The following is a 47,173-nucleotide window of genomic DNA, read 5'->3' as shown; positions in this document are numbered from 1 at the left end:
CNTCGCTACGCTCCTTCGGTTTCCCTCGCTCGACCACGAGGCGCCCTCACGCGGCCACTGCACAGCCTCGACTCATAGCGTCTCGAGATTGCTGCGTCTCAAGATGGGTCTCAATATCGCTGCGTTTCAGGATTGATGCGTTTCGAGATTCGAGCGTCTCAAGATTGATGCGTTTCGAGATTAGCAGCGTCTCAAGAATTGATGCGCTCAGTATTTGCTGCGGGACATTTGGTGGGGTTAAGGCATTTTGCATTCGGCGGCGAAGGCGTCTGCGTGCTGGGTCAGCGTGGTGCCGACGAGTTTGTTTTGCAGTTTGCCATCCGCGGTGCGCTGGACTTGGCGCATGTAGATGTCCTGGATCGGATATTGGTTGGTGTTGAATTTGAAGCTGCCGCGGATGGATTGAAAGTCTGCGGCTTTCAGGGCTTGCCTGAAGGCGGCTTTGTCCTGCATCTTGCCGCCGACTTTGCGTACGGCGCTGTTGATGAGCATGGCGGTGTCGTAGGCTTGGGCGGCGTACATGGTGGGTGTGCGCCCGTAGGATTTTTCAAAGTCGGCGACGAATTTCTTGTTGGCGGGGTTGTCCAGGTCGGCGGCCCATTGCGAGGCGTTGTACAGGCCTTCCATGGCGTCACCGACGGCACGGATGGTGTCGACGTCGGCAGAGAAACCCGGGGTGAGAATGGCCATTTGCTTGTCCATGCCGGCCGCGCCCATCTGCTTGATGAAGTTCACGCCCAGGCCGCCCGGCAGGAACAGGAATACGGCGTCGGGTTTGGTGGCGCGCAGTTGCGCCAGTTCGGCGGAAAAGTCGAGTTGGCTGAGTTTGGTGTAGACCTCGTCGGCGATGGTGCCTTTGTAGAGGCGTTTGAAGCCATCCAGCGATTCGCGTCCGCCAGGGTAGTTGGGGGCGATGAGGGCGACGCTTTTGTAGCCTTTTTCGGTCGCGAATTTGCCCATGGCGGCGGGGATGTCTTCGTTCTGCCAGGCGACGGCGTAGAAGCGCGGGTCGCATTTTGCGCCGGCGTAGTCTTTGGGGCCTGTGTTTACCGATAGATAGACCGTGTCGCTGCGCAGGATTTCAGGCAGCACGGGCAACAGGACATTCGAGAACACGACGCCGGTCACCACATCGACTTTGTCGCGTTTGAGAAAGCGCTCGACCGCGCGGCGTGCGGTTTGCGGGTCTTGGTGGTCGTCCTCGATTTCCAGTTCAACGGGCACGCCGCCGAGTTTGCCGCCTGCATGCTCTACGGCGAGGTTGAAGCCGTCGCGTATTTCATTGCCCAACGCGCTGCCGGGGCCGGACAGCGTGGTCAGCAGGCCGATTTTGACGGCGTCTTCTGCTTGGGCGGGACAGAATGCCAGGCTGGCGATCAGGGCGGCAGCGGTCGCTGTGGCGCGCACGCGTGGAAAGGAGGCAGCTTTGCTCATGGTGTCGGGTCCAGGTTTGTGGCACTGCAATACGCCGGCGGAAGTCGCCAAGCCTCGTGCAGATTGTGCGCAAACCCGTGGCGGCGGACTATCCGATTTTGGCGGGTTCGCGCTCAGTCTTGTCCGTATCGTGCAGCGAGGCGCATTTTTGCCAAACGTGGATACCGGATTGCGAACTCTGGCTATTTTGTGGACCAGGATGTCTCTAGATTGTCGGGTATCTGGTGTTAGGTCTCTGGACCTTTTGGGAGATTGCGATGACGCTTTCCAATGAAGCACTGGCCGAGTTGGTCCGGCCGGATAGCGTAAACAAGCGGGTATATACGGACCCGGACATCTTTAACCTGGAAATGAAGCGCATCTACGGCAAGGCCTGGATTTATGTCGGGCACGAAAGCCAGGTGCCCAATACCGGTGACTATCACACGACACGAATTGGTGATCAGGATGTCATCATGGTGCGCAGTACAGGCGGTGCCGTGCACGTGCTGTACAACCGATGTCCGCACAAGGGCGCCAAGCTGCTGGCCGATGGGGATGGCAATACCGGCAAGTTCTTTCGCTGTCCGTACCATGCGTGGACCTACAAACTGGACGGCAAGTCATTGGCGGTGCCGTTAAAGAATGCCATGGAGGGCACTTGCTACGATCCTGCGCATCCCGATTTTTCGATGAGGAAAGTCGCCCGGGTCGAGAGCTATCGTGGCTTTGTGTTTGCGAGCCAGTCGGCCGAGGGGCCGGATCTGCGCAGCTTTCTCGGGGGTGTGATCTCGTCGATCGACAATATGTGCGACCGCTCGCCGATAGGCGAAGTCGAGGTGGCAGGCGGGGTGTTCCGCGTACTGCAGCCCTCAAACTGGAAGGTGTTTTACGAGAATCTGCACGACACCATGCATGCACGGGTGACGCACGAGTCCTCGTTTCAGGCAGCGCGCGACGAGGCCGCGGTGTTGGGCGAAATGCCGTTTGAGCTGTTGATCATGGACGGCAATGGCGAGCCCTACGAGTTCTGGGAAAAGCTGGAACTGCGTGCCTATGACAATGGTCACGGCTATATGGAGGGCATCTTCGATCCCGCCGCGGCGACGCGTGATCCTGTGTCGCGCGCGCATTTCGAGTCCTTGTCCTCGGTACACGGCGAGACACGCGCGCGTGAAATCCTGGGGATGAACCGGCACAACACCATTATCTATGGCAGCGGCTCGCCGCATACGGTGTTTCAGCAGTTTCGTGTGATACGCCCGATGGCGGTCAATCGCACGATGGTAGAAATTCAGACCTTTCGCTTGAAAGGTGCGCCGGATGGCGTGTTTGACCGGGCGCTGACCTATGCGAACGTGATCAATTCTCCCTCATCCAATGTCATGCCCGATGATGTCGAGGTCTACAAGCGTTGCCAGGAGGGCAACCAGACCGACGGGGGCGATTGGGTCAGCCTGCATCGCTACATGGGTACCGACAAGGTTCTGCCGGATGGCATGGTGTCCACCAATGGCACCAGCGAATTGCCCATGCGTAATCAGTTCAAGGCATGGCGCCAGTACATGCTGGAGACCGGATCAGAACATATCCAAGGAGCGGGCCGTGCTGTTGCTTGATCGTAATTTTGATGTCTCGGTAACGCCCGTGTCGCCCGCCGCGTTGAGCGCCGACGAAATACGCGGTGTGGAGCAGTTTTTGTTCCAGGAAGTCCAGTATCTGGATGACCGGGATTTTGAGGCGTGGCTCGCGTTGTGGGACGAGGATGGCCGGTACTGGGTTCCCCGGTTTGAACACCAGGCGAATCCCTTTGAACAGGTGTCGTTGTTCTGGGAAGACAAAATGCTGCGCGAGGTGCGGGTCAAGCGATTGAGCAACGCCCGCAACTGGTCGCAGCAGCCACCTACGCGATGTTCGCATCTGGTGGGCAACGTGGCGGTCAAGGGCTTGGACTCGGCAGGGCATCTGATCGTGCGTTCCAGCGTGCACCATACCGAGTGGCGCGGCGAACAGCGGCATCTGGCAGGGACCGTGCATCACAAGTTGGTGCGCGATGGAGCGGGAGGATGGCGCATCCGTCTCAAACGTGTCGATCTGGTCAATTGCGATAGCGTGTTTGCGAACCTCGAGGTCTTTATATGAGCCGAGTCCCGACGGCGTTGCTGGCGCTGCACTATCAGAACGAGGTATTGCATCCCGACGGGCTGATCCGTGTGGGGATTGCCGACGACGAGGTGCGCACAGCGTTGATCGAACGGGCGTCGGCGTTGTTGGCTGAGGCGAGGCTCCGCGATTGGTTGTTAGTGCATGTGCGTATCGCCTTTCGGCCCGACTATGCAGACATGCCGCGCAATATTCCGATTTTTTTGCGGACCGAAGCCCTCGGTGCGGTAAAGGACGGAGAGTGGGGCGCGGAGTTTTATCCGTCACTGGCGCCACTGAGCAGCCGGCGTGAGTTTGCCTTGAAGCACACCAGCATCAGTGCGTTTCGTGGCACGGCGTTGGATCAACTGCTGAGGTCGCATGGCATTGTGCGTGTGATGGCGGCGGGAGTTGCCACGCATTCGGTGGTCGAAGGCACTGTGCGCGACGCTGCGGAGTCGGGCTACGAGGTCACTGTTGTTGCGGATGCCTGTGCCGCAGCGGCTCGTGCGACGCACGAGGCCGCATTGGCATCGATGGCGTTGATGGCGCAGGTGACCACGGTTCAAGAGCTGATCGCATCAGCGGAAAAGGAATGATCATGGAGCAGCACATTGCGCCTGCACAGATTTCTGGCAACGTCCCCGCCCGCTTGGCGGGAAAAGTGGCACTGGTGACCGGCGGCACGCAAGGACTCGGGGCCGACGTGGCCCGCCAGCTCGCCGCTGCGGGCGCCGAGAGAGTCTTTGTCGTGGGGCGGGGCAAGCAGGCCGGCGAGGACGTGGCGGCCTCGCTGGGCGGGGCCGGCGTGGCGATAGAGGCCGATATCACCGACGACACGGCATTGGCCCGTTGCGTGCAGATCGCAACCGGCTATGCCGGCCGCATCGATATCCTGGTCAACTGCGCTGCCGCGTATGACGACGCAGGGCTGGCCTCGACGCGTGAGCAGTGGCTCAGCACCCTGAATGTGAACCTGATCTCGGCGGCCATACTGACACAGATGGTCACACCACATATGCCGCGTGGCGGCGTCGTGATCAATATGGGCAGCATCGGCGGCAAATTCGGCGCGGCAGGGCGAGCCATTTACCCTGCCTCGAAAGCCGCGCTGCTGCAGATCACCAAGAATTTCGCGGTTACCTTGGCGCCAGCGGGGATTCGGGTGTTGTCGGTTTCTCCCGCCTGGACCTGGTCGCCGATGCTGGCGCAGATGAGCCAGGGGTCCATTGAGCGGGCCGATCAGGTCGGAGCAGCCTTGCATCCTCTGGGCCGTGTCGGCCGAGGCGAGGAAATCGGCAAAGCGGTGGTTTTCGCGGTCAGCGACGAGGCCTCGTGGATGACGGGAACGGATCTGGCCGTCGATGGGGGATTCAGTTGTCTGGGTCCCGATCAGGGGATGTCCGCCAGACGTTGGTTCGAGACGGCGCCACGGAACACGGACTAGGGATTTGCACGAATAGTTTAGGGCTAAACTAAGCGTTATCGTCGGATGTTTCATGGCACGCGCTGCCTGATTCAGACTTTATGCATCCGGGGGGAACGCATGATGGACGTCAGATGGAATCTGGATTTATCTAAGATTTATCGTGCCCCGATATTCCAGACGCGTTCGGCCAGAGACGCGCAATACCAGCTCAGCCGCCAGTTGGTTGACCACGGCTTACGGTGGTTTCCGGGCGAGGTGTCGGCCTCGTTGTATCGCCGCGAACTGAATCGCATCAGCCTGATGATTTTGCAATATGGCACTGAGGTCGAGGTTTCGCCCTTGACGTTCGAGGATTTCACCCTCGTGCAGATGCCGCTCAAGGGCGCGGTGCAGATCGAGTCTGCGGGTACCTGTATTCGGGTCGTTCCTGGCGAGGTCGCGGTGGTCCCGCGTGGATGCCCGGTACGTTTGCTATGGGAGCCTGGATGCGAGCAACTCATTTTGCGTTTGCCGGATAGTCTTTTGGCCGATGCTGGCGACACACCTCATGGCGTAGCGTCATTGGCCGGCGCCCGTCTGCCGTCCGGCCTGGCCGCTGGCGTCCATTGGTGCCAGGAGCGCACGAGAGAGGCCCCTGGCTCGCATCGCGGCATGGCGGTTCCTCTGGCGGGCAGCTCCAAACCGAACTGGACGGACTCCGTCTACAAAATCCGGGCGGATCTGATTGATCCTTGGATCGGGATGCTGCAGCAGGCGGTGAGCTTGTTGCCGGCAGGGAATACGCACTTGCTGCATCCTGCATGGCTGAACCAGTTCGAGCAAACACTGGCAGGATTCGTCTATGCCCATCAGCCGACCGTATTGAAGGCCGCCGAGCGGTTCGATGATGGCGGGCCCGATGAGGTGACGCCCGGATATCGTGCTGGACAATGCTCGCAACTGGACCGGCTGGAGGACTATATTCGCAGCCGGCTGTTTGCGCCGCTTTCGCTGGCAGATCTGGCCCGCGCCGCGGGCGTCACCGCGCGGACGCTGAACGTCGTGTGTCATCGGCACCGTGGTGTCGCGCCGATGACGCTAGTGCGCAATCTGCGGCTGGATGCGGCCCGCCAGCGTCTGTTATCAGGCTTGCCCGTCAGCATCACCGAGGTGGCCATGGAGTATGGGTTTGGACATTTGGGCCGATTCTCCGCCTACTACCGTGAGCGTTTTGGAGAGCTGCCCAAGCAAACCGGTCGCGCGCTGAAAGAGGCGCAATGTGCCCAGTCGCCACAATTGGACTCACGGCGTCTTGCTGCCATGGCATCGTGAGGGCAAAACTGGATAACCCTTTGCGTTTTGCGGATAGTTTGCCTGGATCGAGGACGCCATGATTGAGGGCATCAGGCCAGCTGTCATCGCCGGCCGCAACGTCTCTTTCAGCCTCGGCAATCACGCCGGGGATTTTCGGAACCTCTGATGGCGCCATCCTCTGATCCTGTATTCGATGTCATCGTCGTAGGCAGCGGCATAAATTCCCTGGTGTGCACGGCGCTGCTCGCGCGCAGCGGCCGCCGGGTGTTGATGCTGGAGCGCGAGGCGCAATTGGGCGGCTGCATCCGGACCGACGAGTTGACCTTGCCCGGCTTTCACCATGACACCTTGTCGACTGCTCATCCGCTGTTCATGGTGGGGCCAGCGTATGCCGCGCTGGGAAAGGCGCTGCACGAAGCCGGGCTGGAATACTGCAACACATCGCAGCCGACGGCGGTATTGCTGCCGGATGGCCGGCATCTGACTTTGTCGACGTCGCACGAACAAAATCGGGCGGCATTCGAACAGGCACACGCCGGCGACGGGCAAGCGTACGCAGCGGCGCTGGCCAACGTGCAGGCGAACGCACCGCTGGTCTTTGGCTTGCTCGGCAATGCGTTGTGGCGCTTGAAGACGCTGCGCACCGTAGCAGGGGTGGCCTGGAAGCAGGGGCCACGTCATCTGGTCGGATTTATGGGCAGATCACTTACCCCTGCGTCGTCATGGTTGCGTCAGGACTTTAAATCCGATTTGACGGCGGCATTGCTGGCGCCGTGGGTGCTGCACTGCGGTCTGAGCCCGGATGCACCGCTGTCCTCATTGATGGCGCAGGTCGTGGCGATGACACTGGAGGGAGTCGGTTTGCCTATCGTAAAAGGCGGTAACGCCAATACGGTGCGGGCGTTCGAACGGTTGATCCGTGACGCGGGCGGCGCGATTGAAACACAGGCCGATGTCGTCAAGGTGTGCGTGGAACAGGACCGAGCGGCCGGGGTGGCGTTGGCCGATGGCCGCGTCTACCGTGCGGCCAACGTGGTGTGCAACGTGACCCCGACCCAGTTGTATGGGCGCCTGTTGGACGAGGCTGAGGTGCCTGACGCAGTGAGGGCCGAGGCACGGGCCTGGCGCTATGGCAAAGGCAACATGCAGATTCATCTGGCCTTGGACGAGGCGCCACAGTGGAACGTCGAGGCTTTACGAGACGTCGGCTATGTTCACATCACCAGCGGTGTCGATGCGGTGTCCAGGGCGGTGAACGAGGCCGAACGGGGTCTGCTGCCCGCTGCGCCGACGATTTGCGTGGCGCAGCCGACCGTGTTGGACCCAACTCGGGCGCCACTCGGCAAACATATTTTGTGGGTGCAACTGCCGGAATGCCCGCGTCATCCAGTGGACGACGCATTAGGCGCGCTGACGATTCCCGAGCCGGGAAACTGGACCGTTGCATTGCGCGAGGCGTATGCCGATCGCATCATCGACACGTTGGCGCAGCATATCCCGAATCTGCGTCGCAGCCTGTTGGGGCGTGCCGTGTTGTCGCCGGCAGATCTGGCGGCGATGAATATCAACCTGGTTGGCGGCGATCCCTATGGCGGGGATTGTGGCCTGGATCAATCCTTCTTTTGGCGTCCCTCTCGCGTGAATCGCAATCACTCGACATCAGTGCAGGGGCTATGGCACATTGGTGCGTCCACGCATCCGGGGCCAGGGCTGGGAGGCACATCCGGTTTTCACGTGGCGAGCGCGTTGGGGGCAACGTGACGCCGTTTTTTTTCAGTTCGTGCGTGCGCCGATGATGCGGGCCCATGAGCAGACGAATCGCAGATATTTGGATAGGAGTTCAACATGACCGTTTCAATGACGCAGTTCGCCCAGGACGTCGCGAGCGGGGCGTTGCGTATCGTCGATCTGACGCACACGCTGTCGCCCGAGTTTCCCGCCCTGCAGCTGCCTGCACAGTTTGCCCAGGTCAGCGCATTCAAGATCGAACGCATCTCTCAGTATGACGAGGCCGGCCCGGGTTGGTACTGGAATAACTTCACCTGTGGCGAACATACCGGCACCCATCTGGATGCCCCCGTGCATTGGGTCACGGGAAAGGACTATCCCTCGAATACCGTCGAGACGATGGATCCCCAGCGCTTTGTCGGGCAGGCGTGTGTGATCGACGCCAGTGCTCAGGCGGCGCAAGACGAGGATTTTGTGCTGACGGTGGAGTTTCTGCAGCAGTGGGAAAGTCAGCACGGACGGATAGGCGAAGACGAATGGGTGTTGCTACGCACGGATTGGCATAAACGTATGCCTGATGCGGCCGCCTTTTTGAACGTGCGCGAAGACGGCGCCCACACACCCGGCCCGTCACAGGAAGCTGTCCAATGGCTGATCGATGCGCGCAATGTGCGAGGATTCGGGGTCGAGACGATCAATACTGATGCGGGTCAATCCTATGCGTGGCCGATGCCTTTCCCATGCCATACGCTGATGCACGGTGCGAACAAATTGGGTTTGCAGTGCCTGACCAACCTGAATCAGTTGCCCGCACGCGGAGCATTGATTGTGGCTGCGCCGTTGAAGATTCAGAACGGATCGGGATCGCCGCTGCGGGTGTTCGCAGTAACTCCGGCGTGATCATCGGGACAGGAGCGAGCCGGCCCGTGATCATTCAACAGCATCCATACTGTCCATTGTTCTGATCGAGCGACGTTATGGAGCCGGCTCGTTCAATGGCGTTTTGGCGGCTTGCTCCAGATGCGTCAACAACAAGCGGGCTGCGCCAGATAGCGAGGCTTCGTCGCGCGTGACTAAGGCAAAGCGCCGATAGGCCCAGTCATCGGTCAGATCGATAATGCGCAATCCGTTCGCTCTGGCATAAGGCTCGGCAATCTCTCGTGGGGATACGCTGATGGCGAGGTTGGCGCGCACCACCCGAAAAGCCGAGTCCAGGTTCGAGACTGTGACGCGGTGCCGCAGTATTTTCCCGGCGCGAGAGGCCGCCTGTTGCAGCATGAGCAGGACAGCACTGGCCGGCGGCATGTTGACGTGTTCGTAGTCGAGCGTCTCGGCAAAACTGATAGTGTGATGCGCCGCGATCGGATGGGAGGGATGGGCGACGATGGCCAGACGGTCGCTGCGATAAGGCCGGGTCTGCAGTTCATCAAAATCCGCCGCGTCCCAACAGATACCTAGCGAGGCTACGCCATCGCGTATCCCGCGTATCAAATCTCGGGTCACGCGTTCTTCGAGCTCGATCTTGATGTCGCGGTGTTGCGGGTCCTGCAGAAACACGGCGATGTCCTCGGCGAGTGACTCTGCCAACGCCGAGGCCGACGCCAAAATGCGGACATTACCGCGTATACCGGACGCATACGCCGACATATCCCGATCGATCCGTTCCGCACTGGCCAGCATGTCGCGGGCGTGTTCGAGCAAGGTCTGGCCGGCCACGGTCGGCTCGACGCCATGGCGCCGCCTCGTCAGGAGCCGTACTCCTACCGTTTCTTCGAGCTGGGCCAGCCGTTTACTGATGGCCGAGCCGACAATATTGGATTGCTCGCCCGCGCGGGCAATGTTGCGCGTTTCGCAGACGCGTACGAATAGGCGCAGGGTGGTGATGTCCAGGTCGCGCATGGTGGGATCGTTATAGATATTCTGCTTTGGAACTTTTAGGGTTCCAAATTACCACTTTTTTAATTTTGAGGAATATCTAAACTGAGACCGTTTCGATTACGGTGTTACAGCCTCATGACCCGACATACCCGCAACCCACAGGCAGGGCAGTCGTCTGCGCCATTGCCGCAGTCGGACTCAACCGTTTCCCGCAGTGCCACGGCATCACCCTGGCCCGCCCGCGCAGTCGTGCGTGAGGTGGGATTGCGCGATGGACTGCAAAGCATCTCGCTCGTCCTGCCGACACAGCAAAAGCAACAATGGATATGCGCCGCCTATGACGCGGGACAACGGGAAATCGAGGTCGGCTCCTTTGTTCCTGCGCGCCTGTTGCCGCAATTGGCGGATACCGCCGAGCTGGTACGGTTTGCCAAGACGCTGCCGGGGTTGTTCGTATCCGTGCTGGTGCCCAATCTGATCGGTGCGCAGCGGGCGATGGACGAGCAGGCCGACATGATGTTGATGCCGTTGTCTGCCAGTCACGCGCACAGCGTGGCAAATCTACGCAAAACGCCGAAAGAGGCTATTGCCGAGGTGGCGCGTATGCGTGCAGAGCGAGATGCCAGAGGGTCTCGTACGCGTTTGGAGGTCGGCATCGGTACGGCATTTGGCTGTACGTTGCAGGGCAGGGTGGAGCCTGATGACGTATTAGCGCTGCTGCAGGATGCGCTCGATGCGGGAGCCGACCAGGTCAGTCTGGCCGATACGGTAGGACATGCCGATCCGGCCTCCGTGCTGGCGTTGTTCAGGGCTGCTCGCGATGTAGCGGGGAATCGTCTGTGCTGCGGTCATTTTCACGATACGAGGGGGCTAGCGCTGGCAAATGTGATTGCTGCATTGCAAACCGGCATCGAACGCTACGACGCCAGCCTCGCCGGTATCGGGGGCTGCCCGCATGCGCCGGGCGCCAGCGGCAATGCTGCGACTGAAGACCTCGTCTACATGTTGCAGACCATGCATATCCAGACAGGCATAGATTTGCCGCGTCTGCTTACGCTGCGCGAGCAGGTGGCGGGCTGGTTGGCCGGAGAGCCGCTACACGGTACGTTGTGGCGGGCGGGGATTCCTGAGCATCAGGCGCAGGCGTTTTCTTCATCAATTCAGGCACGAGCATCGTCGGCGTTGATTTGATACGCCGTTGCGATCATGACGAGCCAACAATTTTTTGGAAATAGACATGCAGCAACCCAGTGGCACTTCATCCTTTGACATGGCAGCGTCGTCCGGTACGACGGCATCACGTGACGATGCGACCGGCTCTGACGCAGTGACATCGTCGGCGGACGGTCGCCAGGCGGCGCCACGTGCATTGCCGCTGCAAGGGCTGCGTGTCGTCGAGTTTACGCACATGGTCATGGGCCCAACGTGCGGCATGGTGCTGGCCGACCTGGGTGCAGAAGTCATCAAAGTCGAGCCCGTGGGCGGTGACCGTACGCGCCATTTGCTGGGCGCGGGCGCAGGGTTTTTCCCGCTATTCAATCGCAACAAGAAAAGCATCGAGCTCGATCTGCACGATCCCGAGGGCGCCGAGGCAGCGCGCCGTTTGGCGGCCAGCGCCGATGTCGTGGCCGAGAACTTCAAACCGGGCACGATGGCCAAATATGGCCTGGACTACGCGTCCCTGAATCGCGTGAATCCCCGCATCATTTACGTGAGCCACAAGGGCTTTTTGCCAGGCCCATACGAATTGCGCACTGCCTTGGACGAGGTGGTGCAGATGATGGGCGGACTGGCCTATATGACCGGCAGGCCGGGCGACCCCTTGCGCGCAGGCACCAGTGTCAATGACATCATGGGCGGGATGTTCGGCGCGATCGGTGCGATGGCCGCATTGATCCAGCGCGGTATCACCGGGCGCGGCCAGGAGGTGCAGTCGGCTCTGTTTGAAAACAACGTGTTCCTGGTCGGCCAGCATATGCTGCAGTATGCGATCACGGGCAAGGCGGCATCACCCATGCCGGAGCGTATCTCCGCCTGGGCGCTCTATGACGTCTTTACGGTGAAAGACGATGAGCAGATTTTCCTGGCGGCAGTCAGTGACGCGCAATGGCGCACGTTTTGCGATGCATTTGGTTTTGATGATTTGAAATCCGCTGCGCACCTGGCCACTAATAATGATCGCGTCATTGCGCGACCCACGTTATTGCCTGAACTGCGCGAGCGTCTGAAAAACTATAGCGCCAGTGAGCTCTCTGCGATTTTCGAAGCGCAAGGGCTGCCTTTTGCACCCATTGTGAAACCCGAAGAGCTCTATGACGATCCGCATCTGCGCGCGACGGGCGGTTTAGCGGAAATCCGTCTGCCGGACGGTGATCGTGCTGGTGAAATGACCCGCACGACGCTATTTCCGCTAACGCTGGATGGCCAGCGTCTGGGCGTACGACTGGACCCACCCAGACAGGGAGAACACACGACCGAGTTGTTGACCGATCTCGGGTACGACGAACAGAAAATCGCCGAGCTCAAAGCGCGAAAGGCTGTGGGATAAGCTTTTGCTCAGTGAATGGGCACATAGGGCAGGGCCCTGCCAGCCGTAGGGTGGCAAGATCCTTCGATAGAGAGGACGGCAGGGTTGAAAAACGACGGAGGTGACATGAAAAAATCAAAAGACATACTGAATAAAACCGGCGATAACGGCATCAAACTCGCGAACAATCTCTGTTCTACGCAGCAAACCGGATGGTCGCGCCGCCAGATACTGATGCATATGGGGGCGGGCCTGGCTGCCTTGGCTGCGCCCGGACTGCTGCGTGCCCAAAGCGATCGGCCGATCAAATTCATTTTGCCGGTGGGTGTCGGCTCGGGCGTCGATACCATTACGCGCAGTGCCTCGGAGGCGCTATCGCGCGCGTTCGGACATACCGTAGTGGTGGAGAATCAACCAGGCGCCGGTGGCATCGTAGGCACCTCCGCATTGGTGAGGTCCCCCGCAGACGGTTATACGCTCAGCGTAGTATCGAACAACCATGTGATTTTTCCCAGCGTATACAAGTCCCTGCCATTCGATCCGCTGGCCGACATCACCCCGATCTCAGTGGTGGGCACATCACCCCTGGTGCTGGTCACCAATCCTGCACGGATCAACGCCCAGACCGCGCCCGAGTTGATTGCGCTCTTGAAAGCGCATCCGGATGACTACAACTACGCCTCGTCAGGTAATGGCACCATTCTGCAATTGGCCGTAGAAATGTTCCTGCTGCAAAGCGGCACAAAGGCGCGCCATATCCCGTACAAGGGGGTAGGCCCCATGGTGACTGATCTGTTGAGCGGCCAGGTGGACCTGGGCGTGCTGTCGGTGGCGTCGATTCGTTCGCACTTGGAAAGCGGTGCGTTACGGGCCATTGGCTACTGTGGCACCGAGCGCAGCACTGCACTGCCGAATATTCCCACCCTGCGCGAGCAGGGAATGTCCAATTACAACGTCGAAGGTTGGATCGCCGTCGTCGGGCCGGCAAAGCTGCCCGCGGAAAATGTGCAACGCGTGTACCGGGCCTTTACTGAGGCGTTCAACACCCCAGAGGTCAAGGCGGCCATGACGACTCAGGGTAACGTTATTAAACTTATGCCGCCTGATCGCACGAAGGATTTCTTCAAAAGTGAAATGCGGAAATATGCGGAGATTGTAGAGGGCGCGCATATCGAGAAAATGTAGAAAATACTGATGTAGAGCGCACACTGGAACGGCGGCGGGCGTCATCCCCTGATCAAGGGGATAAGGGCTGCCGCTCAACGTCAAAAAATCAAGCTTGCTGAGCAAGCGATGCTTCGACTTCGACCGCTATTTCCAACAGTTTTTCATCGGCGTCAGGAGCAGCCATTAATTGATAACCGATGGGCAGGCCGTCAACAGGCAATGGCAGGGATACGGCGCATAGCCCCAAATAGTTGGCGGGCTGGGTGTTTTGCGTCATGCCCAGGGCCAGTGTCATGCCTTTTTCAGGGTCTTCCAGATCAGACACCAATGGCGCGAAGTCTGCAGTCGTCGGGCTTACCCAGGCATCAAATCCGATGAATCTGTCGGCAACGGCTTTCCTGCTCTCGGTCCTTTTGTCCTCAAGTGCAAGGAATTCATAGGCTTTTACCTCAAGCCCCGACTCTATCCGCTTCGCAATAACGGGATCCATCAGATGCTTTTGCGAGAGAAAATTGTCTTTGCCCAGGATCGACAGCAAGGCGGATGGCATCGAGACGGGGAAATAGCCGGCGCGCTCGGGGGCCTCAGGTACGGCTAGATTTTCAAACAGGCATCCTCTTTCCTGCAGATGCTGATTCGTCTTTTGAAAGGCATTGCGGATCTGCGGATTGACGTTGTCGCCGAAATGGTTTTCAGGAACGCCAAGGCATAGCCGATTCAGGCGGACACCCGATCGGCGAGGCTGATACCCGCAGCCGAACAGAATCGACGATATGGTGTTAAACGCCAGCAACGCGTCTTTGGCTGATCGCGTCAATAGACCGATGGAATCAACCCTCGGATCCAACGGAAATGCACCATCGACAGGCCAGAGACCCGCGGTCGTCTTTAAGCCGAATACGCCATTAAAAGCGGCAGGAACGCGAACCGAACCGCCGGAATCCGTGCCTATGGCAAATGCGCATAGTCCTGCGGCGATGGCTACACCAGAGCCTGAGCTGGAGCCTCCTGGTGCGCGATGGTTCTCCATGTCCGATGCGTTCCAGGGAGTGCCCCGGGGAGAGGAATGGCCGGTGATGCCCAGGCAGAATTCCACTGCCTTGGTCTGTCCCAGAAACACGCAGCCGGCCTTTCTGAGCGCTTTAATGAATGTGCCTTCTTCGGATCCCATGACATCGGGTAGATCGATGTTGGAGCCTACTTTCGGACCAGGCATCTGCGAGATAACGAAGACATCCTTGATCGCAACAGGCACCCCCATCAAGGGGCCCAGGTCCGTTCCCGATTGGATCAACAAATCCATGGCCCGCGCAGTGGCCAATGCTCTATCAGCAGCGACGGTCTCGTATGATCCGAGCTTGGCATCTATTGTCCGGATACGTTCGAGATAGATCTTCGTGACGGCTTCCGAGCTTACCTTTCCTGCGCGGAAGTCCCTTGCAAAGCCCTCCAGGCCGCCCTTGTTAAATGGGTCAAGCGGCAGATCATCCATTGTTTTCGCCTCCGAAAAATCGAATCGTTTGAGTATTGCTCTATAGACCTAAATAAGCTTTCCGAATCATGGGATGGCCCTCCAGCGTAGAAGAGGCACCCTCCAACACCAGTTTGCCGTTTTCCAGAACATAAGTACGGTGGCTGAACTGAAGCACTTGCTTGATGTTTTGCTCGACGAGCAAAACAGGAAAACCGAGATCGGCAATCTGACGGATCGCCTGCATCACCTGTTTGACGTACAAGGGCGATAGACCCAGACTCGGCTCGTCCATGATCAGCAGATCGGGCTCGAGCATCAGCGCTCGGCCGATCGCAACCATCTGTTGTTGCCCTCCGGACAGGGCGCCTGCTGCCATATCGGCAAATTTCTTGATGTCGGGAAACAGGGCGAAAACCTTATCCAGGTTCCTGTTTCTGTTTTTTCGCAGACGAGGAAGATATCCTCCTAGAAGGATATTGTCCTTGACGGTCAGATTGGGAAAGAGCTGCCGGCCCATCGGTACGTGGGCCAAGCCCCGTTCCGCCATTTGGTGAGGTTCCAGTCCGGCGATTTCCTCACCCTTGAATAGAATCTTGCCGTGCCATGGCTTGATCATGCCGGACACCGAACGCAGGATGGTCGATTTGCCGCTGCCATTGCCACCGACCAGGCCGACCAATTCGTTCTTTTTGACTTCAAGAGAGACGTCAAAGACGACCTGCAGCGTTCCGTATCCGAGGCTGACTCCCTCGACTTTCAATACGGCTTCATCTGTGTTGCTCATGTTTATCAGTCCGTTCCCAGATAAGCTTCAATGACTCTTGCGTCGTTAATGACATCCGTAGCGGAACCTTCTGCGATCTTGTTCCCACTGGCCAGGACAATCACATGGTCGGCGAGTTGGATGATCGCCTCCATGATGTGTTCGACCATGACAATCGACATGCCTGTAGTGGTGAGCGTTTGCAGGAACTCGATCATCTCTTTTAGCGCCGGCGGATTCAGGCCCGCCATGATTTCATCCAGAAACAGGACCTGGGGCTCCAGCGCCAGGGCTCGAGCGAGCTCCAGCCGTCGCAATCTCGCCAGATTCAGATCGGACGACAATTGGTTCGCTCTATCGAGCAGGCCCACTTTCTCCAAGGCGGACAGCGCAACCTTTTCGGCATTCTCGCGTTTTGGATGTTTCAGGAATGCCGCAACCAGTACATTTTCGAGCACGGTCAGGTCGTCGTATGGCCGCTCCGTCTGAAAAGTGCGTCCCATGCCATTTCTTGTTCTGAGATAGGGTGGCAGCCTTGTGACGTCTTGCCCCAGAAACGAGACAGTGCCAGAGCGCACGGGAGCAAAGCCGGTCATGGCGTTGAACAGGGTTGATTTCCCCGCTCCGTTCGGCCCGATCAGTCCAAGGATTTTGCCCTTTTCCAGCGAGAGCGAGACGTCATTGACAGCGATCAGGCCGCCAAATTGCACTGTTACGCTGTCAGCCTTGAGCACGGTTTGCATATTGTCTCCTGATCAGCTTGTGGGCGTACTCGCCTACCACGCCGCGTGGCAGAACCAGTATGACGACTAATATCAGCACGCCATAAACCAACATATTGGCTTGTGCAAAGGCCGTTCTGAATATTTCCCCGGATATCACCAGCAGGGCGGCGCCGACGGCCGGCCCCCAGATGGTGCCGCGCCCGCCGATGATCACGGTCAGCGCTATCTGTATGGAAAACAGCAGGTTGAAAATGATGTGGGGCTCTATGAATGACAAGAAGATGCCATAGATCCCGCCACCTAGAGCCGTCATCGTGCCGGACAGGACAAATGCTTTCAGCTTGACGGCGTTGGGATTGATCCCCGCTGCCATCGCGGCTTCTTCGTTGTCCCGGACTGCCTTCAATTGATAACCGAAGCGCCTGCTGGAAATGAATATCGTCACGGCTATCGTGATCGCCGCGTAGAGCAGGGCGAGATAGTATTGGGTTTTCTGATCGAAGAGGTCCACGCCAAATGGCTGCGGCAGAGTATCGATGAACACGCCCGATGCACCGCCGGTCAGCCAGCTCTCATTGATCGCGACGAGTCTGAGAATCTCGGCAATAGCGATGGTGGATAAGCTGAAATAGGGGCCTCGCAGGCCGAATGTCAGCTTCCCCCAGATCAGGGCCATCACGGCTGCCACGGCCATCGCTATCAGTATCGACCACCATGGTGCCAAGCCGAATTGCGCTGACCCAATGGCGACGAAGTAGGCTCCCATGCCGACAAAGCTGGCGTGTCCCAGGCTGAGTTGCCCGGCCCAGCCCCCGAGCAGATTCCATGAGGTGGCCCAACCGGTAAAGAGCAGCACCGAGATACCAACGGTGATATAGGCCGACGACGTGATGGGATAAAGGGCGGCGATGATAATGAGACCGGTAAGAAATAAGAAGTTCTTGTTCATAGTCTTTTCACCGATTTACCAAAGAGGCCTTCGGGTTTGACCAATAGCACGACGACGAACGCCAACAGTCCATACGCATCGCGATAAGCTGAGTCGAGATAGGACGCGCCCATTACTTCCACGATCCCCAGTAGTACGCCGCCGATAATCGCGGCACCAATATTTCCCAGTCCACCCAGCACCGTCACGACAAACGCCTTTAGTGTGAACAGCGCTCCGGTAGTCACCGGAGACGCGAAAAGCAGCGGAATCAACGAGACCCCGGCTGTTACGGCTAACGCCATCCCCAAGCCAAAAACGATGGCCTGAATTCTCTTTGTGTTGATCCCGATCAGTTCTGCGCCTAGCCTGTTCTCTGCCGTTGCTTTGATGGCTCTGCCTACCTCTGTTTTATTTAGCAGGAGATAGAGCGCAACAATGACGGCCAGGGTCGCCAGGCCCGCAAAAAGGAGTACTACCGAAATATTGATGGGGCCTAACGTCAGCGTGCTGGATGAATACGGCACGTTGACCGATTTGGGCTCGCCGCCGAAAGCCAGCAACAAGAGGTTGGCGATGACAAGCGAGAGGCCAAGCGTTGCCAACATCATGGTCTCCGGTTTGGCATCAATGACGCGCGTCAATATGGCTTTCTGGATCAACGCACCAACGAGAAACCCCAATGGAATGGCGGGAATCAGGGTCAAGTAGGGGTCCCATCCGAACGCGTAATTAAGTGTCACGGCGAAGTACATGCCTAGAACCACAAAATCGCCATGCGCAAAATTGATCGTTCTCATCACACCAAAAACCAGCGTAAGTCCGACGCCGATCAAGGCGTAGACAGCGCCGATCAAAATCCCGTTTGAGAGATTCTGAAAAAAGGAAACGTAGTCGATCATGGAGCACCTTTGGCCGATCTACATTGGCCATCAGATTTAGACAGCGATAGCTGCCAGGCAGGCATCGCCGCATATTGGCGTATAGCCAATACGCGGCATTTCTTCTTTATTGTTGTTGATCAGTTGGCGAGTTGTGCTTTCTGCGAAGCAAGATTCTCGGGGAACACGGTCACATGCTTGCCATTCTGAATTTGAATGATCACGCTCTTGATGGGATTTTGTCCCTTGAAGCCGTCGTAGTTTTCGAACTTGACATCAGTGACGGGAGTCTTCAGATCCGTTTTTGTCAGCGCGTCCCGTACTGCATCCCGATCCAGGGATTTCGCTCTACGCAGCGCGTCTGCGGCAACCGTCAAAGCGAGATAGCCCTCCGCTTCATAAAAAGAGGGGTCTTCTTTGGCTTTCTGTTTGAGGCGTTCGTATAGCTCTGGCGTGCCCTCGTATTTGACGTCGGGGCTCCAGCTGACGGCGGAGACAATATTCTCTGACGGATTTCCAACTTGTTGGATGAAGCTCACCATGGACGACGCCGTATCGATCGCTACCACCTTGGTATTAAGCCCGACTTCTTTGATCTGACGGGCAATCGCGATGCCATCGTCGGCATACGAGCTGGTGAGCAGGATATCCGGTTTGGCGGTCCGGAACTTGTTCAGAATCGGCCTGAAATCGGTGGTCCCTTGGTCATAGGCTTGTTTCCCGACGATTTCGTAGCCTCGCTTTTCTGCCTGACGGATGCCTTCTTCACTCATGGACGTAGGCCACGCGCCATTGCCATACATCACCGCGATCTTCTTGATCTCGGGATTATTCTTACGAAGGTTGTCGAAATAGTCGAAATAGGCCTTTGCGACAATCGTAGAGTTATGCTTTGCGCGGAATACCCAATCCGATCCGGGCTTTGTGATCGAATCGTCAGCGCTGCCGAGCACAATCAACGGAATTTTCTGGCGAGTGGCGACCTTGGATATCGGTCCGGTAATGCCGGATGCATAAGAACCGATGATCAATGGAACCTGTTGCTTATTCAGCGATTCGACCGCTGCCAGTGCGCTTTGCGCTTCCGAGCGATCATCCTGAATAATCAGCGCTACTTTTTCGCCGTTGATTCCGCCGTTCGCATTGATTTCTTCCAGGGCGACCTGCATGCCAGTGTTGTACCGCTGGCCGAATGCCGCGAAGTTGCCGGATAGGCTATTGATGACTCCGATCTTTACGTCTGCCATGGCTGACGTGGACAATATAGATGCGCACAGAGCTGCCAAGACGCCGACTTTCAGGGATTTTGTTTTCACTTTCACGCTTGTCTCCAGTACTTATCAAAAAAATGAGTTCATGAAGCATGCATTGATGAAATGACCGTTTCCTACCTCGTGTCAGCCGCCACCGTGGAATAGGGGCCACGAATGCTTTTTATAGGGTGTCTATTTCCATTCGATGTGGCATGCTCGCAATCTTATTCGAATACACGGGTCAAAGCGATCTGCTGATCAACGGATCACGTTTTCCCTAGGTCTAGGCGTTGTTGACCGCGCAGGGGATCGCAAAGATGTGAAGGGCCGTGACGCACAAGATGGTGCATCACGGAGGCTCCGCGCTAATCCCTTCAGACGATTTCGTCGAGAACCGGTAACAGGTAACTCAAGAATCGCTCCGGATCCTCGCTCATGGGGAAATGGCCCATGCCTGTCATGATTTGCCACTTTGAACCTGGTATGGATTTCCCCAACAACGCAGTGTCTTCGGGTGTGCATGAGTAATCGTACTCACCCGTCAGCAGCCATAAAGGACAGTCCTGCGTATTGATCAGGGTCAGGTCCTTTCGAATGTCGCCATCGGCCGTGTAGAAATGCAGATCGCCCTTGAAAACACCGGGTCCGCTTTGCATGTAGTGCCAAAGCGTTTCCCATCGATGTTCTGTGGGACTGGATGGGCCGACGAGCCCGGAAACGATGCCGGCACACATCTCGCCGCCGTGGACATCGGGGCGATGCAGCCAGTCCAGATCGTAGTAGGGATCGACGTGAGCCCCGGATTGCAGGCCGATCAGGCCCCGGAAGTTTTTCGCATGGTGCAAGGCCAGGTGCAGCACAATCCGGCCGCCGATCGAGCATCCCATGACCACCGGCCGATCCAGCGAGAGTGCATTCGCGACGGCTAGAATGATGCCTGCATACTCTTTCGACCCGAGTTGGTAGCGTTCTTCGTGCCAACCGGCGGGAGGGGAGGATTTGCCATGCCATGGCAGGTCGAAACAGATCACTCTGAATCGCTGCGTGACCTGCGCCTCGTTCATGAGCGCCCGATATTGGCGGGTATCGGAACCTGCGGTATGAAGGCAGAGCAGGGGAATGCCTGCTCCCGCCTCTTCGAAATAAATCCGATGCGGCTTGCCGTTGAGCGTGATTCGGAGATATCGGCCGATGATGGGTTCGATTTCAACGCCAGAGGTGCTCATTTCGTTGCTCCCGGGATCCGGACGGTTGACAGCAGTTCCTTGAAATAAAGCAGGTTCGACATGAATGGGTAGATGTTTCCTTGAATCGACATTCTGCGCGCCTTGGACAGCGCCATGACGTCGTGATATCCGGGCGGGGGATGAGGTGACCAGAATGCCTGCCACGTGTCCTCGTCCGCTCGAATGCAAAAGTCCCACTCGCCCATGATGAAAGGTCCCGTCTGGACCGCGGCTACCTTGCCTTCCACAATCTGAATGCGATAACTGGCGTCACCCGACATTAGCAAGAAACGGGTGTTCAGCCGTTTTGCATGCTGTACAAAATAGAGTTTCTTGTTGAATCGTTCTGGTAACTGAGCCAGCGACTCCTGGATATCGATCACTGTTGTTCTCCTCATGGATTCTGTTCGAGAATCTCTGTGTAGCGCTATCTGTGGCGTACTAGGCCGGATCCTGGTGCAGGCAGTAAATCTCGCTGCCGTCGCCGCCTATGGCAGGATATTGCTTGGCGACGAGCGGATCGTGGCCGGGTCTATCAGTTCTTGAGCAAAGGGCATTTGCTTTCAGAGGGCGGCATGAATGCCTGCTCGCCGCCGACCGTTTTTACGATGTTGTAGTAGTCCCAGGGCTCTTTAGAGTCCGCTGGCGATTTGATTGAAACGAGATACAGGTCATGCAGCAGCTTGCCATCTTTCCTGAGCCGGGCGTTTCTGGCAAAGGCATCGTGGATTGGCATATCCTGCAGGGTTTTCATGACGTCTGTCACGTTGTCGCTGCCTGATTTTTCGACAGCTCTTAAATAATTGAGAACGGCCGAGTACTGGCCCGCTTGCAATGCCGTCGGCATTTTGCCGAATTCTTTATAGAACTTCCGGGAAAATGTTCTTGATTCATCGTCGAGATTCCAATAGAAGGTCTCGGCGAAGTTCATGTTCTTGGCGGCATCCAAGCCCACACCGTGAACGTCGGTGATGCTCATCAGCATGGCGACGATTTTCTGCGATTCTGTCAGCCCGAATTCGTTGGCCTGTTTGATTTCGTTCTGCAGATCCGCGCCTGCGCTCGCCAGAGCGACACCTTGGGCGCCGCTGGATTGAGCGGAAAGCAGGTAAGACGCAAAATCAGACCCCGGAAAAGGGTATCTGGACGAGCCCAGGACCTTGCCTCCGGCCTCTTTGATAAACCGGGAACCATCATTTTCCAATGAGTGGCCGAACGCATAATCGGCGGTAATGAAATACCAGCTCTTCGTACCCGACTCGACCAGCGGCATCGTGCCCACCTTTGCGAGGGCATAGGTGTCGTATACCCACTGTACATTGGTGGGCTTGCATTCTTCGCTGGTGATTCGGGTTGCACCGGCTCCGGTCACCATCGTCATGCGTTGTTTGTTCTCCGCGATATTCATTACGGCTAGCGCCACGGCGCTGTTGCCCAATTCGGTGATGACATCCACCTTGTCTTGATCCAGCCATTCCCGGGCCTTGGCCGAGCCGATATCGACCTTGTTCATATGGTCGGCGACGACCAGTTCGATCGGTTTCCCGAGCACTTTCCCGCCGAACTCGGCGATGGCCAGCTTCGTGGCCAGCACTGAGCCGGGTCCCACGTTGCCCGAGTAGGCGCCCGACAGATCCGTGAGGACGGCGATTTTCACGACATCATCGGAAATCGCTGCAGACGCTGCGGCGGACGTAGCCCCTAATACGACGAGCAGGCTGGCTAAAGGCAATCGTTTGTTGGCAGGCATGTGCTGTCTCCTCCGTGTCGGCGCGGGGTCCAGGTTTGGCTCGCGCTACAAAAGTTTTGTGCTTATTGTTTTGATGTTTGGTAGTGCTTAACTCAACCGCGGCTTGGCGCAGTTGTTTACTTCGGCCCAGAAATCAGTGAGGCATGAGGTGTCTTGGCCCGCCTTTCCTGCGGCTAGCGCCATGCGGAAGATATTCTTGGTGGTGTCGCATACCGGTAGTGCTATCTGGCTCGATGCCCCGGCGTTGGAGGCCAAGGAAATGTCTTTGTAGCCTAGCGCGAGATCAAAGCCGGGCGAGAGATCGCCTTTCAAGACTTTTTCAGGCCATTTTTGTTTTAACTGTCCGTTGCTGGCGGTAGTGCTGGTCAGCACATTGAACGTATTGTTCAGATCCAGTCCCAACGACTGGGCCAGGACCAGGGCCTCGGAGTTGATCTGGCAATAGCACAGGACCATCATGTTATTGATGAGCTTGGTGCGAGTGCCCGTTCCCGCGCCGCCGCAGTGATAGACGGTGGTGCCCATCTTGTACAGCACGGGTTCGACCTGCGGGAGATGCTCACCGTCAATGCCGAGCATGAAGAGGGACTCTCCCGTGTCGGCATGCATGGCCAGCCTGCCGACTGGTGCATCGCCGAATGCGATTCCCTTTGCGGTGAACGCCTGCGAAAGCATGTCGACTGTATCCACATCGACGGTGCTCATATCGATATATATCGCGCCATGGGGGATGTGATTGATGATCCCTTCTGCGCCCAGCGCGACTTCTTTTACTTGCTTCGGCCCTGGCAGCATCGTAAACACGATGTCAGATTGTGTGCACAGGTCAGCCACAGTGCGGGCACGTTGGGCGCCTTGCGCCTCCAGCTTCTTGGCGGCGTCCTCATTCAGGTCAAAAACGCAGACTTTTTCGCCTTTGTTGACCAATGAACGTGCCAACGAAAATCCCATTCTGCCCAAGCCGACAAACCCTATATTCATGATGCCTCCTGTTTAACGCGCAAAGTGTATCGACGTTCGATCGCACCTTGCGGGGACTTTTTGTCCCCTTGATAGTCCTTTAAGGAATATCAATCGTCTGGCGTAATGGGTCCTCCGGAGAGCAGGTTGCTGATAGTCCAAAAAGGCATATTTGGCAGACGAAAAGTGAGCCCAGGCCGCAGCGCTTGATTGATAGACTGCGGCGAAATTGCACTGAAACAATGGTGCGTCTCGTCAATAAATCAACAATGAATCAGGAGACTTTTGTGGCCATCAATCGCCGTGCCATACTCAGCCTTGCTGCTGCTTGCGCAGGTGCCGCTGCGCTCAGTATGTCGTCTATCGCTCATGCTGCCGCGTACCCGGAAAAGCCCGTTACGCTCTACATTGGTTTTTCTGCCGGCGGGCCCACCGATATGGTCGGTCGTTTGTTGGCGGACAAGCTCAGCCAAAAGCTCGGGCAGACATTTGTCGTTGAAAACAAGGTCGGAGCCAGTGGCGTCGTCGCTGCCAATCTTTTGAAGAAAGCCAAGCCGGATGGTTATACGCTGATGCTCGGCAGTAGCAGCACGCTGTCCATCGTCCCGTACGTCCAGAAGGGTATCCAGTATGACGCGCTGAAAGATTTCACGTCCATCGCGCTGGTGGCCAGTTATCCGTATTACCTGGTAGTACCGGCAAATTCGAAGTTCAAGACCTTTGACGATCTGATCGCTTATGGCCGTGACAAGAACAATCGGCTGACCTACGCCTCCGCCGGCACAGGGGCCGTCAATCATCTGGCCGGCGAGTGGCTGAAGGATGAGACGAAGATCAACGCCTTGCACGCTCCTTACAAGGGCGATTCGGCGGCGATCCCCGACCTGATTGCCGGACGGATAGACTATGCATTGCTGGCGGGGATTGTCGCGCTGCCTCAGGCTGAAGCAGGAAAGCTCCGGATTCTGGCGTCGGCGAGTTCGTCCCCCGACAAAGGTGCTCCGAATATCGAAATCATCGGACAGAAAAAAGTCCCGGGATTTGAGGCTGAGCCATGGAACGGCCTGATGGGCCCGGCCGGTTTGCCACAGGAAGTCGTGACTACGTTGAATACGGCGGTCAACGAGGTGCTGTCTGATCCAGAGGTAAAAGCGCAGCTTCTGAAACTGGACCAATATCCTTTTTCGAGCACGCCGGATGAGCTCAGAGAGCGCATCAAGGATCAGTCCGCCCGTTGGGAAGGAATCATCAAGAAAGCGAACATCGTGATTGAGTAATCTGGGAGCCTACAGCATGCGGTATTCACAATATATTGGCGGCAAGTTTCGTGACGGCACTGATAATGCCGAATTGACCGTTGTATCACCGGGAACCGGGCAGGAACTGGGGCGATATCGTGGCGCGTCTCAAGGCGACGTAGAGCAAGCCATCGCCTGCGCGCAGGATGCGTTTGATGCATGGCGCAAAACCGGGGTAACGCGGCGCTCGGAATTGCTGCGCAATGTGGCAAACGAAATGCGTCGTGATCGAGACAATCTGGCTCGCCAGATCTCGGCGGAGCTGGGAAAACCCTTGTCCGAGGCACAGAAGGAAGTGGACACCGCCGCCGAAATGTTTGAGTGGTCGGCGGAAGAGGCGCGCCGCTTGTACGGCAGGCTGATTCCCGCCCGGGCGCCCGGCATACAACAGTTGGTGCAATTAGAGCCATATGGTGTCGTGGGTGCATTCTCGGGATGGAACGCGCCAGCCATCACGCCCGCTCGCAAGATCAGCGCCGCGCTGGCCGCAGGTTGCACCATTGTGTTGAAACCGTCTGAGGAGACAATCGGAGTCGCGTTGTTGATCGCGCAGGCCATCGAGCGGGCAGGATTGCCTGCTGGTACGGTGAACATGGTGTTCGGCGATCCTGCGTTTATTGCCGATCAGCTTTGCACATCGCCATTGGTCTCCATGATTACGTTCACGGGCGGCACCGACGTGGGCAAGCAGCTCGGTGCCAAAGCCGCGTTGCACATGAAAAAAGCTACCCTGGAGCTTGGCGGGCACGCGCCAGTTGTGATCTGGAAGGATGTCGATATCGAGAAGGTTGCCCGGGCCTGCGTAGCAACGAAATTCCGGAATGCGGGCCAAGTATGCACGTCGCCTACGAGATTTCTCATCCAAAGGGAAATCTACGACGAATTCTGCGAACAGTTTGTCAGGCACGCGAACGGCCTGCGGGTAAAGGATCCATTTGATCCCGACTCAACGATGGGCCCGTTGAAAAACAAACGGCGTCGGGATGCGATTGATCGATTGGTCAATAACGCGGTGGAGTCGGGTGCCAAACTGCTGACGGGCGGTAAGGCGATCGAAGGACCCGGCTATTTCTACCAACCGACGGTACTGGCTATTCATGACAGAAAGGCGGACGTCTGCAGAATCGAGCCTTTCGGCCCCGTAGCACTGCTGATCCCGGTAGAAACCGCAGATGAGGCGATTGCCGAAGCGAATGCGTTGCCATTTGGTCTGGCTGCGTACGCATTTACTGAGAACATGAAGCTGGCTCATCGATTCGCCAACGAAATCCAAAGCGGGGTCGTTTGCATCAACGAGCTGCAGGCATCGCTGCCCGAAACGCCATTTGGCGGCTACAAGGACAGTGGCCTGGGCTCCGAAGGCGGAATCGAAGGCCTGCGGGAATTCCTGCGCGTAAAGTGCGTGCGCCAAGGAGGACTGGCATGAAGACTACCCTGGGGTTTATCGGCTTGGGCGCGATGGGCGGCGGCATGTGTATGAACCTCGCGCAGAAGTCAGGATGCGAGGTGTTGGCCACTGACCTGGACATGCAAAACGTTTATGCCTTGTCCTCCTTTGGCGTCATCGCAAGCAACATAGCCGAAATAGCCAGCCGGGCGGATACGGTCTTTCTATCGTTGCCTTCGATTAATGAAGTGGAGCAGGTCTGCCTTGGAGAGCAGGGGCTGTTGGCGAACTCCGGATCCTTGAAGACGATTGTCGACATGAGCACAAGTGAGGTCGAGCGTGTTCGCGCGCTGGCTTCTACACTGCAGGAGCGTGGGGTCAGCCTGATTGATGCGCCGGTCGCAAGAAGCCGTGCTGCCGCAAAAAGCGGAACGCTATTGATCACCGTCGGCGCACAGCAGGATCAATTCGACCGGTTGAAGCCCTATCTCGACTGTATGGGCAGCGACGTTTTGCTGTGCGGCCCGACAGGTGCAGGACAGGTGGTCAAGGCCATGAACAATATGGTCCTGATCAACACCGTGCATGCATTAGCCGCCGCGTTTGCGATATCGGAACGCTCAGGGGTTTCAAAGGACCTGTTGGCCCAGGCCCTGGGGCTGGGTTCGGCAGCGTCGTTTGCTTTGAAGCTCACCGGCGAAGACTATCTGGCCAAAGACACGTTCCCGGAGAAAATGTTCTCGGCATCCTATGCGCTCAAAGACCTGAAACTGGCGCTGGGGCTATCTGCTTCTGTGGACGTCGATAATGAACTCACGGCAGTGACGGCCAGGAAGTTGCAGCAGGCGATCGATGCCGGCTATGCAGACAACTACTATCCCGTCATGTACAAGACAATGTCGTTGAACGCTGAAAACAGCCTTTAACAATCCGGCAACAAAGACTGGGTCGTCGCTGCCTGTGCGAGGATCCAGTCTCTGAACAGGGCCGTTTTCCGGGATTCTCGTCGAACTGTGGGCCGCAGCAGATAAAAGGAAAGGCCGGTTCTGACGGGTTGATTGAATGGCGCGAGCAGTTTTCCTTCGTGAAGGTCTTCGAGTATCAAGGCCTTTTGGCCTATGGCAATTCCTAGACCGTCCATGGCCGCTTGCCAGGTCAGCACCGAGCTGCTGAAGTTCATTTGCGGCGTATCGGAAATTTCCGACGAGTATGCGCATGCCTGCGCCCACATGGCCCATTCACCTTTTGGACGATAGTGTGAAACCAGCAGTCGTGTGCGCAACAGGGCTTGGGGGTAGAGTGCTTCCGGGGCATGCTTTTGCAAAAAATCGCGGCTGCATACCGGTTCGATGATGTCGTCGAACAAGCGGTCGGCTATGGTGTCTGTCTGGTCTCCCGTTCCCAACTGGATGCTGAAATCGATGTGATCCTTTTCAAAATCGGTATTGTGTACCGAGTTGGTGATCAGTACCGACAGGTCCGGGTGCTGTTTGTGAAAATCCTCGAGCCTGGGGATCAGCCATTTGGCGGCAAAGGTCGTGTAGGTACGCACCCGGATTTTGTTGTCATCGCCGTGTTCCAACAGGCTGTCGGTTGCACCAGATATCTGCTCAAAGGCCGGAATAATGCGATCGGCGTATTCCTGCCCCATATGAGTCAGGCTGATTCCTCGTTGTTCACGGCGGAACAGTTTTACGCCCAGATACTTTTCCAGTACATCCAGTTGCTTGCTGATGGCCGATTGACCAACATGAAGCTCTTTCGCCGCTTTGGTCAAGCTCTTGGCGCGCGCTACGACGTAGAACGCACGGAGAGGATTCATGGGAGGAAATTTTTTTGACATAAAAGGCGTACTGGCTGTTAGGCTCAAATTGTAGTTATTGCACTGCAAGCGCTTGTCGGCAGTAACCCGGGCTATGCGCCATAGCTCGCTATGGACGGACTTGACGTTCGGGCATTCACATCGTTGCTAATGATAGGCGATAGCATAAAATCCAGGTTTACCCCTTTTTTCGTACAGGATCTGCGCCATGAACGCTCGCATTCCCGACGACGCTTTGCCGCCTACCTTAGACCCCGACGCCCTGCAGGCGTTTGTGGACCGCCAATGGGACGACGAAATCATCCCGGCCCTGACCGACTACATCGCCGTGCCCGCCAAGAGCCCGGCATTTGACGCGGATTGGGAAAAAAATGCTTACATTGAGCGCGTCGTGCGCGATGCGGCGCAGTGGGTCGAGTCGCGCAAGGTCGCTGGCCTGAAGCTGGAGGTCGTGCGTTTGCCTGGGCGTACGCCTGTGATCTTTTTCGATGCACCAGCAACGCGCGCCGACAACGGGGACACCGTGCTGTTGTATGGTCACCTGGATAAGCAGCCTGAGTTTTCGGGCTGGCGTTCGGATTTGGGCCCCTGGACGCCTAAATACGAGGACGGCAAACTGTATGGCCGCGGAGGCGCCGATGACGGCTATGCCATCTATGCGTCGATCACGGCCATCATGGCGCTCGATGCGCAGGGCATTCCACGCCCTCGCTGTGTGGGTATCGTGGAGACCTGTGAGGAGTCGGGCAGCTACGATTTGCTGCCCTACGTCGACGCGCTGCGGGACCGCCTGGGAAATGTGGCATTGGTGGTCTGTCTGGATTCCGGGGCCGGCAACTACGATCAATTGTGGATGACCACGTCGCTGCGCGGGATGGTCGCCGGCACGCTCGAGGTCCAGGTGCTGGACGAAGGCGTGCACTCCGGCGATTCGAGCGGTGTCGTACCCTCGAGTTTCCGCATTCTGCGTCATTTGCTGGATCGCCTGGAGGATAGCGGCACAGGGCGCCTGTTACCGCAGAGCCTGCATTGCGAGATTCCGACGGCTCGCCGCGAGCAGGTCAAGGAAACTGCCCGTATCCTGGGTGATGAAGTCTGGCGCCGTTTTCCCTGGAGCTGTGGCGCTGACGGCAGTTTCGTCCTGCCGATGACGACCGAGCCCGAAGAAGCCTTGCTGAATCGCACCTGGCGTCCGACGCTGTCGGTGACCGGTGCCGAGGGCTTGCCGCCGCTGATGAGCGCCGGGAATGTGCTGCGTCCGCGGACGTCGTTCAAACTATCCTTGCGTTTGCCGCCGCTGGTGGATGCCGCTGCGGCGTCGGATGAAATCAAACAGTTGCTCGAGGCCGACTCGCCCTATAACGCGAAAGTCATTTTCGACGCCCAGCATGGCGCTACGGGCTGGAATGCGCCTGAGTCCGAGGCTTGGCTTACCCAGGCGCTGGACGCGGCATCGCGCCAGTATTACGACGCACCTTGCGGCTATATCGGGCAGGGTGGCACGATTCCTCTGATGAGTCTGCTGCAAGAGGGTTTTCCCAAAGCTCAGTTCATGGTCTGCGGCGTGTTGGGGCCACGCTCCAACGCGCACGGTCCCAACGAGTTCCTGCATGTGCCATACGGTAAACGCCTGACGGCGTCAGTGGCGCAAATCATGGCGGCGTTGCCGGTTTGATGTCTGGCGATTGAGTACATTCCTATGATTCATATCGACGGCGCTTATCAGCGCATCATCGACGAAACTCGTCTCTGGGTGGAACGGGCCGTGATCGGCCTGAACCTGTGTCCCTTTGCCAAAGCTGTGCAGGTGAAAAACCAAGTTCGCTATGCGGTCAGTGACGCTACGGATGCGGAGGGCGTGCTGACGGACTTGGAAAGCGAACTATTGTTGTTGTCCGAGACGGATCCAGATCAAACCGACACGACGTTGTTGATTGTGCCGGATGCGTTGAACGATTTTTATGAGTTCAACGATTTTGAGGATTATTCCGATCGGCTGCTCAAGCGTATGCGGTTGGTGGGGGAACTGCAGGTGGCGACGTTTCATCCGGATTTTCAGTTCGCGGAGACTGAGCCGGATGATGTTGAGAACTGTACCAATCGGTCGCCTTATCCTGTTTTGCATATCTTGCGAGAGGATAGTATCGATCGTGCCGTGGAGGCGTTTGAGGATGCGGCGGAGATTTATGAGAAGAATATTGCTACGTTGAGGGGGCTGGGGTGGGAGGGGTGGCGGAAGTTGATGGCTGCGGAGTAGATGACGGAGTAGAGGTTCTGTTGGTCGTCGAGCCGAGGCAATCGGCCCGGCCGGGCTTCACAAAGTCGGTCCGGCGCGCGGGCGCCGGACACCGNNTCGCTCACCTCGTCCGCGCCTTCGCGCTCCCATGCGGCCGCTTGGCAAATCGGCTAGCCAGCATCGCGCAAACCATCAGTTGAATCTGATGAAACAACATCAATGGCAGCACAATGGCTCCCACTGCCTGTCCTGCAAAAATGACCTGCGCCATGGGAATTCCGCTAGCCAGGCTTTTCTTTGAGCCGCCGAATAATAGCGTGATGCGGTCTTCGATATTGAATTTGAAGATCTTGCCCAGAATCACGCATCCCAGCAATGCCAAGGCCAGCAATACGGCGCAGGAAAATACCAGGCCGACCAAGGCAGGCGCGGGGGTGTTATGCCAGAGCCCTTCGTTGACCGCTTCTGAAAAAGCCGTATATACCACCAGCAAAATCGAACCCTGGTCCACGAATTTCAGCAACGCCTTGCGTTTGTGTACCCACGCACCGATCCAGCGGCGCATGATCTGGCCCAGGATAAACGGCAGCAACAGCTGCAACATGATCTGGCCCACGGCATCAAAGGAAATCGGTGCGCTCGCACTGGCTACCACCACAGTGCCCGCCAACAGCGGCGTGAGGAAAATGCCCAACAGGCTGGATGCCGACGCGCTGCAGACCGCAGCGGGCACATTACCCCGGGCCATCGACGTGAAGGCGATCGCGGACTGCACCGTCGCGGGCAGGCAGCATAGGAACAGGATGCCGGTATAGAGCTCTGGCGTGACCAATGGCTGCAACAGCGGTTTGAGCGCCACCCCCAGGATCGGGAACATGATGAACGTCGCCGAAAAGACTGTCAGATGCAGCCGCCAATGCATGACGCCTGCAATAATGGCCTCGCGCGACAGACGTGCGCCATGCAGGAAAAATAGCAGTGCGATTGCTAGATTGGTGATCCAGTCAAATGCCACCAAACCCTGGCCATGGGCGGGAAGCAGACTGGCAAGCAGGACGGTCGTAACAAGGAGGAGGGTAAAGCGGTCGGGCAAAAATCGGGTGTAGCGGGACATTGGAGATAAGCTGCTAAACGATCGCCGACGTGGCGGTCAAAGGCCGTTATTGTAGACCGCCACGTCAGGTGCGATATTCAGCTATTTGTAGGGTAATCGTCCCGGCGGATTATTCGATTTTGATCCCGGCCCGGTCGATGACCCCCGTCCATTTCTTGACCTCGTCATGGACCAGCGTTTTGAATTCCGCTGGCGTGCTCGCGACAATTTCAACGCCCTGTTTGCCGAATCGATCGACGACATCCTTTTCATGCAGCATCTTCACCATGTCGGCGTTGATCTTCTGCACGATGTCAGCGGGGGTGCCGGCCGGTGCTTGCATGCCGAACCAGACGTTGACTTCGTATCCAGGAACGCCTGCTTCGACAACGGTGGGAATGTTGGGCAACAATGCCGGGCGCTTGGCGCCAGTCGCTGCGAGCGCGGTCAATTTGCCTGCCGTGATGTTGGGATAAACGTTCGGCAAGTTATCAAACAACACGTCGATGTCCCCAGCCAATAACGCCGTGACCGCTGGAGCACTGCCTTTATAGGGAATGTGCGACATCTTGGTGCCGGTCAATTCCAGAAAGAGCTCCATGGAGAGATGGTTCGACGAACCGGAACCCGTTGATCCGTAATTGAGTTTGCCGGGATTGGCCTTGGCGTATGCGATGAGCGATTTGACGTCTTTGAACGGGGAGTCGGCGCGTACCGTCAGGATATTCTGTGTGCTGCCTGCCCAGATGATGGGCTCAAAATCTTTGAGCGCGTTGTATTTCATCTTGTCTCGATACAGTCCGGGCAGGGCCGAAAACGGCAACGGCGTGATCAGCAGGGTATAGCCGTCCGGCTTGGATTCTGCGACGAATGTATTGCCAATCAGGGTATTCCCCCCGGGTTTATTCTCGACAATGACAGATTGCTTCCATGCCTTGGTCAGATACTCGCTCGCGGTCCGGGCAAGCGTGTCGTTGAATCCTCCTGGCGTATAGGGAACGACAATGCGTACGGGTTGGTTGGGATAAGGCGACGCGGCTTGGGCCGCTGGCGCGACGGCAGCGGCGATGATCAGGCTCAGGCTGCCCAGCATTACACTCAGTTTTCCAATCGTCATGATGTGTTATCTGACCGCCTTTGGAGCTGGCATAGCGGTGTGACGAAGGCAGGATGGGATAGGGGTGCAGCGTCAGATCCAGCCTGTATTTGCCTTCGCATCCAACTGCTATGCAGCGCTTCGGCGATCTGTCTCCGTTGATGTTGTTGTGGATCGATCGTCATTCAGCACAGTCAGTCGTGCGGACTGGCATGGCTGTGCCTTGGTGCTGCAATGGACGGGCGATATGCCCGTCCGGTGTTGCTGATTCAGAACTTCACTACATAGCCGGGGCCGTCAACCATGGGGAATTTGTCGAACAGGGATTCGTCGACTTCTACGCCCAGGCCCGGACCCGTGGGCGGCTCGACGCAGCCATCCTTGCCGATGGTGAACGTCGGTCCGAACATGTCCCGGAATGGGTTGAAGTGAGAAACGCAGGCCTCGAAATATCCCGCGTTTTCGGTCGCCGCGAGAAAATGCAAGGTCGCGGCATGGTTCAACCCTGTTGCTGAACTATGCGCGTTGATGGGGATACGGAAGGCCGATGCCATCGCGGCGATCCGTACCGACTCGGTGATACCGCCCGTCTTGGACAGGTCCGGTTGCCACACCTGGACGGCGCCTGCCTCCAGCATCTGGGCGAACTCGAACCGCATGAAATGGTTCTCTCCTGCGGCCAAGGGAACCAGCGGCGTGATCTTGGCGGCCTCGCGATAGGACGCAAAATCGTTGCAGGCAAAGGGCTCTTCCAGCCAGCCTGCCTGAATGTCGGCCAATGCTGGTAATACGCGGCGCGCCTGGGCAATGGTGTACGCGGTGTTCGCGTCGGTCAGGATATCGATCTCGTCGCCCACCATTTTTCTGACGTGTACGCAGCGGGCAATGTCGTCTTTCACCGTATCGCCGATGCGCAGTTTGACCGCGCGATAGCCTTGCTCGATGTATGACAGTGCTTCTTCGGCAAGCGTTTCCGGGGCCTGATAACCCAATGCGATCCCGCCGGCATACGCAGGCAGGCGTTTGCGCGAGCCGCCGAGCAGTTCGTATAGAGGCATGTTGGCCGCCTTGCCGCGGATGTCCCACAGGGCCATGTCGATACCGGACAGCGCCAGGGCAGCACCCGCGCCCAGGCCGTGGCTCGAGAACTGCATGCGGTGTATGCGTTGCCATGCACCGACGACATCGGTAGCGGACATGCCGACCAGCAAGGGTGACAAGGTGTTGTGGATGTGGCTGACGATCGCGCTGGGACTGCGTCCCGGATGCGATTCGCCGTATCCGGTGATGCCTTCGGACGTTTCGACGCGCACGATGATGGCGTCGCGTTTCAAGGTGCTGCCTACGCCCATCGTCACCGTTTTGCCTTCAGGCAAGCGGTAGGAAATGGGGATCGCAGTAATGCGGGTAATTTTCATATTGTCTCCTCGTTGATGTCGTTTTGATTGTTGACGGCATGATCGGGGTATCCCTGGCTGCAGGCTTGATAGCGCCATCAGCCAGGGTACGTCAATCAGACCTGTCGGGACCTGCAGTAGAACGTCGTGACTATTTCGCCGTGCCTGTCGGCGATGTTGCCAAATAGCTGACGAGGGTAGGCACGGGCGATTGGCTCAAGCCCGTCTCCGCGGCCTGCTCGTACAGCCGTTTGACACCGCTGGCCAGCGCGTTATGCGAATCCTGTTCTTCAGCCATGGTGCAGTAGTAGCCCATGTCCTTCAACGCGTTGGAAATAGAGAACACGAAACCCGATGAGTCTTCCGACTCGATGTAGGGGCGCAGTCGATTGAGCACCACGCCGCCACCGCCGCCGGCGGCCAGGATGTCGCAGAACACTTTCGGATCGGTCCCCGCCTGACGCGCGCAGGCGGCTGCCTCGGCCAGGACGGCGGAAAATCCGAGTGACACGTAGTTGTGCAGCAATTTCATCTGATGGCCGCTGCCCACACCGCCTGCGTAGGCGATGTTTTCGGCGTAGCTCTGCAGCACGGGCAGGCATTTTTCAAAGACGTTCTTGTCGCCGCCGACGATCAAGTTCAATCGGCCCTCCGCGGCTTCTTTGGGCGTGCGCGTCATTGGGGCGTCCAGGAACGCGCAGCCCGCCTCCTGGACCGCTTGAGCGATTTTGCGTGTGGAAGAGGGGATCGCGGTCGAGCAATCGATCACCGTGCTGCCGGGACGCAGGCCTTGCAACGCGCCGTCTGCGTCAAACAGTACGGCCTCGACCTGAGGTGAGCCCGTGACGCAGATGATCAGGATGTCCGCCTCGGCGGCCAGTGCGGATGCCTTCGGCAGCGTTTTTGCGCCGGCCGCAAGCAGTTTGTCCAGCGGCTGGTTGCCCGGATGTTCGAGGATGGTCAGTGGGAAACCGTTGCGCAGCAGGCTGGCGGCGATGCCCGATCCCATCAGGCCGGCGCCAATCAGGCCAATTTGCGGTTTATTGGATGTCATTCATTGCTCCGGGAATCCCCGGCAGGAATGCCGGGGAGGAAGGAGGCGCAGCCATCAGGCTGCGAGCCTCGTCGGGTTTGAGTGGTATGCGGGTTCTATGTGCAGTGTGAGTCGAGTTCTGCTCAGGTGTTGGAGCAACGCTCAGACCTTGCCCAGGCCGCCCGCGCAGATGTATTTGATTTCGACATAATCATCGACGCCGTATTTGGAGCCTTCGCGGCCGACGCCGGATTCCTTGATGCCGCCAAACGGGGCCAGCTCGGTCGAGATGATGCCTTCGTTCAAACCTACGATGCCGGTTTCAAGCGCCTCGGAGACGCGCCATGCGCGGCTATAGTCCGACGTATAGAAATAGGAAGCCAGGCCAAACGGCGTGTCGTTGGCGAGGTCGATGACTTCTTGTTCCGTGCTGAATCGGATGAGCGGTGCAACCGGACCGAAGGTTTCTTCCTGCATGAGCTTGGCGTCTCGCGAGACGTTCAACAGAATCGATGGCTCATAGAACAGGCCTCCCAACGCATGGGCGCGGCCGCCGGTCAAGGCGGTGGCACCGCCTGCGATGGCATCGTCCACGTGTTCCTGGACCTTCTCGACGGCGGCCTGGTCGATCAGCGGGCCCAGGTCGATGCTGTCTTGCAGGCCGTCACCGACTTTCAGTGCCAGCACTGCCTGTTTCAGGCGCTCGGCGAAGGCATCGTAAATGCCGTCCTGCACGAAAATACGGTTGGCGCAGACGCAGGTCTGGCCAGCGTTACGGAATTTGGACGCCATGGCACCGGCCACGGCCAAGTCCAGATCTGCGTCATCGAACACGATGAATGGCGCATTGCCGCCGAGCTCCATCGAGACCTTTTTGACGGTGCCGGCGCATTGCTCCATCAGCAGTTTTCCGACGCTGGTCGATCCGGTAAAGGACAGTTTGCGCACCAATGGGTTGCCGGTGAGTTCACCACCGACCGTGCCAGAGTTGCCCGTCACGACGTTCAGCACCCCTGCGGGAATGCCTGCTTCTTCTGCCAATTCAGCCAGTGCCAGGGCGGAATAGGGCGTTGCCGTTGCCGGTTTGATGACGATGGTGCAGCCCGCAGCCAGCGCTGCGCCGGCTTTGCGCGTGATCATCGCATTGGGGAAATTCCACGGCGTAATGGCGGCGACGACCCCGACAGGCTGTTTGATCACGACGATACGGCGATCGGCCGAGGCGGCGGGAATAATGTCGCCATAAATGCGTTTGGCTTCTTCTGCGAACCATTCCAGGAACGACGAGCCGTAGGCAATCTCGCCACGCGATTCTTTCAGCGGTTTGCCTTGTTCCAGGGTCAACAGCGTGGCCAGGTCTTCCTGGTTCGCCATGCACAAGTCGAACCAGCGGCGGATCAACTGTGAACGTTGCTTGGCAGCCATGGATCGCCATGCGGGCAGTGCCTTGTTTGCCGCCTCGACTGCTTGCCGTACGTCCTGTTGCGTCAGCGAGGGGACGGTGCCGAGCGTGGAGCCGTCAGCGGGGTTGGTGACGTCAATGGTCTTGCCGCCGGAGGCATCGATCCATTTTCCTCCGACGTAGCATTGTTGGCGAAATAGTGAAGGTCGTTGCAAATTCATCGTAAACCTCATGAAAAAAGGGCATCTCAGCGTGGGCTGAGCAAGTTGTCGGGAGTCGTGCCTTGGTACAGGGCGTCCAGGCCGTTGATCAGCAGCCATCCCATGGCGTCACGGGTTTCGTGTGTGGCGCTGCCGATGTGCGGAGACAGAAACACGTTGTCCAATTCACGATATCGTGGGTCGATATTCGGTTCGTTGGCGTACACGTCCAGACCCGCAGCAAAAAGCTTGCCTGAGGACAAGGCCTGGATCAGGGCATCGTCGTCCACCAGTTCGCCGCGTGAAATGTTGATCACTACGGCGTTTGGGGGCAGTTGCGCAATGCGTTCGGCATTGATGACGCCTTTCAGTTCGGGCGAGCCAGGTGCGGCAATGACCAGTACGTCGGCATTGCGCAGCCCATCGTCAAAGTCCGCGTGGTAGATCGCGCCATGTGCCAGATCGTCGGAGAGCGGGCGGCGATTGTGGTAATGGATTTCCATGCCAAAGGCGCGCGCCCGGGTGGCGATTTCCCTGCCGATGCGGCCCATGCCGAAAACCAGCACCCGCCTGCCTTTGAGGCCCAGGCCCAATAGTTGGGTGGGGCTCCATCCGGGCCAGCGGCCGGTACGGACCATACGATCGGCTTCGTATCCGCGGCGGCAGGCATTGAGCATCAACATCATGGCGATCTCTGCGCACGCGTCGCTCAACACGTCGGGCGTATGCAGGACGCCAATTCCCAATGCCTGGGCCGTCGCCATATCGATGTGGTTGTACCCCACGGACAGTGTGGCGACGTAACGCAGCGTCGGGGCCAGTTGGCGCAGCACGTCTGCGTTGATTTGCTCGGTCGCGCTGGCAAACAGGATTTCGGATCCTTGCGCGGATTGCGCGATCTGGTCCGGCCGCAAAATGCTGTCGTCCGTATTGACCTGAAGCTCATAGCGCCCGCGCAAAGCGGCTTCGACCGCTTTCGGAAAACGGCGGCATAGATATGCCTTGGGTTTGGTCGCAGTAACTGTCATTGCCTGCAATGCCTCCTTTGTCTGTTTTTTGGTACTATCAATTTGTACGACAAATTTGTCAAGAGGGAATCCGTTACCCCAGCCATGCCAGAAAAAAAAACACCCCATGAAAGGACGCTATCCGATCAGCTGACGGATATGCTGGCGCAGGAAATCCGGCGTGGTGCGTACCCCGTCAATGCCAGGCTGCCCACGGAAAAATTCATGATGGAGCAGTATGGCGTGAGCCGCACCGTGATCCGGGAGGCGATTTCGCGCCTGAAATCCGCGGGCTTGGTGGACACGCGTCAGGGCAGCGGCACGGTGGTGCTGGATCCGGCGTCCAGCGATGTGTTTCGGCTGGGCACGCCCGACGAGGATCCCGCGCGCGGGGTGTTGCGCATCATCGAGTTGCGTCGCGGCCTGGAGGCAGAAATGGCCGCATTGGCCGCCGAGCGGCGCAGCGACCAAGATATGGCGCGCATCAATCAGGCACTGGCGGAGATCCATCACGCTGTCGCCAAAAACGGCGACGGGGTGGAGGAGGATCTGGCGTTTCATATCGCGATCGCGCAGGCGACCGGCAATCCGCATTATCCGGAACTGTTGGGGATGCTGACCCGCGCGCTGAAAGACGCTATCCGCGTGACGCGTGGCAACGAAGCGCGCCAGGAACAATTGGCCGATCAGGTGCGTAACGAACACGAGGCAATACGTGCCGCCATCGAGCGGCGCGATATCGAGGCGGCCAGAGCCGCGGCCTTTCATCACATGCTCAGCACAGCGACTCGCATACAGAATGTCGACGCTGAATATTGGCAGGGATCGAATCGCGCGGCGGCAGGCAGACTGGCGCGAACCCGATTGGTGTCCGAGATCAGGAAAAGCAAGTAGGCCGAGTAAGAGTCAGCCGTTAACCGTCAATGGCCGACAGTTCGCGAGTAGCGGGCCTGGCCAGCGACCGTCTGCCGGTCATCGGCAGACGTCATTAATAGCCAAGCACGGATCAGCATGGCCGGCATCAGGCCAATCGGTTTGTGGCCGGCAACAACTACGGCGTCATGGCCAACGCCAGATCAAACGCTGCAACCAGCGACGCATGATCCGCGATGCCTTTACCGGCAATATCAAAAGCGGTGCCGTGATCCACGCTGGTGCGTACGAAAGGCAGTCCAACGGTCACATTGACCCCATGATCCACGCCCAGGTACTTCACCGGGATCAAGCCCTGGTCATGATATTGCGCCACGACGATATCGAATTCACCGCGTCGCGCCCGCATGAAGATCGTGTCGCCGGGCCACGGACCGGAAACCTCCAATCCCTCGGCACGGGCCTGACCGATTGCCGGGGTAATCACATCCAGGTCTTCGCGACCGAATTTCCCGTCTTCGCCAGCATGAGGGTTCAGCCCAGCTACTGCGATGCGGGGGCGTGCAATGCCCATTTGCCGGCAAGCCAGATCGGCCAGGCGAATGGCGCGAATCTCGGCTTGCGGTGTGACAGCTTTGGGGACGTCCGCCAACGCCATATGGATGGTGACCAGCAGCACGCGCAACTCGTCGTTGGCCAGCATCATGGCGAAATCGGTCGTGTTTGACCGTTCTGCCAGGATTTCGGTGTGGCCCGGCTGATCGATGCCTGCCAGATGCATGGAATGCTTGCTCAATGGCGCGGTGACAATGGCGCGAATCAAGCCCGCCTGCGCATCGTCGATCGCTGCGCAGAGATAGTCGTAGGCCGCCTGTCCGGCGGCCGCGCTGGTTTTTCCAATAGGTAAATCGGGGGGCAGCGGGGCGCCGCAGGGAATGACGTCGATGCGGCTTGGCGTTTTGCTGGCTTGGCTGGCATCTGCAATTTCGACCACGTCCAGGCGGGCCCCGAGTTGACCCGCCGCACGGCGCAAGGCGCCTGCGTCGCCGTAGACGACCACGGGGGCGCGCAAACCCTGCGCACAGGCTTTGACGATAATTTCCGGGCCTATGCCGGCGGCATCGCCCATGGTGATGCCAACAGGAAGCAATTCAGACATGATAGTTAGATGATTATTTCAAGGTAATGCTGGCAGGCATCGCAGCTCTCTTCATGCATCGTACGCCTCTTGATCGCACCTGTGTCCAGCATGAAACAGAACAGCCCCCTCCAACGTAGAGGGGGCTGTGCACGATTGCTGCTTGTCCTGTCTGTGATGAAGCAGTCTGGCGCACAGTGACGAGGCGCGCCAGACTGCCTTAATCGTTACAACACGTCGCCTGCATAATCCGCCAGACGCGAACGCTCACCACGTTGCAGCGTGACGTGTCCCGCGTGCGGCCAACCCTTGAACCGATCCACTACAAACGTCAGGCCCGAGCTGCCTTCGGTCAGATAGGGCGTATCGATCTGTGCCACGTTGCCCAGGCAGACGACCTTGGTGCCGGGGCCTGCCCGGGTGACCAGTGTCTTCATCTGTTTGGGCGTCAGGTTCTGGGCCTCGTCGATGATCAGATATTTGTTCAGGAACGTACGGCCGCGCATGAAGTTCAGCGATTTGACCTTGATCCGCGAGCGGATCAGATCCATCGTCGCAGCACGGCCCCAGTCGGCACCGCCTTCGCTGTCGTTCATGTTGAGCACGTCGAGGTTGTCTTCCAATGCGCCCATCCAGGGCAGCATTTTTTCTTCCTCGGTACCCGGCAAAAAGCCGATGTCTTCGCCAACCGGAACCGTCACGCGGGTCATGATGATTTCGGTATAACGCTTGGTTTCCAGGACCTGGGTGATCCCGGCGGCCAGCGCCAACAGCGTTTTACCCGTGCCTGCCTGACCCAGCAGCGACACAAAGTCACAGTCGGGATTCATGAGCAGGTTCATGGCGAAATTCTGTTCGCGGTTGCGTGCGGTAATCCCCCAGACGTTGTTTTTGCCATGGGTATAGTCGCGCAACGTAGCCAGTACCGCGGTCTTGCCGCTGACTTCGCGAACCTGTGCATACAAGGGCATCTGGCCCTCGAAATACACGAATTGATTGACCATGAACTGCGAGCATAGCGGACCATGGATACGGTAAAACGTGGTGCCGCCTTGTTGCCAGGACTCGACGTCCTTGCCATGGCGATTCCAGAAATCCTCGGGCAGTTGCATCACGCCCGAGTACATCAGATCCGAGTCTTCGAGAACGTGATCGTTGTAGTAGTCTTCGGCCGCCATGCCCAGGGCGCGGGCCTTCAGGCGCATGTTGATGTCCTTGGACACCAGCACCACCTCGCGCTGCGGGAATTTTTCCTGCAGCGCGCGTACGACGCCCAGAATCTGGTTGTCGGCCTTGCCCATCGGCAAGTCAGAGGGCAGCGTGCTGTGGATCGCCGTGGTCTGGAACATCAACCGGCCGGTGGCGTCCTTGTTGCCCAGCGCGCTGAGTTCCAGCCCTTCGTCCAATTGCTCGGCGTCATTGACCAGGGCGTCCAGCGAACGGCTGACTTGGCGCGCGTTGCGCGCGACCTCAGACATGCCTTTCTTTTGATGATCGAGCTCTTCGAGCGTCATCATGGGCAGGAAGATATCGTGTTCCTCGAAACGGAACAGCGAGCTCGGGTCATGCAGCAGGACGTTGGTATCCAGCACGAACAGCTTGCGTACCTCGGACTGGGCGCGAGCTTTGAGTTTGCGGGCCGGGGCGGCGGGCTTGGCTGCGCGAGTTGTGCGCGATTTGGCCGCCACGGGCGCAGGGGCAATACTAGGTACCGTTGCAGGTGCGCTGGCCTGGGATTTGAGGCCGTCTAATTCGGGTTGTACAGGGAGGGTGTTGACCGCCTCGGCGCGTGCCGAGGGTGCCGTTCCCGCAGCTTTGCTGGGTCGGGCTTTGGGTCGGGCGGTTTCGCCCGAGGGGAATGTCAGGATAGCTGCGGGTCGGGAGGGCAACTTGGGTAGCGGCATATAGGGGGTTCTCCTGGTGGGCCGGCTCTAGCGCCTGACGATGATGCTCAGACAGACTTAACCAATACTGCGGGCAGCTTGCAGGACTTCATTGGCGTGATTGGGCACCTTGACCCCGCGCCATTCCTGGACAAGCCTACCGTAAGCGTCGATCAGAAACGTACTGCGTTCGATACCACGTACCTGTTTACCGTACATGTTCTTCTGCTTGATGACACCGTATAGATTGCAGACGGCCTCATCGGTGTCCGCGATGAGGGGGAAGGGCAGCTCGTACTTTCCCTGGAAATTCTGGTGCGATTTCAGCGAGTCGCGCGAGATCCCGATCACGACGGCGCTGGCCTCGAGGAAGTCGGCATGCAGATCGCGGAAATTCTGGCTCTCGGTCGTGCAGCCCGGGGTGTTGTCCTTGGGGTAGAAATACAGCACCACGGCGCGGCCCTGGCATTGTTCGAGGCTGATCGGGCCGATGGTGCTTTCAGCGGTAAAGAGAGGGGCAGGTTTGCCGATGAGCGTGGTCATGTGGGGAGATCTCCTTGGGTCGGCAGCAGGGCGACGACCACGCGTCGGCCCTCGGCCATCAGGATGTTGTAGGTGCGTGCGGCGGCCTGGGTGTCCATGACTTCGACCCCGATACCGGCCGCCAATAGCGGGCGCAGGACGTCCTGGCTCAGCATGCGCTGGCGGCTTCCTGTCCCGACGAGCAGCACCTCGGGGCCGATACCCTTTGCGAGCGTGCCGGTTTCAGGCTCGTCCAGAAACGCCAGCGGGTCGCGCTTGGCCTCGGAGAGTCCGGCGGCTTGTTGCAGAAGAGGCGCGGTAATGTCCGCGGCGCCTTGGACAGGCCATTCGGAGACCGTGCCTTCGGGGCCGAAGGCGACGGCATGGGAAAATCGTACCTGGTTGACTTCAATGTACCCATCACCGTAGGCGGTGACGGTATTCAGGGCCGATGCTGGGTCGGTGTGCAGCTTCAATAAAAACTCCAACTTGATGCTTCCGATAATAGCGCATCGGGATGTCGGTTTGTTGCCGGGTAACTACCGGTAGAGGGACAGAACGTGTCAATTTGCCGACGGGGCCTGCATGCGCTAGATTACTAAGTTTTGCTGCGCTGCAAATCCGCGTCATCCCGCCCCATATCAAGGAATGGTCCCCCATGAGGAAGTTCTCCCGCATCGAGCGTCTGCCCCCGTATGTGTTCAACATTACCGGCGAGCTCAAGATGGCCGCCCGTCGGCGGGGCGAGGACATCATCGATATGTCCATGGGCAATCCTGATGGCGCTACCCCCAAACACATCGTCGACAAAATGGTTGAGGCCACGTTGCGGCCCACCACTCACGGCTATTCCGTGTCCAAAGGCATTCCGCGCCTGCGCAAAGCCATCTGTGATTGGTATCAGCGCCGCTATGACGTCGAATTTGACCCGGATAGCGAGGCCATCGTCACCATCGGTTCGAAAGAAGGCCTGGCGCACTTGATGCTGGCGACGCTGGATCGCGGCGATACCGTTCTGGTGCCCAATCCCAGCTATCCCATCCATATTTATGGCGCGGTGATCGCCGGCGCCAATATCCGCTCGGTGCGTATGACGCCGGGCGTGGATTTTTTCGAAGAACTCCAGCGCGCAGTTCGCGAGTCGATTCCGAAGCCCAAGATGATGATTCTCGGGTTCCCCAGCAATCCGACCGCGCAATGTGTCGACCTGTCGTTTTTCGAGCGCGTGGTGGCGCTGGCCAAGGAGCACGACATCCTGGTCGTGCACGATCTGGCCTACGCCGATATCTGCTTTGACGGCTACGTCGCGCCGTCCATCATGCAGGTCCCGGGCGCGCGCGATGTCGCGGTCGAGTTCTTTACCATGAGCAAAAGCTACAACATGGCTGGCTGGCGCATCGGCTACATGGTGGGCAATCGTGACCTGGTCAATGCGCTGGCGCGGATCAAGAGCTATCACGACTACGGCACGTTCACGCCGATTCAGGTGGCCTCTATTGCCGCCCTGGACGGCCCGCAGGACTGTGTCAACGAGGTCGTCGAGCAATACCGCAATCGCCGCGACGTGCTGGCGCGCGGGCTGCACGAGGCCGGCTGGAACGTAGAGATCCCCAAAGCATCCATGTACATCTGGGCGCAGATTCCCGAGCCATACCGAGCCATGGGTTCCCTGGAATTCTCCAAGCGCGTGTTATCCGACGCCAAGGTCGCCGTATCGCCGGGCATCGGCTTTGGTGAATACGGCGACGAGTACGTACGCTTTGCCCTGATTGAAAACGAACAACGCACGCGTCAGGCGGTGCGTGGTATCAAAGAAATGTTCCGCAAGGACGGCTTGTTGAAATGAACCTGGTTGTTGCCGATCCCGGCATCACAGACCAGCCACCGTATTCTGGAAATTGGAAATGACAAACGCTGCAAGTACCCAGCCCGCCTCCGGGGCAGTTCATCCGGGCGCCGACCTGAAACCCATCAAGATTGGCCTGTTGGGCTTAGGTGTCGTGGGCGGTGGCACCTGGAGCGTGCTCACCCGCAACGCCGAAGAAATCGCCCGCCGTGCCGGACGTCGCATCGAGATCAGCCGCATCGCCGTGCGTGACGTAGCCAAGGCGCGCGGCCGTATCGGCGAGGCCATCCCGGTGGACACCGACGTGCAGGCCTTGGTGCGTGACCCCAATGTCGACATCGTGGTCGAGCTCATCGGCGGCGACACGCTCGCGCGCGAACTGGTGCTCGAGGCCATCGCAAACGGCAAGCATGTCGTTACCGCCAACAAGGCCTTGCTGGCCAAACATGGCAACGAGATTTTTGCCGCCGCATCTGCCCAAGGCGTGATGGTGGCGTTCGAGGCCGCTGTCGCGGGTGGCATCCCCATCATCAAGGCCATTCGCGAAGGGCTGACGGCCAATCGCATCGAGTGGGTCGCGGGCATCATCAACGGCACCACGAATTTCATTCTGTCTGAAATGCGTTCGCGTGGCCTGCCTTTTGCCGACGTCTTGGCAGAGGCGCAGCGTCTGGGTTATGCCGAGGCTGATCCTACCTTCGACGTCGAGGGTGTCGATGCGGCCCACAAACTCACTTTGCTGGCATCGCTGGCCTTTGGCGTGCCGGTGCAATTCGACAAAGCCCACATCGAGGGCATCTCGCAGCTCGCCCAAGAAGACATCGCCCACGCCGAGCGTCTGGGTTATCGCATCAAACTGCTGGGTATCACCAAGCGCCGTGCCGATGGCATCGAACTGCGCGTGCATCCGGCATTGGTGCCCGCCGAGCGTCTGCTGGCCAATGTCGAGGGCGCGATGAACGCCGTGCTGGTCCGTGGCGATGCCGTCGGCCCGACGCTGTACTACGGCCAGGGCGCGGGCGAGGAGCCTACTGCCTCTGCCGTGGTCGCCGATCTCGTTGACGTGACGCGTCTGCATACCGCCGATCCGGGTAACCGCGTCCCGCACCTGGCATTCCAGCCTGACGCCCTGTCGGATCTGGCCATTCTGCCTATCGATCAGATCAGTACCTCGTATTACCTGCGTTTGCGCGTCGACGATCAGCCTGGCGTGTTGGCCGATATCGCACGTGTGCTGGCCGATCTCGAAATCTCCATCGGCTCGATGATCCAGCAACCCTCGCACATCGGTGGCGCCGACATCATTTTCCTGACGCATCAAGCCACCGAAGGCAACGTCGACAAAGCCATCCACAGTATCGAACAACTGCCGTTTGTACGTTCCAGCGTCACGCGCCTGCGCGTAGAAACCTTGAATTGACAATGTTCCTTTATCTTTCCGGCATGAATATCGAGGTTTCTCGAGGCTCCCGATGAAATATATCTCTACCCGCGGCGGCATGGCGCCGCAAGCGTTCACCGACATCCTATTGGAGGGCCTCGCGCCCGATGGCGGATTAGCCGTTCCTGAAACGCTGCCGCAAATCTCTGCCGATACGCTCGAATCCTGGCGCGGCCTGTCCTACGCCGATCTCGCCTTCGAGGTGCTATCGACGTTTGCGACCGACATTCCCGCCGACGACCTGCGTCGCTTGACGCGTGCCGCGTATCGCGAAGGCATCTTCAGCAGCGCAGACATCGTGCCCTTGCGGCCGCTGGATGGTGGCTTGCAACTATTGGGCTTGTCTGAAGGGCCCACCTTGGCTTTCAAAGACATGGCCATGCAGTTCCTCGGCCAGGTATTCGAATACGTCCTGACGCAACGCGGCGCGACATTGAACATTCTGGGTGCGACCTCCGGCGATACCGGGTCGGCTGCGGAATATGCCCTGCGCGGCAAACGCGGCGTATCGGTGTTCATGCTGTCGCCGCATGGCCGCATGAGCGCGTTCCAACGCGCACAAATGTATTCGCTGCAAGACGAGAACATTCACAACATCGCCGTGCGCGGTGTGTTCGACGAGGCGCAGGACATCGTCAAGGCACTGGCCGGCGATCTGCAGTTCAAGACCCAATATCGTCTGGGCGCAGTGAATTCCATCAACTGGGCGCGGATTGCAGCGCAGGTCGTGTACTACTTCCACGGCTGGTTGCGCGCCACGACAGGCCGCGGCCAACAAGTCTCGTTCGCCGTGCCGTCGGGCAATTTCGGCAACATCCTGTCGGGCCACATCGCCCGCAGCATGGGCTTGCCCGTACGCCGTCTGGTGTTGGCCACGAACGAAAACAACGTGCTCGAAGAATTCTTCCGCACGGGCATCTACCGTCCTCGCGGCGCAGAGCATACCTACGCGACCTCCAGTCCCTCCATGGACATCTCGCGCGCGTCGAACTTCGAGCGCTTTGTGTTCGACTTGGTCGGTCGCGATCCGCAACGTGTCAAGGCTCTGTGGGCCGATCTCGCGCGCGATGGCTATTTTGATCTGTCCTCGCTCAAATCCGCATTCGAATCGCAGTATGGCTTCGTCGCAGGTACAAGCACGCACGACGATCGCTTGTCCGTGATTCGCGCCACGCATGCAGCAACCGGCGTATTGATCGATCCCCATACCGCCGACGGCGTGAAAGTCGCACGCGAGCATGTGGAGCCAGGCGTGCCAATGCTGGTCCTGGAAACCGCCTTGCCCGCGAAGTTCTCCGAAACTATCGAAGCCGCCCTGGGTAAAAGGGTCGAACCCCCGGCGGCCTTGGCCGATCTGGAGTCCTTGCCCCAGCGAGTCGAGGTCATGGATTGCGACGCACAGTTGGTGCGACGCTACATTGAGGCGAACGCCAAGGTGTAAGAGGCGTTGCAGGCTGTTTTATGACACCGCCCGCCCGGGCGGTGTCATTACAGTCTTATGCATTTTGGCCACATCCGGTCACGGAATAGGCGGGGTTACGACCTAAAGTGAAGCTTCGTTCAAGATTGACGGAGTTACCGCTATATGAAATTCAAAACCCTGATGCTCGCTTCGACCATTACCGGAATCGCTGTTCTGGCTGGATGCTCAACGCCCTCAGTGATCCAAAAGCGCGATGGCAGTCAGGTTATGACTTCTGACAAGCCTGAATATAACGAGGACACTGGCTTTTACGAGTACGATAAAAACGGCCAGAGAGTGCAAGTTAACAAGGACGATGTGAAGACCATCGAAGAAGTTAAGTAGTCTTGGCTTTGTGTATTAAAGAAAGACCCGAGCGGGTAGTTGCTTGCTTGGGTCTTTTTTATGCGATTCGAATCTGCCAGTCAGTTGGGTGCATAGGTCTTCTCTGTGAAGACGTCCCTGTCGGGCGCCTGGAAGCCACACCGGGCCTATCGCCG

General features: G+C 58.2%; 43 protein-coding genes. 20 read left to right on the top strand and 23 right to left on the bottom strand.

What is annotated here, in order from left to right; all coding sequences use genetic code 11:
- Positions 1–237: 237 nt before the first annotated feature.
- Positions 238–1,434 (bottom strand): ABC transporter substrate-binding protein, encoded by a 1,197-nt coding sequence (locus ACNA0I_RS09965; RefSeq protein ID WP_415805845.1) that lies wholly within the window; start codon positions 1,432–1,434, stop codon positions 238–240.
- A gap of 257 nt (positions 1,435–1,691) precedes the next feature.
- Between ACNA0I_RS09965 and ACNA0I_RS09960 the strand changes: the two genes are divergently transcribed.
- From ACNA0I_RS09960 to ACNA0I_RS09930, 7 genes are all read left to right on the top strand, one after another.
- Positions 1,692–3,032, top strand: coding sequence for an aromatic ring-hydroxylating dioxygenase subunit alpha (locus ACNA0I_RS09960; protein ID WP_415805844.1), 1,341 nt, complete (start codon positions 1,692–1,694; stop codon positions 3,030–3,032).
- Complete coding sequence (locus ACNA0I_RS09955) at positions 3,019–3,555, top strand: aromatic-ring-hydroxylating dioxygenase subunit beta (protein WP_415805843.1); 537 nt, start codon at positions 3,019–3,021, stop codon at positions 3,553–3,555. Before ACNA0I_RS09960 ends, ACNA0I_RS09955 begins: the two co-directional genes overlap by 14 nt.
- Entirely contained in the window at positions 3,552–4,154 is a 603-nt protein-coding gene (locus tag ACNA0I_RS09950) for a cysteine hydrolase family protein (RefSeq protein WP_415805842.1), read from the top strand. Before ACNA0I_RS09955 ends, ACNA0I_RS09950 begins: the two co-directional genes overlap by 4 nt.
- A 2-nt stretch (positions 4,155–4,156) precedes the next feature.
- Complete coding sequence (locus tag ACNA0I_RS09945) at positions 4,157–5,002, top strand: SDR family oxidoreductase (protein ID WP_415805841.1); 846 nt, start codon at positions 4,157–4,159, stop codon at positions 5,000–5,002.
- 99 nt (positions 5,003–5,101) lie between these two features.
- Positions 5,102–6,295: an AraC family transcriptional regulator gene (locus ACNA0I_RS09940; RefSeq protein ID WP_415805840.1), complete on the top strand. Its 1,194-nt coding sequence runs from the start codon at positions 5,102–5,104 to the stop codon at positions 6,293–6,295.
- A 147-nt stretch (positions 6,296–6,442) separates the two neighbouring features.
- Complete coding sequence (locus tag ACNA0I_RS09935; RefSeq protein WP_415805839.1) at positions 6,443–8,038, top strand: phytoene desaturase family protein; 1,596 nt, start codon at positions 6,443–6,445, stop codon at positions 8,036–8,038.
- A gap of 84 nt (positions 8,039–8,122) precedes the next feature.
- Positions 8,123–8,905 carry a cyclase family protein gene (locus ACNA0I_RS09930; protein WP_415805838.1) on the top strand — a complete coding sequence of 261 codons (783 nt, stop codon included), beginning with the start codon at positions 8,123–8,125 and terminating at the stop codon, positions 8,903–8,905.
- A 75-nt stretch (positions 8,906–8,980) separates the two neighbouring features.
- On the opposite strand, the gene ACNA0I_RS09925 is transcribed toward ACNA0I_RS09930, so the two are convergent.
- The gene (locus tag ACNA0I_RS09925; RefSeq protein WP_415805837.1) at positions 8,981–9,904 is read right to left on the bottom strand and encodes a LysR family transcriptional regulator; all 924 of its coding nucleotides are present in this window, start codon (positions 9,902–9,904) and stop codon (positions 8,981–8,983) included.
- Positions 9,905–10,018: 114 nt separating this feature from the next.
- Here ACNA0I_RS09925 and ACNA0I_RS09920 point away from each other — a divergent pair, with 114 nt between their 5' ends.
- The 3 genes from ACNA0I_RS09920 (at position 10,019) to ACNA0I_RS09910 (ending at position 13,595) form a co-directional block, all read left to right on the top strand.
- Positions 10,019–11,074 (top strand): hydroxymethylglutaryl-CoA lyase, encoded by a 1,056-nt coding sequence (locus tag ACNA0I_RS09920; RefSeq protein WP_415805836.1) that lies wholly within the window; start codon positions 10,019–10,021, stop codon positions 11,072–11,074.
- Between the two features lie 217 nt (positions 11,075–11,291).
- The gene (locus ACNA0I_RS09915) at positions 11,292–12,431 is read left to right on the top strand and encodes a CaiB/BaiF CoA transferase family protein (protein WP_415806030.1); all 1,140 of its coding nucleotides are present in this window, start codon (positions 11,292–11,294) and stop codon (positions 12,429–12,431) included.
- A gap of 105 nt (positions 12,432–12,536) precedes the next feature.
- A complete protein-coding gene (locus tag ACNA0I_RS09910) occupies positions 12,537–13,595 on the top strand; it encodes a tripartite tricarboxylate transporter substrate binding protein (RefSeq protein WP_415805835.1) in 1,059 nt (352 codons plus the stop codon).
- A gap of 88 nt (positions 13,596–13,683) precedes the next feature.
- Here the strand turns inward: ACNA0I_RS09910 and ACNA0I_RS09905 are convergent, their stop codons facing one another.
- From ACNA0I_RS09905 to ACNA0I_RS09860, 10 genes are all read right to left on the bottom strand, one after another.
- Positions 13,684–15,069, bottom strand: a complete 1,386-nt coding sequence (locus tag ACNA0I_RS09905) for an amidase (RefSeq protein WP_415805834.1) — start codon at positions 15,067–15,069, stop codon at positions 13,684–13,686.
- A gap of 40 nt (positions 15,070–15,109) precedes the next feature.
- Positions 15,110–15,835, bottom strand: coding sequence for an ABC transporter ATP-binding protein (locus ACNA0I_RS09900; protein ID WP_415805833.1), 726 nt, complete (start codon positions 15,833–15,835; stop codon positions 15,110–15,112).
- A gap of 5 nt (positions 15,836–15,840) precedes the next feature.
- Positions 15,841–16,557, bottom strand: coding sequence for an ABC transporter ATP-binding protein (locus ACNA0I_RS09895; RefSeq protein ID WP_415805832.1), 717 nt, complete (start codon positions 16,555–16,557; stop codon positions 15,841–15,843).
- A complete protein-coding gene (locus ACNA0I_RS09890) occupies positions 16,535–17,488 on the bottom strand; it encodes a branched-chain amino acid ABC transporter permease (RefSeq protein ID WP_415805831.1) in 954 nt (317 codons plus the stop codon). Before ACNA0I_RS09890 ends, ACNA0I_RS09895 begins: the two co-directional genes overlap by 23 nt.
- Positions 17,485–18,369 carry a branched-chain amino acid ABC transporter permease gene (locus tag ACNA0I_RS09885; RefSeq protein WP_415805830.1) on the bottom strand — a complete coding sequence of 295 codons (885 nt, stop codon included), beginning with the start codon at positions 18,367–18,369 and terminating at the stop codon, positions 17,485–17,487. Before ACNA0I_RS09885 ends, ACNA0I_RS09890 begins: the two co-directional genes overlap by 4 nt.
- A 119-nt stretch (positions 18,370–18,488) precedes the next feature.
- The gene (locus ACNA0I_RS09880; RefSeq protein ID WP_415806029.1) at positions 18,489–19,595 is read right to left on the bottom strand and encodes an ABC transporter substrate-binding protein; all 1,107 of its coding nucleotides are present in this window, start codon (positions 19,593–19,595) and stop codon (positions 18,489–18,491) included.
- Between the two features lie 380 nt (positions 19,596–19,975).
- A complete protein-coding gene (locus ACNA0I_RS09875; RefSeq protein WP_415805829.1) occupies positions 19,976–20,827 on the bottom strand; it encodes an alpha/beta fold hydrolase in 852 nt (283 codons plus the stop codon).
- Complete coding sequence (locus ACNA0I_RS09870; protein ID WP_415805828.1) at positions 20,824–21,210, bottom strand: hypothetical protein; 387 nt, start codon at positions 21,208–21,210, stop codon at positions 20,824–20,826. Before ACNA0I_RS09870 ends, ACNA0I_RS09875 begins: the two co-directional genes overlap by 4 nt.
- Before the next feature lie 152 nt (positions 21,211–21,362).
- Positions 21,363–22,577 carry an ABC transporter substrate-binding protein gene (locus ACNA0I_RS09865; RefSeq protein WP_415805827.1) on the bottom strand — a complete coding sequence of 405 codons (1,215 nt, stop codon included), beginning with the start codon at positions 22,575–22,577 and terminating at the stop codon, positions 21,363–21,365.
- 87 nt (positions 22,578–22,664) lie between these two features.
- A complete protein-coding gene (locus ACNA0I_RS09860; protein ID WP_415805826.1) occupies positions 22,665–23,558 on the bottom strand; it encodes an NAD(P)-dependent oxidoreductase in 894 nt (297 codons plus the stop codon).
- Between the two features lie 266 nt (positions 23,559–23,824).
- Between ACNA0I_RS09860 and ACNA0I_RS09855 the strand changes: the two genes are divergently transcribed.
- From ACNA0I_RS09855 to ACNA0I_RS09845, 3 genes are read left to right on the top strand one after another with little or no spacing between them, the layout of a single operon-like run.
- Positions 23,825–24,814: a Bug family tripartite tricarboxylate transporter substrate binding protein gene (locus ACNA0I_RS09855; RefSeq protein WP_415805825.1), complete on the top strand. Its 990-nt coding sequence runs from the start codon at positions 23,825–23,827 to the stop codon at positions 24,812–24,814.
- Between the two features lie 16 nt (positions 24,815–24,830).
- A complete protein-coding gene (locus tag ACNA0I_RS09850) occupies positions 24,831–26,261 on the top strand; it encodes an NAD-dependent succinate-semialdehyde dehydrogenase (protein WP_415805824.1) in 1,431 nt (476 codons plus the stop codon).
- Complete coding sequence (locus ACNA0I_RS09845) at positions 26,258–27,148, top strand: NAD(P)-dependent oxidoreductase (protein ID WP_415805823.1); 891 nt, start codon at positions 26,258–26,260, stop codon at positions 27,146–27,148. Before ACNA0I_RS09850 ends, ACNA0I_RS09845 begins: the two co-directional genes overlap by 4 nt.
- Here the strand turns inward: ACNA0I_RS09845 and ACNA0I_RS09840 are convergent.
- Complete coding sequence (locus ACNA0I_RS09840) at positions 27,145–28,113, bottom strand: LysR substrate-binding domain-containing protein (protein ID WP_415805822.1); 969 nt, start codon at positions 28,111–28,113, stop codon at positions 27,145–27,147. The two genes, ACNA0I_RS09845 and ACNA0I_RS09840, sit on opposite strands and share 4 nt — an antisense overlap.
- A 139-nt stretch (positions 28,114–28,252) precedes the next feature.
- Between ACNA0I_RS09840 and ACNA0I_RS09835 the strand changes: the two genes are divergently transcribed.
- The gene (locus tag ACNA0I_RS09835) at positions 28,253–29,719 is read left to right on the top strand and encodes a M20 family metallopeptidase (protein ID WP_415805821.1); all 1,467 of its coding nucleotides are present in this window, start codon (positions 28,253–28,255) and stop codon (positions 29,717–29,719) included.
- A 24-nt stretch (positions 29,720–29,743) separates the two neighbouring features.
- Positions 29,744–30,301, top strand: coding sequence for a DUF1415 domain-containing protein (locus ACNA0I_RS09830; RefSeq protein WP_415805819.1), 558 nt, complete (start codon positions 29,744–29,746; stop codon positions 30,299–30,301).
- Positions 30,302–30,401: 100 nt separating this feature from the next.
- On the opposite strand, the gene ACNA0I_RS09825 is transcribed toward ACNA0I_RS09830, so the two are convergent.
- From ACNA0I_RS09825 to ACNA0I_RS09800, 6 genes are all read right to left on the bottom strand, one after another.
- A complete protein-coding gene (locus tag ACNA0I_RS09825; protein ID WP_415805818.1) occupies positions 30,402–31,394 on the bottom strand; it encodes a bile acid:sodium symporter family protein in 993 nt (330 codons plus the stop codon).
- 109 nt (positions 31,395–31,503) lie between these two features.
- Positions 31,504–32,490 carry a tripartite tricarboxylate transporter substrate binding protein gene (locus ACNA0I_RS09820; RefSeq protein ID WP_415805817.1) on the bottom strand — a complete coding sequence of 329 codons (987 nt, stop codon included), beginning with the start codon at positions 32,488–32,490 and terminating at the stop codon, positions 31,504–31,506.
- Positions 32,491–32,738: 248 nt separating this feature from the next.
- The gene (locus ACNA0I_RS09815; RefSeq protein ID WP_415805816.1) at positions 32,739–33,887 is read right to left on the bottom strand and encodes a mandelate racemase/muconate lactonizing enzyme family protein; all 1,149 of its coding nucleotides are present in this window, start codon (positions 33,885–33,887) and stop codon (positions 32,739–32,741) included.
- Between the two features lie 130 nt (positions 33,888–34,017).
- Positions 34,018–34,920 (bottom strand): NAD(P)-dependent oxidoreductase, encoded by a 903-nt coding sequence (locus ACNA0I_RS09810; RefSeq protein WP_415805815.1) that lies wholly within the window; start codon positions 34,918–34,920, stop codon positions 34,018–34,020.
- A gap of 141 nt (positions 34,921–35,061) precedes the next feature.
- Complete coding sequence (locus ACNA0I_RS09805) at positions 35,062–36,522, bottom strand: NAD-dependent succinate-semialdehyde dehydrogenase (protein ID WP_415805814.1); 1,461 nt, start codon at positions 36,520–36,522, stop codon at positions 35,062–35,064.
- Between the two features lie 26 nt (positions 36,523–36,548).
- The gene (locus ACNA0I_RS09800; protein ID WP_415805813.1) at positions 36,549–37,529 is read right to left on the bottom strand and encodes a 2-hydroxyacid dehydrogenase; all 981 of its coding nucleotides are present in this window, start codon (positions 37,527–37,529) and stop codon (positions 36,549–36,551) included.
- A gap of 84 nt (positions 37,530–37,613) precedes the next feature.
- Between ACNA0I_RS09800 and ACNA0I_RS09795 the strand changes: the two genes are divergently transcribed.
- Entirely contained in the window at positions 37,614–38,402 is a 789-nt protein-coding gene (locus tag ACNA0I_RS09795; RefSeq protein ID WP_415805812.1) for a FadR/GntR family transcriptional regulator, read from the top strand.
- Between the two features lie 157 nt (positions 38,403–38,559).
- Here ACNA0I_RS09795 and pdxA read toward each other — a convergent pair whose 3' ends face one another.
- The 4 genes from pdxA to ACNA0I_RS09775 all read right to left on the bottom strand — a co-directional run bounded on the left by pdxA (position 38,560) and on the right by ACNA0I_RS09775 (position 42,400).
- Complete coding sequence (gene pdxA, locus ACNA0I_RS09790) at positions 38,560–39,540, bottom strand: 4-hydroxythreonine-4-phosphate dehydrogenase PdxA (RefSeq protein WP_415805811.1); 981 nt, start codon at positions 39,538–39,540, stop codon at positions 38,560–38,562.
- A gap of 206 nt (positions 39,541–39,746) precedes the next feature.
- On the bottom strand, positions 39,747–41,423 hold the full coding sequence (locus ACNA0I_RS09785; protein WP_415805810.1) for a PhoH family protein: 1,677 nt from the start codon (positions 41,421–41,423) through the stop codon (positions 39,747–39,749).
- 57 nt (positions 41,424–41,480) lie between these two features.
- On the bottom strand, positions 41,481–41,945 hold the full coding sequence (locus ACNA0I_RS09780) for a peroxiredoxin (RefSeq protein ID WP_415805809.1): 465 nt from the start codon (positions 41,943–41,945) through the stop codon (positions 41,481–41,483).
- Positions 41,942–42,400, bottom strand: a complete 459-nt coding sequence (locus ACNA0I_RS09775) for an Mth938-like domain-containing protein (protein WP_415805808.1) — start codon at positions 42,398–42,400, stop codon at positions 41,942–41,944. The genes ACNA0I_RS09780 and ACNA0I_RS09775 overlap by 4 nt, the downstream gene beginning before the upstream one ends.
- A 182-nt stretch (positions 42,401–42,582) precedes the next feature.
- Between ACNA0I_RS09775 and alaC the strand changes: the two genes are divergently transcribed.
- The 4 genes from alaC (at position 42,583) to ACNA0I_RS09755 (ending at position 47,018) form a co-directional block, all read left to right on the top strand.
- Positions 42,583–43,770 carry an alanine transaminase gene (gene alaC, locus ACNA0I_RS09770; protein ID WP_415805807.1) on the top strand — a complete coding sequence of 396 codons (1,188 nt, stop codon included), beginning with the start codon at positions 42,583–42,585 and terminating at the stop codon, positions 43,768–43,770.
- A 115-nt stretch (positions 43,771–43,885) separates the two neighbouring features.
- Positions 43,886–45,190, top strand: a complete 1,305-nt coding sequence (locus ACNA0I_RS09765; protein ID WP_415806028.1) for a homoserine dehydrogenase — start codon at positions 43,886–43,888, stop codon at positions 45,188–45,190.
- Positions 45,191–45,242: 52 nt separating this feature from the next.
- Positions 45,243–46,652, top strand: a complete 1,410-nt coding sequence (gene thrC, locus ACNA0I_RS09760; RefSeq protein ID WP_415805806.1) for a threonine synthase — start codon at positions 45,243–45,245, stop codon at positions 46,650–46,652.
- A 144-nt stretch (positions 46,653–46,796) separates the two neighbouring features.
- A complete protein-coding gene (locus tag ACNA0I_RS09755) occupies positions 46,797–47,018 on the top strand; it encodes a YgdI/YgdR family lipoprotein (RefSeq protein ID WP_094821814.1) in 222 nt (73 codons plus the stop codon).
- The last annotated feature ends 155 nt before the right edge of the window (positions 47,019–47,173 follow it).

Origin of the sequence: Bordetella muralis, assembly GCF_965139205.1 — a bacterium.
Classification (GTDB): Bacteria; Pseudomonadota; Gammaproteobacteria; order Burkholderiales; family Burkholderiaceae_B; genus Bordetella_A; species Bordetella_A muralis.
This window is presented reverse-complemented; position numbering and strand designations above follow the sequence as displayed.

Coding starts and splice junctions, on each gene's coding strand:
- ACNA0I_RS09965 (WP_415805845.1), bottom strand. CDS start 1,434: ATGAGCAAAGCTGCCTCCTTTCCACGCGTGCGCGCCACAGCGACCGCT.
- ACNA0I_RS09895 (WP_415805832.1), bottom strand. CDS start 16,557: ATGCAAACCGTGCTCAAGGCTGACAGCGTAACAGTGCAATTTGGCGGC.
- alaC (WP_415805807.1), top strand. CDS start 42,583: ATGAGGAAGTTCTCCCGCATCGAGCGTCTGCCCCCGTATGTGTTCAAC.
- ACNA0I_RS09910 (WP_415805835.1), top strand. CDS start 12,537: ATGAAAAAATCAAAAGACATACTGAATAAAACCGGCGATAACGGCATC.
- ACNA0I_RS09845 (WP_415805823.1), top strand. CDS start 26,258: ATGAAGACTACCCTGGGGTTTATCGGCTTGGGCGCGATGGGCGGCGGC.
- ACNA0I_RS09755 (WP_094821814.1), top strand. CDS start 46,797: ATGAAATTCAAAACCCTGATGCTCGCTTCGACCATTACCGGAATCGCT.
- ACNA0I_RS09935 (WP_415805839.1), top strand. CDS start 6,443: ATGGCGCCATCCTCTGATCCTGTATTCGATGTCATCGTCGTAGGCAGC.
- ACNA0I_RS09805 (WP_415805814.1), bottom strand. CDS start 36,522: ATGAATTTGCAACGACCTTCACTATTTCGCCAACAATGCTACGTCGGA.
- ACNA0I_RS09860 (WP_415805826.1), bottom strand. CDS start 23,558: ATGAATATAGGGTTTGTCGGCTTGGGCAGAATGGGATTTTCGTTGGCA.
- pdxA (WP_415805811.1), bottom strand. CDS start 39,540: ATGTCTGAATTGCTTCCTGTTGGCATCACCATGGGCGATGCCGCCGGC.
- ACNA0I_RS09925 (WP_415805837.1), bottom strand. CDS start 9,904: ATGCGCGACCTGGACATCACCACCCTGCGCCTATTCGTACGCGTCTGC.
- ACNA0I_RS09785 (WP_415805810.1), bottom strand. CDS start 41,423: ATGCCGCTACCCAAGTTGCCCTCCCGACCCGCAGCTATCCTGACATTC.
- ACNA0I_RS09780 (WP_415805809.1), bottom strand. CDS start 41,945: ATGACCACGCTCATCGGCAAACCTGCCCCTCTCTTTACCGCTGAAAGC.
- ACNA0I_RS09835 (WP_415805821.1), top strand. CDS start 28,253: ATGAACGCTCGCATTCCCGACGACGCTTTGCCGCCTACCTTAGACCCC.
- ACNA0I_RS09820 (WP_415805817.1), bottom strand. CDS start 32,490: ATGACGATTGGAAAACTGAGTGTAATGCTGGGCAGCCTGAGCCTGATC.
- ACNA0I_RS09810 (WP_415805815.1), bottom strand. CDS start 34,920: ATGACATCCAATAAACCGCAAATTGGCCTGATTGGCGCCGGCCTGATG.
- ACNA0I_RS09865 (WP_415805827.1), bottom strand. CDS start 22,577: ATGCCTGCCAACAAACGATTGCCTTTAGCCAGCCTGCTCGTCGTATTA.
- ACNA0I_RS09885 (WP_415805830.1), bottom strand. CDS start 18,369: ATGATCGACTACGTTTCCTTTTTTCAGAATCTCTCAAACGGGATTTTG.
- ACNA0I_RS09920 (WP_415805836.1), top strand. CDS start 10,019: ATGACCCGACATACCCGCAACCCACAGGCAGGGCAGTCGTCTGCGCCA.
- ACNA0I_RS09815 (WP_415805816.1), bottom strand. CDS start 33,887: ATGAAAATTACCCGCATTACTGCGATCCCCATTTCCTACCGCTTGCCT.
- ACNA0I_RS09825 (WP_415805818.1), bottom strand. CDS start 31,394: ATGTCCCGCTACACCCGATTTTTGCCCGACCGCTTTACCCTCCTCCTT.
- ACNA0I_RS09850 (WP_415805824.1), top strand. CDS start 24,831: ATGCGGTATTCACAATATATTGGCGGCAAGTTTCGTGACGGCACTGAT.
- ACNA0I_RS09950 (WP_415805842.1), top strand. CDS start 3,552: ATGAGCCGAGTCCCGACGGCGTTGCTGGCGCTGCACTATCAGAACGAG.
- ACNA0I_RS09960 (WP_415805844.1), top strand. CDS start 1,692: ATGACGCTTTCCAATGAAGCACTGGCCGAGTTGGTCCGGCCGGATAGC.
- ACNA0I_RS09900 (WP_415805833.1), bottom strand. CDS start 15,835: ATGAGCAACACAGATGAAGCCGTATTGAAAGTCGAGGGAGTCAGCCTC.
- ACNA0I_RS09940 (WP_415805840.1), top strand. CDS start 5,102: ATGATGGACGTCAGATGGAATCTGGATTTATCTAAGATTTATCGTGCC.
- ACNA0I_RS09800 (WP_415805813.1), bottom strand. CDS start 37,529: ATGACAGTTACTGCGACCAAACCCAAGGCATATCTATGCCGCCGTTTT.
- thrC (WP_415805806.1), top strand. CDS start 45,243: ATGAAATATATCTCTACCCGCGGCGGCATGGCGCCGCAAGCGTTCACC.
- ACNA0I_RS09930 (WP_415805838.1), top strand. CDS start 8,123: ATGACCGTTTCAATGACGCAGTTCGCCCAGGACGTCGCGAGCGGGGCG.
- ACNA0I_RS09915 (WP_415806030.1), top strand. CDS start 11,292: ATGGTCATGGGCCCAACGTGCGGCATGGTGCTGGCCGACCTGGGTGCA.
- ACNA0I_RS09880 (WP_415806029.1), bottom strand. CDS start 19,595: ATGGCAGACGTAAAGATCGGAGTCATCAATAGCCTATCCGGCAACTTC.
- ACNA0I_RS09795 (WP_415805812.1), top strand. CDS start 37,614: ATGCCAGAAAAAAAAACACCCCATGAAAGGACGCTATCCGATCAGCTG.
- ACNA0I_RS09830 (WP_415805819.1), top strand. CDS start 29,744: ATGATTCATATCGACGGCGCTTATCAGCGCATCATCGACGAAACTCGT.
- ACNA0I_RS09905 (WP_415805834.1), bottom strand. CDS start 15,069: ATGGATGATCTGCCGCTTGACCCATTTAACAAGGGCGGCCTGGAGGGC.
- ACNA0I_RS09945 (WP_415805841.1), top strand. CDS start 4,157: ATGGAGCAGCACATTGCGCCTGCACAGATTTCTGGCAACGTCCCCGCC.
- ACNA0I_RS09875 (WP_415805829.1), bottom strand. CDS start 20,827: ATGAGCACCTCTGGCGTTGAAATCGAACCCATCATCGGCCGATATCTC.
- ACNA0I_RS09890 (WP_415805831.1), bottom strand. CDS start 17,488: ATGAACAAGAACTTCTTATTTCTTACCGGTCTCATTATCATCGCCGCC.